The organism is Acidovorax sp. NPDC077693 (assembly GCF_044542805.1).
Lineage (GTDB): Bacteria > Pseudomonadota > Gammaproteobacteria > Burkholderiales > Burkholderiaceae_C > Acidovorax.
Window position 1 is genome coordinate 111,754 of the sequence record NZ_JBITVD010000014.1, and the last position, 54,105, is coordinate 165,858.

A 54,105-nucleotide genomic window follows, 5' to 3' on the forward strand; every position below is an offset into this window, starting at 1 on the left:
GAAGCTGCCCTACGACGTGGCCAAGGACTTCGACACGCTGCTGCCGCTGTTCAAGACCCACTTCTTCTTCACCGTGGGCACGGGCAGCAAGTACAAGACCGTGGGCGACATCGTGGCCGACGCCAAGGCCCGCCCGGGCAAGCTCAACTACGGCTCGTGGTCCGTGGGCAACCCGGTGCACCTGGGCTCGGAGCTGTTCGAGTCCGCCACCGGCACGCAGATGGAGCACGTGATCTTCAAGGAGACCACGCAGCTGTACACCTCGGTCGCCACCGGCGACATCGACTTCGCGTTGGGCAGCGCCGCCACCGCCGGCCCGCTGTACCGCGCGGGCAAGCTGCGCCTGCTGGCCTTTGCCGGCCCCCAGCGCTCGGCCGAGTTCCCCGACGTGCCCACCGTGGGCGAAGCGGGTGGCCCCAAGGACTTTGCTGTGACCGGCTGGAACGCCATCGCCGTGCCGCCCGGCCTGCCTGCGGCCGTCACCGACAAGATCAAGCGCGACATCGAGCAGGCCCTGACCGGCCCCGATGTGGCCGAGAAGTTCAAGACCTTCGGCTACGAGCAGTTCCCCACCACGCGCCCCCAGTTCGCGCAGTTCGTGAAGGACGAGAGCCAGCGTTTTGGCGACGTGATCAAGAAGGCCAACGTTTCGCTGGACTGATGCCTCCCCCCCGAAGCGCCTGCGGCGCCTCCCCCTCCAGGGGGCGCACCCGGCGGCCCGGCGAAGCCGGTTCCGCGGGTGCACTGGCCCAGTCTGGCGTCTTTTAACCATGAAGGTTCAAACATCATGAGCAAACCCACTTCCGGCCCTTTCGAGAAGACCGCTGGCTGGCTCGACTGGTACACCGGCCCGACCCGGCCCCGGTTCCAGCTGCCCCCAGGCGCGGTGGATGCGCACTGCCACGTGTTCGGCCCCGGCGCCGAATTTCCTTACGCACCCGAGCGCAAGTACACGCCGTGCGATGCCTCCAAGGCGCAGCTGTTCGCGCTGCGCGACCACCTGGGCTTCGACAAGAACGTGGTGGTGCAGGCCACCTGCCACGGCGCGGACAACCGCGCCATGGTCGATGCGCTCCAGGCCAGCGGCGGCAAGGCCAAGGGCGTGGCTACGGTCAAGCGCAGCATCTCGGACGCCGAGCTGCAGGCGCTGCACGACGCCGGCGTGCGGGGCGTGCGCTTCAACTTCGTCAAGCGCCTGGTGGACTTCACGCCCAAGGACGAGCTGATGGAGATCGCCGGCCGCATCCACAAGCTCGGCTGGCACGTGGTGATCTACTTCGAGGCGGTGGACCTGCCCGAGCTGTGGGACTTCTTCACCCAGCTGCCCACCACGGTGGTGGTGGACCACATGGGCCGCCCGGATGTGAGCAAGCCGGTGGATGGCCCCGAGTTCGCGCTGTTCCTGAAATTCATGCGTGAGCACCCCAACGTGTGGAGCAAGGTGAGCTGCCCCGAGCGCCTGTCGGTGGCCGGCCCCAAGGCACTGAACGGCGAGCAGGCCGCGTACCAGGACGTGGTGCCGTTTGCGCGCAAGGTGGTCGAAGAGTTCCCCGACCGCGTGCTCTGGGGCACCGACTGGCCGCACCCCAACCTCAAGGACCACATGCCCGACGACGGCCTGCTGGTGGACTTCATCCCGCACATCGCGCCCACGGCCGAGCTGCAGAGGAAGCTGCTGGTGGACAATCCCACGCGCCTGTACTGGCCCGAGTTGGCCCGGGGCTGAAGGAGCACACCATGGCATTGCACAAACCCTACAAGGACGTGCCCGGCACGACCATCTTCGACGCCGAGCAGTCGCGCCTGGGCTACCACCTGAACCAGTTCTGCATGTCGCTCATGAAGGCCGAGAACCGCGCGCGGTTCCTGGCCAACGAGCGCGGCTACCTGGACGAGTGGCCCATGACGGAAGACCAGAAGCTGGCCGTGCTCGCCCGCGACCTCAACCGCTGCATCGCGCTGGGCGGCAACATCTACTTCCTGGCCAAGATCGGCGCGACCGACGGACGGTCCTTCCAGCAGATGGCCGGCTCCATGACCGGCATGACGGAAGACGAATACCGCAACATGATGATCGGCGGCGGCCGCTCGGCCGAGGGCAACCGCTACGTCGGCGAAGACGGCGACGCGCAGGCCCACCGACAACCCCAAGGAGCCGCCGGCAAGAAGCCGGCCGGACACTGACATGGCCAAGATCACCGCATCCGTCTACACCTCGCACGTGCCCGCCATCGGCGCGGCGCTCGACCTGGGCAAGCAGGGCGAGCCCTACTGGCAGCCGCTGTTCAAGGGCTACGACTTCTCCAAGGCATGGGAGAAGGCCAACAAGCCCGACGTCGTGTTCCTGGTCTTCAACGACCACGCCACCGCGTTCAGCCTGGACATGATCCCCACGTTCGCCATCGGCACGGCCGCGTCCTACCAGCCCGCCGACGAGGGCTGGGGCCCGCGCCCCGTGCCCACGGTGTACGGGCACCCCGAGCTGGCCGCGCACATCGCGCAGTCGGTCATCCAGGACGACTTCGACCTCACCATCGTCAACCGCATGGATGTGGACCACGGCCTCACCGTGCCGCTGTCGCTGATGTTCGGCCAGCCCGAGCAGTGGCCCTGCAAGGTCATCCCGTTCGCGGTCAACGTGGTGCAGTACCCCGTGCCGTCGGGCAACCGGTGTTTCCAGATCGGCAAGGCCATCCGCAAGGCGATCGAGTCGTTCGATGAAGACCTCAACGTGCAGATCTGGGGCACGGGCGGCATGAGCCACCAGCTGCAGGGCCCGCGCGCCGGCCTCATCAACAAGGACTGGGACAACCGGTTCCTGGACCGCCTGATCGCCGAGCCCGCCGAACTGGCCCAGGTGCCGCACATCGAATACGTGCGCGAAGCCGGCAGCGAGGGCATCGAACTCGTGATGTGGCTCATCGCCCGCGGCGCCATGAGCGACGTGGCCGGTACCGGCCCAGCGCCCAAGGTGGCGCACCGCTTCTTCCACGTGCCCGCCAGCAATACGGCAGTGGGGCACCTGATCCTCGAGAACCAATAAATTCAAGGAACCCGACATGACCATCAAAGTCGCACTCGCAGGCGCTGGCGCCTTCGGCATCAAGCATCTGGACGGCATTAAAAACATCGACGGCGTCGAAGTCATCTCCCTCATCAGCCGCGACCTGGCCAAGACCCAGGAAGTGGCCGGCAAGTACGGCATCCAGCACGTCAGCACCGACCTGAACGATGCCCTGGCCATCCAGGAAGTGGATGCCGTCATCCTGTGCACCCCCACGCAGATGCACGCCGAGCAGAGCATCGCCTGCCTGAAGGCCGGCAAGCACGTGCAGGTGGAGATCCCGCTGGCAGATAGCCTCAAGGGCGCGCAGGAAGTCGTCGCCACGCAAAAGGACAAAGGCCTGGTGGCCATGTGCGGCCACACGCGCCGTTTCAACCCCAGCCACCAGTACGTGCACCAGAAAGTCCAGTCGGGCGAATTCAACATCCAGCAGATGGATGTGCAGACCTACTTCTTTCGCCGCACCAACACCAATGCGCTGGGCCAGGCCCGCAGCTGGACGGACCACCTGCTGTGGCACCACGCAGCGCACACGGTGGATTTGTTCGCCTACCAGGCGGGCAGTCCCATCGTCAAAGCCAACGCCATCCAGGGCCCCATCCACCCGGTGCTGGGCATTGCGATGGACATGAGCATCCAGCTCAAGGCAGAGAACGGCGCCATCTGCACGCTGTCGCTCTCGTTCAACAACGACGGCCCGCTGGGCACGTACTTCCGCTACATCGGCGACACCGCCACCTACCTGGCGCGCTACGACGACCTGTACAACGGCAAGGACGAGAAGATCGACGTGAGCCATGTCGACGTGTCGATGAACGGCATCGAGCTGCAGGACCGCGAGTTCTTCGCCGCCATCCGCGAAGGCCGCGAACCCAACTCCAGCGTGGGCCGCGTGCTGGCGTGCTATGAGGTGCTGCACGGGTTGGAGCAGCAGCTCAACGGCTAGAGCCGCCCGGTTCTCGCCATGGGGCCCATCGCCCACCCCGCCGAATAGAATGATTCGGTCAGCGGGGTGGGCTTTTTTATGGGCACTGCGGAGGCGGCTTTTGGAACATGGCGTGAACATTCGTGGACAACAACGTCCCGGCAAGCTTGGTAGACCACCGGCGCAAGCCGAGATTCGCGAAAGCAGGGTGGGACTGGGCTATGGCATCTAAACGCAGTCTCAGCAAGCGCGAACCACCGCCCAGCAGCTTTTCGGCTCTGGTGGCCGACATCCGTCATGTGCACGCACAGTGCGCCGCGCAGGCGACACGTGCCGTCAACATCAGCCTGACGTTTCGCAACTGGCTGATCGGTGCGCACATCCATCACTACGAACTACAGGGCGCGGACCGCGCCACTTACGGCGACAAGCTGCTTCACAACCTGGCCGAGCAACTCACACAAGGCAAGGTCAGCAACTGCGACCGCGCCAGCTCTACCGCTATTTGCGCTTCTATCGCCTTTATCCAGGCATTGTGGGGGCGCTGTCCCCACAATTCGCCGAGTTGCAGCCACCTACAGCCAACGCGCAAGTAAAAGTGGGGACAGCGTCCCCACTTTTGGGGACGGAAGCGGGCGCTGGCGACCCATTGCAACTGCTCACCCGCCTGTCGTACAGCCACATCGCGGAGCTGGTAGGCCTGGAAGACCCGGCGCAACGCAGCTTCTACGAAACCGAGGCATTGCGCGGCAACTGGTCGGTGCGCGAACTCAAGCGCCAGATCAGCACGCTGTACTACCAGCGCAGCGGCCTCTCCACCGACAAGACGACCCTGTCACAGCGGGCCCACGCCAAAGCCGAGCGGGCCGATCCTCAGCAAATCATCCGCGATCCCTACGTCTTTGAATTTCTGGGCCTGAAGCCTCAGGAGACCGTGACCGAAGGCCAGCTTGAGGATGCGCTGCTCGACAAGCTGCAAGCTTTTTTGCTGGAACTGGGTCACGGCTTTTGCTTTGAGGCACGGCAAAAGCGCGTGGTGATGGGCGGCGAACACTTCTTTGTGGATCTGGTTTTCTATCACCGTGTGCTCAAGTGCCATGTGCTCATCGAGCTGAAGAACGATGCCTTCAAACACGAAAACCTGGGGCAGCTGAACGCCTATGTCAGCTACTACAAGCACAACCACATGACCGAGGGCGACCAGCAGCCCATCGGCATATTGCTGTGCACTCGCAAGAACACCGAGCTGGTGCAGTACGCCTTGGCAGACATGAGCAACAAGCTCTTTGTGTCGCGCTACCAGGTGCAGCTACCAGGCACGGAGGAGATGGCGGCTTTCTTGCACAGGGCCGTGGAGGAGTTGGGGGGGCGGGAATGAATGAGCGGGCAAAGGCGAGTTGGGCGAGTTGGGCGAATTGAAGAACAACCATGACGGAGCCGCCGGCCGGTCATTGCGCTCTTGGTACGGTCGTCGCTCAATATTCATGCCCCAAAAGGCCCCTGCTGCGCATCTGACGGGCGCAAGCAGCTATCAAATCAATAGCTGCTCTTTTTTGGCCGACGTACGCCACCTGCGCAGCGCCTGGACGCAAGGCGCGCCGTCGATCAGATGGTTCAGATCGGCGCGTAGCTGCCCGTGCCGCCTGGCCAGGCCGTGAGCACTTCGTACCCGTCGGGCGTCACCGCCACCATGTGCTCCCACTGGGCGGACAGCGAGCGGTCCTTGGTCACCACGGTCCAGCCGTCGGCCAGCTCCTTGGTTTCGCGCCCGCCGGCGTTGAGCATGGGCTCGATGGTGAAGACCATGCCGGCCTCCAGCGTGAGGCCGGTGCCGCGCTGGCCGTAGTGCAACACGTTCGGTACGTCGTGATAAATCTGCCCGATGCCGTGCCCGCAGTACTCGCGCACCACGCTGAAGCGCTCGCGCTGCGCCACGGTCTGGATCGCGTGGCCGACGTCGCCCAGCGTGGCGCCGGGCCGCACCTGCCGGATGCCCGCGCACAGGGCTTCGTACGTCGTTTCCACCAGGCGCCGGGCGAGCGTGCTGGGCGCACCGACGAAGTACATGCGGCTGGTGTCGCCGTACCAGCCGTCCTTGATCACGGCCACGTCGATGTTGACGATGTCGCCCTTCTTCAGGATCTTGTCGTGCGACGGAATGCCGTGGCAGACCACCTGGTTGACCGAGGTGAGGATGGTCTTGGGGTACCCCAGGTAACCCACGTTGGCCGGCACCGCGCCCTGCACGTTCACGATGTGGTCGTGGCAGATGCGGTCCAGTTCTTCGGTGCTCACGCCGGGCACCACGTGGGGCTCGATCACGTGCAGCACCTCGGCGGCCAACTGCGCGGCGCGCCGCGACAGGGCCAGCTCGTCCGCCGACTTGATGGGAACGCTGCGCGCCATCAGTGTTTGCCGTTCGCCACGGCGCGGGGCTTGTCCGGCAGGCCGTCCACGGCCATGGCGATGTCCAGGCCGCCCGCCATTTCGGCCCGCACCAGCAGCTGGCAGATCTCGCGGTGGTCGAGCTCCGGGTGCATCTCGGTCAGCATGCCCACCCGCATCCAGTGCTCGGCCTGCGCGTTGATGGAGCGGCTCAGTGCCGTGCCTGCGACCCGCAGGTTCTCGTGCATCTGGTCGGAAATTTTGACGATACCCATGGATTGGTCTCTATATAAAACGTATACGAATTATATATAAAACGTGTAGCGACGTCTTAAGATGACGCACAGCATGGGTTGACCACAATGGGCGGTCCGCCGTGCCGCTGCCTCTGCGGCCCACGCACGCCACCGCAACACCAGGACCAGCCACCCATGGGTTCATCGCCTCCCGTGACCTTTCGCCCCTTCGCCGGGCCGTCGGATTTTCCGGCCATGGTCGCCTGCGCCAACGCCAGCTTTGCGCTCGATGAGACCCGGTTCTTCCGCACCGTGGACGACGTGGCGCGCGACTACGCCGCATTCACCGCGTGCGTGCCGCAGCACGACGTGTGGATCGCGCAGGCGGGAGACAACATCGCCGGTTATGTGCGTGCCTGGCACTGGGAGCAGGTCGACGGGCTGCAGCTGTACGGGCAGTTCGCCGTGGTCGCACCGCCGTGGCGCAGGCGCGGCATCGGCACGCAACTGCATGCGTGGCTGGAGGCGCGGCAGCGCGCCATGGCCGCGGCCTGGGGCCACCCCGGCCCGCATGCGCACCACGCCTTCGTCACCCAAGGCGAAACCGCGCGCGCGGCGCTGCTGGAAAAATCCGGCTACCGGCCCGAGCGCTACTTCTTCACCATGGTGCGCCCCACGCTGAACGACATCGCCGACTTCGCGCTGCCTGTCGGCGTGGAAGTGCGCGCGGTGCAGCCCGACCACTACCGCGCCATCCGCGAGGCGCACCACCGTGCGTTCCGGTCGCACTGGGGTGTCGCGCCGCCGGACGACGATGACTACGAACGCTGGCTGGACAGCCCCGTCTTTCAGCCGCACCTGTGGCAGGTGGCCTGGGATGTGGCCACGAACGAAGTGGCGGGCCAGGTGCGCGCGTACATCGACACCACGTGGAATGCGGGCAACGCACGCCAGCGCGGCTGGACGGAGTTCATCAGCGTGGACGAGCGCTGGCGCCGCCGGGGCCTGGCGCGTGCGCTGATCTCGCGCAGCCTGCGGGCGCAGGCCGACGCGGGCATGCACGAGTCCGGGCTGGGCGTGGACAGCACCAACGCCCACGGCGCCCAGGGCATCTATGAAGACTGCGGATTCATCGTCGAGCAGCGCAACTGCGTGTTCCGCAAGCCCCTGCTCCTGGACCGCACGCACCAGCCGCGGAGCCCCGCCGCGCCCGCGCGTTAGTCAGTTCGACAGGTCCCTCGACAGCACGATGAGCCCCCACACCGCCACCACCAACTGCACCAGGTTGAGCAGCAGCGCCGTGGCATGGATGCGGCGGAACTGCTGCACCGCCCCTGCATGGCCCGCTTCGATCCGGCTGCCCAGATGCAGCATCACCGGCAGCAGACGCCTGCGCAAGAGCGTGGCCGTGGCAGCCAGCACGGCGGCACCCACGGCAAACGCCCACCGGCCCCACAGCGCATAGCTGACCGCAGCGCCCAGTGCCACCCAGAAAGCGGCCTGGTAGTACACGTTGAAGAATCCGCGCACGAACCGGGCGTCCAGCGGCTCGTCGTGCCGCAGTATCAAAAGCGGCAGGCCCCCCAGCAGGAAGTAGCCCGTGTTGACCAGCATGGCCACGGTGAAGAACAGCGCGGGGTAGATCGCGGAGGGCATGGCACTTCTCCTGGGCAGGGCGGGCTCGCTGCGGCGGGGCGATGGGGCCGCGAACGGCCTTGCGTAATGTATCTCTGGCGGGCGCGCAGGGGTGCGGCCTGCGTGCTGCCCGCCTGTACAGGCGCGCAGATGTTGGCAACAATGGCCCGCCATGCCAGCCCCCACTTTCTTCGCCACGCCCGCCGCCTTCCGCCGATGGCTGCAGCAGCACGCCGCGCAGTCCAGCGAGCTGCTGGTGGGCTTTCACAAGGTCGGCTCGGGCCGCCCCTGCATGACATGGTCCGAATCGGTGGACGAGGCGCTGTGCTTTGGCTGGATCGACGGCGTGCGCCGGCGCATCGACGAGCACAGCTATTCCATCCGCTTCACGCCACGCAAGCCATCGTCCATCTGGAGCGCGGTGAACATCGCCAAGATGGAGCAGTTGCAGGCGGTTGGCCGCATGACGCCCGCGGGCCTGGCGGCCTTCAGCCACCGCAAGTCCGACAAGTCCGCCATCTACTCGCACGAACAGGCCGCAGCCGCCGAGCTGCCCGCGCCGCAGTTGCGCGAGTTCCAACGCCACAAGAAGGCCTGGCAGTTCTTCGAGGCCGCACCGGCGGGATATCGCAAATCGATGCTGCACTGGGTGACATCGGCCAAGCGTGCCGAAACCCGCGATTCGCGGTTTGCGCAATTGCTGGCCGCTTCGCAAGCGGGCGAACGGATCGACCTGTGGACGGGGCGGGCCGCGGCGTTGGCTGCCAAGGCTTGAGGGTGCCTGCTTGTCGTAAGCTTGCGGCATGCAACAAAGAAACCTTGGACCTTTCTCCGTCTCGGCCATCGGCCTGGGCTGCATGAACCTCTCGCACGCCTACGGCGCGCCGGTGTCGGCCGAGCAGGGCGAGCGCGTGCTGCTGGCCGCGCTCGATGCCGGCGTGACGCTGTTCGACACCGCCACGCTGTATGGCTTCGGCGCCAACGAAACACTGGTGGGCCGCGTGATGAAGAGCCACCGCAGCCGCTTCACCCTGGCGAGCAAATGCGGCATGCAGGGCGTGGACGTGGCCGGCGACGGCAAGCTGGTGCGCGTGATCGACGGCCGCCCCGCCACGCTGCGCCAGACCTGCGAAGACAGCCTGCGCCGCCTGCAGACCGACGTGATCGACCTGTACTACCTGCACCGCTGGGACAAGAAGGTGCCCATCGAAGACAGCGTGGGCGCACTGGCCGACCTGGTGCGCGCGGGCAAGATCCGCAGCATCGGCCTGTCCGAAGTGTCTGCCGCCACCCTGCGCCGCGCGCACGCGGTGCACCCCATCGCGGCGGTGCAGACCGAGTATTCGCTGTGGACCCGCAACCCCGAGATCGCCGTGCTCGACGCCTGCCGCGAGCTGGGCACCGCCTTCGTCGCCTTCAGCCCCGTGGCGCGGGGTTTCCTCTGCGGCGAACTCACGGACGTGAGCACGCTGGACGCCAAGGACATTCGCCGCGCCATGCCGCGTTTTGCACCCGATGCCTATGCCGCCAACCTGCAACTGCTGACCGGCTACCAGGCCATCGCGCGCGAGGTGGGCTGCACCCCCGCGCAACTGGCGCTGGCGTGGTTGCTGCATCGGGGCGAGCACATCATCCCCATCCCCGGAACGACGAGCGTGGAGCACCTGCTGGACGATGTGGGCGCGGCCGGTGTGCAGCTGGATGCGGCGGTGATCGCACGGCTCGATGCGCTGATCAATGAGGGCACGGTGGTGGGCCCGCGGTACAGCGCGCAGAGTGCGGGTGAGGTGGATACCGAGACGTTCGAAAGCCGCGCGGCGTAGCGGGTGCTGAAAAGACAAGGGCCCGGAGCATCACTGCTCCGGGCCCTTGCCTTTGGGTTACTGGAAGCCTCAACGTCCGCGCAGATTCCCCTTGTCATCCGCAATCACGATCTCGACGCGACGATTCATCGCGCGGCCCTCCGGCGATGCGTTGTCGGCCACGGGGTGGGCCTTGCCGTAGCCGCGGGCGGTGATGCGGCTGGTGTCCACGCCGCGCACCACCAGCGCGTCGCGCACGGCCTGGGCGCGACGGTCGGACAGGTCCTGGTTGTAGCTATCGGAGCCCACGCTGTCGGTGTAGCCCTCGATCAGCAGCTTGCGGTCCGGGAACTGCTTCAAGAAGTTGGCCAGCTTCTCCAGGCGCGGTGCGGCCTGGGGCGAGAGCTCGGCCTTGTTGAAGGCGAACAGCACGTCGCCGAGCGTGACCAGCAGGCCGCGTTCGGTCTGCTGCGCTTCCATGTCGCGCAGCTGGGCTTCCAGCGCGCGCACGCGGTCCTGGGCGGCATTGGCCTGGGCCATGGCGGCGGTGGCGTTGGCCTGCTGCTGGGCGGCGCGTTGCTCGGCGCTCATGGCCTGGGCCTGGGCCTGCTGGGCGCGCAGGCGGGCCTGGTCGGCCTCCTGGGTGCGGGCCTGCAGGCGGATGCGGTCGGCCTCGCTGCCGGCTTGCTGGATGTTGGCATCGAGCTGGCGTGCGCGGGCGGTGTTGGTCGCGATCTCGGCACGCTGGCGGGCGATGTAGGCCAGGTGGTTGGTTTCCGATTCGTCGTGGTCGTCGGCCCATTCACGGTCGGCGCGGGCCAGGGCGTCGGTGGCTTGCTTGAGCTCCACGGCGGCGTACTGGTTCACGGCGGGGTCGCCCGCAGCGGCGGTGACGGCAGAGCGGGCTTGCTCCAGGGCGGGCAGGGGTGCGGTGCTGGCGCAGGCGGCGAGCAGGCCCACGGCGATCAGGCTGGAGCACAGGGCGGTGGTACGGTGGATCAATTGGCGCATGGTGGGATGTCCCTTCAAATGTCGTTCAGGCGGTCAGTGGTGAGGCGCGGCGCAAGGCGTGCGACGGCGCTCAGCGGGGAGACCGGCGGTTGATTTCTTCCTGCAGCGCACGGATGCTGTCCTGCACCTGGGCCAGGTTGGTGGCGTTGCGGGCCGCATCGGCGCGCGTCTCGGCCACGCGGGCATCGACTTCTGCTTCGGCTGCCAGGCGGCGGGCGTTCTTGTAGTCGCCCTGGGTCATGGACTTCTCGGCCTGGATGAGCTTTTCCTGCGCACGCTGCAGGTCGACCGGTGCATTGGCGGCCACGGTGGGCGCTGCCGCGACACGGTTGACCGTAGTGCGGGTCACGGCCATCTGCTCGGTGGGGGCGGGGGTGGAAGAGCATGCCGCCAGGGCGCCCAGCGCAAGGGCTGCAGCGGTGGTTCGGATAAGTGCGGTCGAGTGCATGGTGTAGTGAACTCCTGCTGGAAGTGGTGTAGTGACGGTGGCCAGCGGCTGTGCCGCGAGGGCACGTTGTGCGGTGCTGGCACCGGAGACCAGGGGTGGCCCTGGTGTGCATGCATTGTTGGCGGCGGGCCGTGGAGGGGGCGTAGGTACTGCCTCTGTATTCCTGTGGGCGAAGTCTTACGAACTCTTGCAATTGCATGCGCTGCTGCATTCACATTTGCATTTGCGGCTTTGCGTTGATGGGTGGCGCAGGAGTGCGCGGCTGAGTCCTACGGCTTGACGGGCATCAACATGGCACGCTAGTTACTTGGTAGCGAAGGTGTGGTGCGGGCGGCCAGCGATGTGCCGCACCCAATCGTGCGCGGACGGACCATGCTGAAAGCCGTGCCAGTGGGCTCGAAAGACCGTTGACACTGTTTGTCAAACGGGCTTGTTCTGCACGCCAGCACCTGACGTCTTCTCGGCCGGGCTTTCTTGCTGGACCATGCCGGTAGGTCGGCTGAGCCAGCCTGCGATGGCGCCGTGTGCGGTGTCTGGTGGTGGTGCTGGCAGTTGCGGGCGCTCTTCGCTTTTCGTGAACATCGGCCAAGTGCAGCGCTTGCAGCGCGTGCAGCGCGGGCCCTGTGCCGATCCAATGCAAGGAGCAGCGTTGAGCATGCAAGATTTCCCCTTCATGACCTGGGTCCGCGAGACCACCGTCATCGGCATTCCGTTGTGGAGCCTGCTGCTGGCACTGGCCGCAGCCGTCACCACCTACTTTGCGATCATGGTGGTGCTGCACCTGCTCACGCGGCGTGCCCGCAGCTGGGCCAGCCGCTCAGGTAGCGCCACCGCGCACACGGCGGCCGATGTGCTCGCCGGCACCAGCCGGCTTCTGGTGTTGCTGGTCGCACTGCTGGTGGGGGCCAACTTTTTGGACCTGCCCCTGCGCTGGGAAACGCGGCTGAGCCAGCTGTGGTTCGTAGCGGTGGCGCTGCAGCTGGGCCTGTGGGGCATGCGCGCCATTGGCTTGGGTGTGGGCCGCTACGTGCAGCGGCACAGCTCCAGCGGCATGACGCAGGTCAGCGCGTCGGCCACGCTGCTGTCCTGGGGCCTGCGCACGCTGCTGTGGAGCGTGGTGGCGCTGGCCATCCTGTCCAACCTGGGGGTCAACATCACTGCCTTCATCGCCAGCCTGGGTGTAGGCGGCATTGCGGTGGCGCTGGCGGTGCAGAACATCCTGGGCGACCTGTTCGCATCGCTGGCCATCGCGGTGGACAAGCCCTTCGAGGTGGGCGACTTCATCGTGGTGGGCAATGTGTCGGGCACGGTGCAGGTCATCGGCCTCAAGACCACGCGCATCCGCAGCCTGCAGGGCGAGCAGATCGTGATGTCCAACACCGACCTGCTCAAGCAGACCATCAGCAACTACCGCATGCTGGAGAAGCGGCGCATCGTCTTCCAGTTCGGCGTGTCGTACGCCACCACGCCCGAGCAGGCCGAGGCCATCCCCGGCGTGGTGCGCAGGCTCATCGAGGCGCACCCCGAGCTGCGCCTGGACCGCGTGCACTTCAAGTCGTTCGGCGAGAGTTCGCTGCAATACGAAGTGGTCTACATCGTGCAGGACCCGGCGTTCAACCTGTACATGGACCTGCAGCAGTCCATCAACCTGGCACTGATGCGGGAGTTCAAGGCCATGGGGGTGGCGTTTGCGTTTCCGACGAGCACGGTCCACATTGCGCGAGACCGGCCTGCGACTGCCGCGAGCGTGGCGGCAAAAGCGCGGCAGGCGGAACAGGTAGAGCATGTGGAGGCGGGAGGGGCCGGCGAGGTCCTCAGTCGTTCAACACAAAACCGATCCTGACCTCGCGACAGGGGCCGTGTGCTTCCACGCTGATATCGGCGCTCCACACATCGGGGTGCTCGCAGCGCATGTGGCGAAAGTGAGTCCCGGCGCCCGCAACCTGGGCCGGGTCTCCACTGCAAGCCAGTGGCGCCATGGCGGCAGCGTGCTTTAGCAACGCGACATCGGGGTCCATGTAACTGCCGTAGTCCATGGCGACATACGGCACGCCTTCGCCATCGCGCCCCTTCCAGTGAAAGCGCGCGGGGCGGCATTCTGCAAAGGTGGGCGTGGCATCGCGGACGCTTTCAGGCACGCCGACGTAGTACAGCGGCCATCCTGGCCTGACGTCGCTGACTTCGAACAGCATCCAGAGGCCCAGCAGGGCAGTCGGCGGCAGGATCAGGCACGCGAGAACAAGGCCCTTCACCCATCCTGGCAGCTTCGGTGTTGGGTCATTCATTACGGGGCACGAGCAGCTGCAGGGTTCCAAAAAAAGGCCGGCGACCCTTGCGGATAGCCGGCCTGAACGGGTAGTTGCAGACTTAGCGCTTCTTTCTCAACCGGCTGTGTCCGTTTGCCATCACTTGGCGACGACGCGCACCATCTCCAGGCACTTGTTCGAGTAGCCCCATTCGTTGTCGTACCAGGACACGATCTTCACGAAGGTGCCATCGAGCGCAATGCCGGCATCCGCGTCGAAGATCGATGTGCGGGTGTCGCCACGGAAGTCGGTGGCCACCACCTTGTCTTCGGTGTAGCCCAGCACGCCCTTGAGCGCGCCTTCGGACTGGGCCTTCATCTCGGCCTTGATTTCTTCGTACGTGGCGGCCTTGTCCAGCTCCACGGTCAGGTCTACCACCGACACGTCGGAGGTGGGCACGCGGAAGGACATGCCGGTCAGCTTCTTGTTCAGGGCAGGGATCACCACGCCCACCGCCTTGGCAGCGCCGGTGCTCGAAGGGATGATGTTCTCCAGGATGCCGCGGCCGCCGCGCCAGTCCTTGTTGGACGGGCCGTCCACGGTCTTTTGCGTGGCGGTGGCGGCGTGCACCGTGGTCATCAGGCCGCGCTTGATGCCCCACTTGTCGTTGAGCACCTTGGCCACGGGGGCCAGGCAGTTGGTGGTGCACGAGGCGTTGGACACGATGGCCTGGCCGGCGTAGGTGTCGTGGTTCACGCCGAACACGAACATGGGCGTGTCGTCCTTGGACGGGGCCGACAGGATGACCTTCTTGGCGCCGGCATCGATGTGCTTTTGCGCGGTGACCTTGTCCAGGAACAGGCCGGTGGATTCGATCACCACATCGGCGCCGACTTCGTTCCACTTCAGGTTGGCAGGGTCGCGCTCTTGCGTCAGGCGGATCTTCTTGCCGTTGACGATCAGGGTATTGCCCTCGACCGACACGGTGCCCTGAAAGCGGCCGTGCACCGAGTCGTACTGCAGCATGTACGCCAGGTAGTCAGGCTCCAGCAGGTCGTTGATGCCCACGACTTCGATGTCGCTGAAGTTCTGGACGGCGGAGCGCAGCACGTTGCGGCCGATGCGGCCGAAGCCGTTGATACCAATCTTGATCGTCATAGCTTGTCATCTCTCCAAGGTTGCAAAGTCGAAAAATCAGGAATCTGCCGCAACGCGCCCCCCGGCGGCAGGGCGCGCAGCGGGCTGGACGGGTCAGCGTGCATTCTTGGCGGGCTTGAGCCGTGCGGCGCCGACGGCAACCAGCACCGCGTCGGCGACGTTCTCTTCGGTAAAGCCGAAGTGCTTGAACAGCACGGGCGCGGGAGCCGATTCGCCATAGGTGTCGATGCCGACGACAGCAGCGCAGCCGTACTTCCACCAGCCGTCGGTCACGCCCATTTCCACCGCAACACGGGGCACGCCGGCAGGCAGCACGCTGCTCTTGTACTTGGCGTCTTCGCGGTCGAACGTGGTCGTGCTGGGCATGGAGACCACGCGCACGGCCACTTTCTTGTCGGCCAGCAGGCGCTGGGCCTTCAGGGCCAGTTGCACTTCGGAGCCGGTGGCGATGATCACGGCCACGGCCTTCTTGTTCAGGCCCACGTCGGCGGGTTCGGACAGCACGTACGCGCCGCGGCTGATGTCGCCCAGGTCGCGCTTGGGGGCGTAGGGCAGGTTCTGGCGCGACAGCAGCAGGGCGGTGGGCTTGTTGCGGTTGGACAGGGCCACGCTCCAGGCCACGGCGGTTTCGGCCGTGTCACCGGGGCGCCACACATCCAGGTTGGGGATCAGGCGCAGGCTGGCGGCGTGCTCGATGGACTGGTGGGTGGGGCCGTCTTCGCCCAGGCCGATGGAGTCGTGCGTGAACACGTGGATCACGCGCTGCTTCATCAGCGCAGCCATGCGGATGGCGTTGCGGCTGTAGTCGCTGAAGGTCAGGAACGTGCCGCCATAGGGGATGAAGCCGCCGTGCAGCGCGATGCCGTTCATGATCGCGGCCATGCCGAATTCGCGCACGCCGTAGTTGATGTGGCGGCCGCCGATTTTTTGGCCGCCTTCGACTTCGGTCTGCACCACGTTGCCCTGCATGTCAAAGCGCAGGTTGGGCGTGCTCTTGGTGTTGGTGAGGTTGGAGCCGGTCAGGTCGGCGCTGCCGCCCAGCAGTTCGGGCAGCGCGGCGGTGAAGGCTTCCAGCGCCAGTTGGCTGGCCTTGCGGCTGGCCACGGTTTCGCCCTTGGTGTGGGCGGCGACCACGGTGTCCACGGCCACTTGCGCGAAGTTGGCGGGCAGGTTGCCTTCCATGCGGCGCGTCAGTTCTGCCGACAGCTCGGGGAAGGCCGCGGTGTAGGCGGCAAAGCGCTCGTTCCATTCGGCTTCGACGTTCTGGCCGTTGGCCTTGCCGTCCCAGTCGGCGTACACGTCTTGCGGCACGACGAAGGGCTCGCTGCTCCAGCCCAGGGCTTCGCGCGTGAGCTTGATTTCTTCGGCACCCAGCGGCTCGCCGTGGGCCTTGGCGGTGTTGGCGCGGTTGGGGCTGCCCTTGCCGATGTGCGTCTTGCACACGATGAGGGTGGGGCGCTCGGTCTGCTTCTTGGCCTCGGCAATCGCGGCGGCCACCTTGTCGGCGTCGTGGCCGTCGATGGGGCCGATCACGTTCCAGCCGCTGGCCACAAAGCGCAGGGGGGTGTTGTCGGCAAACCAGGGGGCGACCTGGCCGTCGATGCTGATGCCGTTGTCGTCGTACAGGGCGATCAGCTTGTTGAGCTTCCAGGCGCCGGCCAGGGACACGGCCTCGTGGCTGATGCCTTCCATCAGGCAGCCGTCGCCCAGGAAGACGTAGGTGTTGTGGTCCACCACCGCATGGCCTTCGCGGTTGAACTCGCTGGCCAGCAGCTTTTCAGCCAGCGCAAAGCCCACGGCGTTGGTGATGCCCTGGCCCAGCGGGCCGGTGGTGGTCTCGACGCCGGCGGTGTAGCCCACTTCGGGGTGGCCGGGGGTCTTGCTGTGCAGCTGGCGGAAGTTCTTGAGTTCTTCGATCGGCAGGTCGTAGCCGGTGAGGTGCAGCAGCGCGTACAGCAGCATCGAGCCGTGGCCGTTGGAGAGCACGAAGCGGTCGCGGTCGAACCACTGGGGGTTGGCGGGGTTGTGCTTGAGGTGGCGGCCCCACAGTGCCGCCGCCATGTCGGCCATGCCCATGGGGGCGCCGGGGTGGCCGGAGTTGGCTTGTTGAACTGCGTCCATGGCCAATGCGCGGATTGCATTTGCCATCTGTTGGGATTGCTGCGGGGTATGGGCCATGGGGTGTGCGGGTTCGGGTGGGAGGGGTGGGATTTCAGGGGGAAACCCGGCATTTTACCGGCCCTGCTTTCCCGCGCCCGAACCGGCAGGGCCGAACCCTTGGCGAAGCAGCGCCGGCGCTGCGATGCACTACAGTGCGGGCCATGCAAGGACTGCACCTCACCGCCGATCTCCGGGACTGCCGCTGTGCCCCCGTGTGGCTGCTGGACGCCGCCGCGCTGGGCCAGGCCTGCGCCGACGCCGTGCGCCACGCCGGGCTGCAGCCCGTGGGCCAGGTGTTTCATGAATTCCCGGCCACAGCGCACGGCCCGGGCGGGGTGACAGCTACGATTTTGCTAGCTGAGTCGCACCTGTGCGTGCACACCTGGCCCGAGCAGCGCGCCGTCACGCTCGATGTCTACGTGTGCAATTTCGGCGCCGACCATTCGGACAAGGCGCGGGCGCTGATGGATGCGCTGCTGGCGTTGTTCGAGCCTTCCTCGGTGCAGCGCCACGCGCTGCAACGGGGCACCGTGCCGGAGCTGGCGGCATGAGCGCGATGAACCCGGCCGTCCCTTCCCAGGTCCCCGCGCTGCTGCTGGCCGCCGGCCGCGGCGAGCGCATGCGCCCGCTGACCGACACCACCCCCAAGCCGCTGCTCGCGGTGCAAGGGCTGCCGCTGCTGGAGTGGCACCTGCAGGCGCTGCAGGATGCGGGCGTGCAGCGGGCGGTCATCAACACCGCCTGGCTGGGGGCGCAGATCAGCGAGCGGTTTGCAGATGTTTTTGGCCTCCACCGCTTGCTGGACGGGCGCAAGCCGCTATCAATTTCATACTCCCACGAGGGTGTGGACTTCGGTGGTGCACTTGAAACCGCCGGCGGCATCGCCCGCGCGCTGCCCCAGCTGGGGCCGGTGTTCTGGCTGGCGGCGGGCGATGTGTTTGCGCCCGACTTCGTGTTCGACAGCGCCGCAGTGCAGGCTTTTGCCGCCAGCGACCGCCTGGCGCACCTGTGGCTGGTGCCTAACCCGGCGCACAACCCGCGGGGCGACTTCGGCTTGTCGCCAGAGGGGCTGGCGCTGAACCTCGCACCCGGCGATGCTGCGCCCCGCTACACCTACAGCACCATCGCCCTGCTGCGCGCAGAGCTGTTCGCGCTGCCTTGGTGCGACATTCCGGCCGGCAACCCGCAGGGCATTCAGGCGCCGCTGGCCCCGCTGCTGCGCCGCGCCATGGACCAGGGCCGTGCCAGCGCAGAGATCTACCCCGGCCGCTGGACGGACGTGGGCACGCCCGAGCGGCTGGCAGAGCTCAACCGCTGACGCGGCGGCGCAGGCGCGGTCACTGCGTGGCCGTGGCGGGGCCGGAGTAGGCAGGCTGCACCGCAATGGCAGGGCCATTTTCACACCCGCGAAACAGCCACTGGCTGGGCATGAAGCGCGCATCCGGGCCGTCGGGCGCGGGCTTGCCCACCTCCGCCTGCACGTCGTAGGGGATGTGCGGCACCTGGAACAGGGCCAGTTGGCCCTTCTTGCACGCCATGGCCGGAATCAGCTTGTGGGGCACCCATGCCTGGCTCGCGTTGTCGTACCGGTACAGCGGCCCGATCTGCTGGTCCTGGGCCAGCTCCACGCGCATCGGCACCACCTGCAGCGCGCTGGCCCAGACCGAGGCCACCTGCACCGGTTCCGCGAACCGCACGGCCTCCAGCCCGTAGAGCGCCAAAGGACGGCCCGGCGCGCCCTTGTCGAACGGGTCGTTGCGGTTGATGAGGCTGCCCGCAGGGATCAGCAGTTCGCCGTACTGAAAGTCCTGCGGCAGCACGAACTTCTCCCGGCTCGCACGCACCACCGCGCCATCCTGCCGCGCCTGCTTGGCGCTGTGCGACAGGAAGAGCTGTGCTATCAGCAGCAGGTTGCAGGCTGCCGCCACCGCGCAGGCGATCACCAGGCCCCGGCGGGTGAGCAGCCACTTGTTCGGGATGTCGACCCAGCGCACATACATCGCATAGATCAGCAGCGCACTCGTCAGCAGCAGGCCGAGCAGCGGCAGCAGGACGGCCACGATGAGGTGCAGCAGGGCATTGAGCAGGTTGAGCATGGTTGCAGGGAAAGTGGCAGAGCAGGGCGCCTTCGAGACCATCGCCCGGGGCGGCGGCGCATCGTGAGGCGTCGAGTCTGCCATGAGCCGCGGGCCGCCCGGCCTGCTCGGTCGGCGGCGGGCAGCGTCCGCGGCTTCTGACCTTGCCGCTTACTCTGCGGGCCGGGCGGCAGCGCGCTCGGCCGTCGGCTGTCCGCCCAGCATGCCTGCCAGGCTCTGCGCCATGCCGGTGATGCCTTCGTTGGACAAGCCTGCGTCCTTCATCACCGCATCGACGATGGGCTTGGCGATCTGGTACTGCAGGGCCGAGTTCATGACCTGCTCCGGGAAGGTGCCCTGCGCTCCATTGCCGCCTGCCGCTGGGCCCTGGCCGCCTTGGCTGCCGGGCATGCCCCCCACCTGAACGATGCGGATCGAGTCGATCTTCTCCATGGGGCGCACGGCCTGCTCGATGATCTGCGGCAGTTGCTGCAGCAGCAGGCTGCGCACCTGCAGGTCCACCTGCGCTGCAGACAAGGTGTTGAGCGCTTCGTTCAGCGCGCGCTTGCCTTCGGCCTCGGCCAGGGCCGCCGCCTGGCGCGCGCGGGCCTCGATGGTGATCGCTTCGGCGCGGTCCATCGCCGCTTCCTTTTCGGCCGACGCGGACACGCGAACGGAAATGGCGTTCTGCTCAGCGTCTTTCGACGCCTCGATCAGCTGGATGCTCTTGTCACGCTCGGCCACGGCCACCTGGCGCGCGGTGTTCACGGCTTCTTCGGCTTTCACGGCCTCGGCGCGGGCCAGGTTGGCGGCGGCGTCCGCGTCCGACTGTTCGCGCGACTTGGTGGCAATGGCGATCTGTGTGTCCTGGCGGGCGATTTCCACCTGCTTGCGCTGCTCGGCGCGCTTGGTCTCGGTGTGGCGCTCCAGTTCGATCTCGCGCGTCTGGATGACCAGGTTCTTCTCGATCTCGGCGGCCTTGATCTCGCGCTCGGCCTCGATGCGCTTTTGGCTCACCTGGCGCTCGGCTTCGATCTTGGCGGCCTCGGCCTCGCGGCTGCGCTCGGCCTGCTGCGTGGCGATCAGTGCGGCCTGCTCGGCGCGGGAGTTTTCGATCTCGCGTTTTTGCGACAGCGAGGCGAACTCCTGGTCCTTCTCGATGGTGAGCTTCTGGCGCGTGGCTTCCAGGTCCTTGGTACGCACCTGCACTTCGGTGTCCTGCTCCACGTCGTTGCGCTGCTTGCGGCGCGCCTCGGTCTGCTCGGTCAGGCGCGTCAGGCCCTCGGCGTCGAAGGCGTTGTTGGGGTTGAAGAACTGCTTTTCGGTCTGGTCCAGGCTGGTCAGCGAGACGGATTCAAGCTCCAGGCCGTTCTTCTCCAGGTCTTCGGCCACGGCGTTCTGCACGGCCTGCACGAAGTCGCGGCGCTTGTCCTGCAGCTCCTGGATGGTCATGGTTGCGGCGGTGGCGCGCAGCGAGTCGACGAACTTGTCTTCCACCAGCGCCTTGAGCTCCTCGGGGCTCATGGTGCGGGCGCCCAGCGTCTGGGCGGCGATGCTCACGGCCTCTTCGGTCTGCTTGACGCGCACGAAGAAGGCGGCGGTCACGTCCACGCGCATGCGGTCCTTGGTGATCAGGCTTTCCTTGGCGCGGCGCACCACTTCGAGCTTCAGGGTGTTCATGTTCACCAGCACGCGCTCGTGAAACACCGGCAGCAGGATGGCGCCGCCGTCCATGATGACCTTCTGGCCGCCCAGGCCCGTGCGCACGAAGGCCGTCTCTTTGGTGGAGCGCTTGTACAGGCGCGAAAAAACGATGCCGATGGTCAGCAGGGCCAGCAAGGCAATGCCTGCGATGGTGCCCATTTCGATCAGGTTGGTCATTTTCTAGGTTCTCCCTCTTTGGATGTCTGTTGGATTTGGGTGTATCGGCGGGTCTACATCAGCGCCGGATGCGGGTTGGCGATGCAGCGGTAGAAGGCGCCCACCTTGCGCACGATGAGGATCTGCGCGCCTTCGTCGAAGACCTCGTCATCCACATCGGGCTCCACCATCAGGTAGTGGGTGCGGCCATGCGTGTCGCGCACGCGGGCCTGCGCGGCCAGGCCGCGGCGCGCCGCACCCGCGGAGACGACGCCCGGGCGGCCGATGAGCGACATCTCGCTCACGGCCGAGGTCTCGTCGCGCGGGATGATGTGGGCGATGAGCGCGCCCAGGCTGCGCACCGTGGCCATGCCCGGGGCCACGGCCGCAAGGCCTGCGACCCACACCGGCAGGTAAAACCCCAGCAGGCCGTGCGCGACCTTCTGCAGGCTGTAGCCGAACACGGCGTAGCCCGCAAGGAACAGCACCATCAGCACCAGCGAAGGCACCTTGCCCAGGTGCAGCCAGCCCAGGACCCGGTCCAGGCCGCTTTCTCCATGCACGTCGGGCAGCAGGTCGTCGATCCAGTTGCTGGGGCTCAGCGAGATCAGCATGCCCAGGCCCTCGATCAGCGCAATGCCGACGATGAGCGCAAAGGCCACGCCGAAGGGCCAGGTCTCCGGGGCGGTGAACAGGCCGACGATCACGGCTTGACGGCCCTCAGCTGTGCCATGCGCTCGGCGATCTTGTTGTCGCGCACCAGGTCATCGAGCTCCTTGAGCTTGGCCGCCTGGTCCAGCGTGTTGCTGCGGTCCGTGCCCGACAGGCCGGTCTGGCGGGCGTAGACGCGGTCGAACGCGCCAGCCACGGCGTCCATGCGCTGCGCCGGGTTGGCACCGCCGGGCTGTGCAGCCGCGGATGGCACGGCGCTGGCGCGGCTCTTGCGGAACGCTTCGAGCGCTTCCATCATCTCGCGCTGCTTGGCCAGCAGCGCGGCCACGTAGCCGGTGAGCTCGCTCTCCTGCCGCGCAAGTTCTGCCAGCGTGGTTTCCAGCACGGGGATCTGCGCCTCGATGTCGAGCTGCCGAGCCACCGCAGCGCGTGCCAGATCCTCGCGGCCGGCGGCCAGGGCCTGCTCGATCTGCTCACCGAGCTTGCCGTGCTGGCCATTGAGATTGGCGTGTTGCTGCTGGGCCAGGTGCCGGTTGGCGCTGGCCAGGCCCAGCTCGTGGCGGACATCGCCGATGACGGCATCGGCCTCGCGCAGCGACTGCTCCATCACGGCCACGGGGGCCTGGTTCTCCAGGTGGTCCACCAGTGCGTGGACGCTGCCGGTGATCACGCGTCCAACGCGGGTCTTCAGGGAATCTGCCATCTCAAGCTCCTTTTGAAACAGGGGGGTGAATGGTGTGGGCCAGCTCCAGTGTCGCAGCCGCATGCCGCTGCACGACGGCTGGATCGTAGGCGCTGGCCTGGCTCGTGGTCGCCTGGCGCAGCAGCATCTCACTGAGCGCGAACCCTCGGCGCACCAGCAGGTCTTCCAGCCGGGCGGCTTCCTGCTCGGAGGCCGGGGCGTTGCTCACGATGATCGCCAGGCAGGTAGTGACATGGTCCAGCATGGCATTGAGCACATCGGAATGCCGCCCCGTCTGGCCTTCGGTGCGCACCAGAGATTCGCGCAGCCGCCCCGTGATATCCCGCGCCCAGGCATGGGCGGCGACATAGTCCAGCGCACCGTCGTGGTGGCGCTTGAGCTGGCCCAGCAGCACGCGCAGCTTGTCGCTGTTGGTGGTGGCGCCCTCGACCTGCAGTTGGGCCAGCCACAGGTAAAGGTCGCTCGGTATCCGGGCGGAGAGGGGCTCCATGGTGGTGGTGGGCGTGGCGGACATGTGTGGACCTCAGGCAGTGTTGAATGCGATGGTATTCATTTGAATTCGTTTGTCAACAACGATGTGAGGTGGAGGATTTTTGAAATTGTTGGATGGGCCGATGTCACTGCCCCGCGTCCGGCCATGGTTTCGCGATAAAAATAGCGGATGAGCTCAACGTCCTCGCATTCCATCTACGCCCAGCGCCGCGCGCGCCTTGCTGCCCAGTTGGGCGCCGGGGGCATCGCCATCATCCCCACGGCGCCCGAGCGGCCGCGCAACCGGGACACGGACTTCCTGTTCCGGCATGACAGCTACTTTTATTACCTGACCGGTTTCATCGAGCCCGGCGCCTGCCTCGTGGTGGCGGCGGATGGCCGCAGCACGCTGTTTTGCCAACCCAAGGACCTGGAGCGTGAGATCTGGGACGGCTACCGGCTGGGCCCTGCGGCGGCACCCGGTGCACTGGGCGTGGATGCAGCGCATTCCATTGCCGAGCTCGATGCCAAGCTGCCCCGGCTTCTGGAAAACCGCAGTTGCGTGTGGTACCCCTTTGCCACGCACGCCGGCCTGGCGGCGCGGGTGGAAGGGTGGCTGAACGCGGTGCGGGCGCGGGTGCGCTACGGCGCGCTGTGCCCGGCCGAGCAGAACGATGTGTGCACGCTGCTCGACGAGATGCGGCTCATCAAGGATGCGCACGAGCAGGACATCATGCGCCGCGCCAGCGACATCAGCGCCCGGGCGCACATCCGCGCCATGCAGCGCTCGGCCCGCATGCTGCGTGCCGGGCAGGACGTGCGCGAATACCACCTGGATGCCGAGCTGCTGCACGCATTCCGCGACGAGGGCTCGCAGTACCCGGCGTACAGCTCCATCGTGGCGGCCGGGGCCAACGCCTGCGTGCTGCACTACCGCGCTGATGCCGCCCCGGTGCGCGACGGCGAGCTGGTGCTCATCGACGCGGGCTGCGAGCTCGACGGCTACGCCAGCGACATCACCCGCACTTTCCCGGCCAATGGCCGCTTCACCGGGCCGCAGCGCGCGCTGTACGACCTGGTGCTGGCCAGCCAGGACGCGGCCGTGGCGGCCACCAAGGCGGGCGCGCGCTTCAACGACCCGCACGACGCCACCGTGGCCGTGCTGGCGCAGGGCATGCTGGACCTGGGCCTGCTGGACCGCAACAAGGTGGGCAGTGCGCAGGACGTGATCGACACGCGTGCGTACTTCCAGTTCTACATGCACCGCACCGGCCATTGGCTGGGCATGGACGTGCACGACTGCGGCAGCTACGTGGAGCCCGGCGAGGTGGGCCAGGTGAGCGAGCGCAGGGACCCGCTGTCCGGCGAGACCATCACCAACCGCCCGAGCCGCGTGCTGCGCCCGGGCATGGTGCTCACCATCGAGCCCGGCATCTACGTGCGCCCGGCCGACGGGGTGCCCGCGCAGTTCCACAACATCGGCATCCGCATCGAGGACGATGCGATCGTCAATGACGCGGGCTGCGAGCTGATCACCCGCGGCGTGCCCGTGAAGGCCGACGAGATCGAAGCGCTGATGCGCGACAGCGCGTGAACCCGCAACCGCTCGGCAGCACCGCGCACGACGCCGTGCCGGCGAGCCCGCCGGAGCCGTCTTCGAAAGTCTCCAGGTGGCGGCTGGCCGGGGCCTTGTGGCTGCTGGGCCTACCCGGCGTAGTGGCCGTGGTGTGGGCGCTGCTGCCGCCCCTGGCCGCCAACGCGGCGATGTTTCCGCTGCCGCTGTGGGCCATCGTGCTGCTCAGCGGGCTGCAGACCGCGGTGCTGCTGGCGTTGGCCGTGGGCGTGGGCGTGTGGCTGGCGCCGCGTGTCGGGCTCAAGGCACCGGCGGTATCGGCATGGCTGGCCGGGCAGCCCGTGGGCCCGGTGCTGCGCGCGCAGTGGCTGCCGGGCGTGCTGGGCGGTGTGGCCGGCGCCGCCTGGCTCTGGGCGCTGTCGCGGCTGGCGCCGGAAGCGCTGAAACCATCAGACCCGGGCAGCGCGATGCCCCCGGTGGTCAAGCTGCTGTACGGCGGTGTGACCGAAGAGCTGCTGGTGCGCTGGGGCGTGATGACGCTGCTGCTGTGGCTGGGCTGGCGCCTGGCGCAGCGCGGACAGGGCCGGCCGGGCGCCGGCGTGGTGGGCGTTGCGGTGGTTGTCAGCGCACTGCTGTTTGCCATGGGCCACCTGCCTGCGGCGCAGGCCATGGCGGGCGTGCTGACGGTGCCGGTTGTGGCCTTCGTGCTGGTGGGCAACACGGCGTTCGGGCTGGTGGCCGGCTGGCTGTTTGCGCGCCGGGGGCTGGAGGCTGCGGCCATCGCGCATGTGCTGGCCCATCTGCTCTCGCATCCATTGCTGTAACTCCGCACGGCCCGGCAGGGGTTGCCGAGAGGTAACCCGCCTGTAACCGCTTCGTGTGAGAATTGAAATTCGATTACATCCGCCACACAAAGAAAGAGACAAGACCATGCCCAGTACCCGCCGCGCCACCAAGATTGTTGCCACCCTGGGCCCCGCATCGAGCGACCCGGCACTGCTGGAGGCCATGATCCGCGCGGGCGTGAACGTGGTGCGGCTGAACTTCAGCCACGGCAAGGCGCAGGACCACATCGACCGCGCCGCCACGGTGCGCGCCGCCGCCCAGCGCGCCGGCCGCGAGGTCGCCATCATGGCCGACCTGCAGGGCCCCAAGATCCGCGTGGGCAAGTTCGCCGAGGGCAAGGTGCAGCTCGAGCACGGCGCCAAGTTCGTGCTCGATGCGTCGCGCACCGAGCCGGGCGATATCGAAGGCGTGGGCCTCGACTACAAGGAGCTGCCGCGCGATGTGAAGGCGGGTGACCTGCTGCTGCTCAACGACGGCCTCATCGTCCTCACGGTGGATGCGGTGCGCGGCGAAGAAGTCCACACCACCGTGAAGGTGGGCGGCGAGCTGTCCAACAACAAGGGCATCAACAAGAAGGGCGGGGGCCTCACGGCGCCGGCCCTCACGGCCAAGGACATGGAGGACATCCGCACGGCGATGAGCTTTCAGGCCGACTACGTGGCCGTGAGCTTTCCGAAGAACGCGACCGACATGGAGATGGCGCGCCAGCTGTGCAACGTGGCCGCGTCCGAGTACCGCCACAAGCCGGGCCTGATCGCCAAGATCGAGCGTGCCGAGGCCATCCCGCACCTGGAGTCCATCCTGCGCGTGAGCGACGGCATCATGGTGGCCCGCGGCGACCTGGCCGTGGAAGTGGGCAACGCGGCCGTGCCGGCGCTGCAAAAGAAGATGATCCGCATGGCGCGCGAGCTGGACAAGGTCGTGATCACCGCCACGCAGATGATGGAGAGCATGATCACCAACCCCGTGCCCACGCGCGCCGAGGTGAGCGACGTGGCCAATGCGGTGCTGGACGGCACCGACGCCGTGATGCTGAGCGCCGAAACGGCTGCCGGCCGCTACCCGCTCGAGACCGTGGAAGAAATGGCCACCATCTGCGCCGCCGCCGAAGCGGCCGAAGACCACCAGCTCGATGCCGACTTCACGGGCCAGACCTTTGGCCGGATCGACCAGTCCATCGCCATGGGTGCGCTGTTCACCGCGCACCACCTGGGCGCCAAGGCCATCGTGGCCATGACCGACAGCGGCGCCACGGCATTGTGGATGAGCCGCCACAGCATCGACATCCCGATCTACGCACTGACGCCCAAGGTGGCCACGCAGCGCAAGATGGCCATGTACCGCAACGTGCGCCCGCTGCTCATGGACACGAGCGCAGACCGCGACACCGCGCTGGAGCAGGCCGAGCGCCACCTGAAGAACCGCAACATCGTGCAAAAGGGCGACGTGTACGCGATCACCTGTGGCGAGCCGATGGGCGCTCCTGGCGGGACCAATATGCTGAAAATCTGCGTGGCCGGTTAGCAGGCCGCGGGGCTGCACGCAGCGCGTGCACGGCCCCTGCGCTGAGTGCGCCGGTGAGCATGCCCGCGAGCACGTCGAACGGAAAGTGCACGCCCAGGCACACGCGGCTCCACGCGATGGCCAGCGCTGCCACCCAGCACAGTGCGGCGAGCCAGCGTGCGGGGCGCGAGGCCTGCAAGCTGGCCGCCAGGGCACAGGCCGCGGCCGTGTGCATGCTGGGAAACCCGGCGCGCGCCGCATGCTCGATCCACTGCACCCCTATCCCCAGCTGGGCGGGTCGCGGCGCCGCGATGGCGTGCCTGAGCAGCTGCACGCCCACCCAGGCCAGTGCCATCGAGAACAGCGCCAGCACCAGGTCACGCCGCTGGGCAGGGCTGCCGACCACAAGGCCTCCAGCCAGCACTCCCCCCATGGCGATGGGCAGCTTCTGGGACGCCCACCGCGCGGCGGTGACCACCGCAGGCCAGGTCGACGCGTCTGCATTGACCGCGTGGAACAGGGCCAGGTCAAGCGGAAGCATGGGGCGCCTCTTCGGGGGGCGTGCTGCACGCAAAGGACGGGAAACGGGGGCGCAACGCAGCGGCCGCCAGGTCGCACAGCCAGCCGGTGGTCCAGCACAACCAGCCCGTCCACAGCGTGTGGCTCATGAAATGCGCGCCGCGCACCTGCTGCGCCGCGCCCAGCACGAACCCCGCCAGCAGCGAACCCGCCAGCCACCAGCGCGCGGCCGCAGGTGCCTTGTGGCGCAGCGCGAAGTAGCCGCCCAGGAATGCAAAACCCGCGGACGCGTGGCCTGCGGGAAAACAGCGTCCGCTGCCACCGTCGAGCACTCCGAGCGCCCAGTGGGAGACGTGGCGGGCCACGCCGCCGAACTGCGCCAGATCCCAGGGGCAACTGGTGGCGCTCAGGTTCTTGACGATGCTGATCAGCGCCAGTGCCAACAGGGCACTCACGGCCATCTGCAGCCGCTCCCTGGCGTCGATGCGCCGCAGGATGCCCTTGGGCCACCACACGCTCAGGGCCAGCAAGAGCACCAGCAGCCATCCCAGGCGGCGCGCGTCTTCATGGAGCACCTGGACGAAGAACCAATGGTCCCGCATCGGAAAACCCGCCGACGAGCCGAAGGCCTGGGCCCAGGCCAGGTCGCGCCCGCCTGCATCCCAGGCCACCACGCCCGCCAGCGCGGCGAGGGTCCAGAACAAGAGATGGTGGTGCGGGCGCAGGGGTGTCGCAGGTGAAGGAGCCGGTCTGGAGAGCATGGCCGGCACGATAGGGCGCCGCACTTAACGTCGTCTTAATGGGGCGCAAGTCGATGGGCGCTGCGACAATGCCCGCATGCGAATACTCGTGGTCGAAGACGATGCAGGCATTGCCACCGGCCTGCGCAGCAACCTGCAGCAGCGGGGCTACGCGGTGGATGTCAGCGACGGCGTGGCCAGTGCCTGGAGTGCGCTGCGGGCCGAACGGTTCGATGCCGTGCTGCTGGATCTGGGCCTTGTGGACGGGGACGGCAGCGAGCTGCTGCGGCGGCTGCGGCTGAGCCCGGCAGCGAGCGCCGCTTCTCCGAGCGTGTTGCCCGACCCGGCCACCCCCGTGCTCATCGTCACCGCGCGTGATCAGGTCCACCAGCGCATCGCGGGGCTCGACCTGGGCGCGGACGACTACCTCACCAAGCCGTTTGACGTGGACGAGCTGGATGCGCGCCTGAGAGCGCTGCTGCGGCGTGCGGCAGGCCGCGCATCGCCCACCATCCGCCATGGCGATATCGAACTGGACCCGGCTGCGCGCACCGTGCGCCTGCAGGGGCGGCCGGTCGAGATGTCGCCCCGGGAGTTTTCGGTGCTGCTGGTGCTGCTGGAGGCGCGTGGCCGCGTCCTCTCGCGCCAGCAGATCGAGGAGCGCCTGTACAGCTGGGAGGCGGCCATCGAGAGCAATGCCGTCGAGGTCCACATCCACCACCTGCGCCGCAAGCTGGGCAGCGCCTGCATACAGACCATGCGGGGGGTGGGCTATTTCATGCCCCAGGAGATGCCCGGATGAACGCGCCTGCCGAGTCTTTGCCGCGGCGGCCCCGCAGGCCATCGCTCACGCGGCAACTGCTGCTGTGGTCGCTGGGCGCGCTGGCGCTGGTGTGGGGCACCTTCGTGTTCATCGGCTACCAGACGGGCGTGCACGAGGCGGACGAGCTGACCGACGGGCACCTGGCCAGCGTGGCGGCCTTGCTGCTCAACCTGCGGGCCACGGAGGTGATGGAGGGGCCGCAGGTCACCCCCCGGGCGCCCACCCCCTGGCTCAAGTCCCACGACTACCAGCAGTCCATCAGTGTCGTGCAGTGGGACGCGCAGGGGCGGCTGCTGTCGCTCAGCGGCACCACGTTGCCGCCGGAGTTCTCCGACGTGGAGGGTTTCGCCAACCTGACGCTCGGCCCGGACAAGGTGGTCTGGCGCAGCTTCTCGCAATGGGATGCGGCGCGGGCCCGCAAGATCATGGTGATGCTGCAGCTGCATGAGCGGGACGAACTGGCCGACGACATTGCCGGGCAGATGATCGAGCCGGGCCTGTGGTTGCTGCCCGTGGTGTCCCTGGCGTTGGGACTGGCACTGTGGCGCGGGTTGCGGCCGCTGTACGCGTTGTCGGCGGATGTCGCTGCGCTGGACCCGGTCAGCACGCAGCGCCTGGCCTCGCGCCATGCCTGGAGCGAATTCGAGTCCGTGGTGGCCTCCATCAATACGCTGCTGGATCGCCAGCACACCGCCATGGTGCGCGAGCGCAGGCTGGCCAACGAGGTGGCCCATGAACTGCGGACGCCCTTGTCGTCCATTGCCCTGCAGGCCAGCGCCCTGTCCGGTGAGCTCGACGAAGACGCGAAGGCCCAGGCGCTGGACCGCATCGGTCGGGATGCCCTGCGGGCGGGGCATGTGCTGAACCAGTTGCTGGCCCTGGCGAGGGCCAGCCGGGCCGAGCTGCATGAAGCCAAGCAGGCGGTGGACCTGGCCGCTTTGGTGCGCTCGGTGTGCGCCGACTACGCGCAGACGGCCTGGCAGCGCGGCGACGACATTGCGCTGCAGGCGCCGCCGGCGTTGATGGTCCAGGGCCATGCCTTGCTGCTCGACATCGCCACACGCAACCTCGTGGAGAACGCGCTCAAGCACACGCCGCACGGAACCCATATCGCCGTGCAGCTGTGTGGGGACGGCCCCGAGGGCGCCTGGCTGCAGGTGTGCGACGACGGGCGGCGCACCGCACAAGACGACTGCGCAGCGCCGGTGGACCGGCCCCAAGACAGCCTGCACCTGGGCCATGAAATCCTGCGGCGCGTGGCCGACATCCACGGCGGCCGCTTCGGCGAGGCCCCGGCCCCGGCGCCCTTTACCACCTGCTACCGGCTGGATTTGCCGCCAACCCCTGTCACGCCGGCCGGTTAAAATTACGAGTTACCAAGCGGTTACCACCGCCCAGGCCCCCACCCTGGCCCCACCAGGCCGACTGCGACCTTCACCAACTTCAACGGACATCACGACCATGCCCCTCGTTTCGATGCGCGAACTGCTCGACCATGCCGCCGCCCACAGCTACGGCATCCCTGCCTTCAACGTCAACAACCTGGAGCAGGTCCAGGCCGTGATGGCCGCCGCCGACGAGGTGGGCGCACCGGTCATCCTGCAGGCCAGCGCCGGAGCCCGCAAGTACGCTGGCGAGCCCTTCATCAAGCACCTGATCCAGGCCGCGGTGGAAGCCTTTCCGCACATCCCGCTGGTGATGCACCAGGACCACGGCACCTCGCCCAAGATCTGCGCGGGCGCCATCGACCTGGGCTTCGGCTCGGTGATGATGGACGGCTCGCTCATGGAAGACGGCAAGACGCCTTCGTCCTTCGAATACAACGTGGAAGTGACCCGCAAGGTCGTCGAGATGGCCCACAAGGTCGGTGTGACGGTGGAGGGCGAGCTCGGTTGCCTGGGCAACCTCGAAACCGGTGAAGCCGGCGAGGAAGACGGCATCGGCGCCGACGTCAAGCTCGACCACAGCCAGATGCTCACCGACCCCGAAGAGGCGGCCACTTTCGTCAAGGCCACCCAGCTCGATGCCCTGGCCATCGCCATCGGCACCAGCCACGGCGCCTACAAGTTCAGCCGCAAGCCTACGGGCGACATCCTGGCCATCAGCCGCGTGAAGGAAATCCACCAGCGCATTCCCAACACCCACCTGGTGATGCACGGCTCCTCGTCGGTGCCTGCCGAGCTGCTGGCCATCATCAACCAGTACGGCGGCAAGATGAAGGAAACCTACGGCGTGCCGGTCGAGGAGATCCAGGAAGCCATCAAGTTCGGCGTGCGCAAGATCAACATCGACACCGACATCCGCCTGGCCATGACCGGCGCGGTGCGCAAGTTCCTGGCCGAGAACCCCGACAAGTTCGATGCGCGCGAGTGGCTCAAGCCCGCCCGCGAAGCCGCCAAGCAGGTGTGCAAGGCGCGCTACCTGGAGTTCGGCTGCGAAGGCCAGGGCGCCAAGATCAAGGGCCACAGCCTGCAGGACGTGGCCCGCCAGTACGCATCCGGCGCGCTGGCGCAGGTGGTGAACTGATGGTGGACTGATCCACGCGCGCGGGCCTGCCCGCCGCAGGGGAGCCCGGTTGCACACAAGGCGGCCGGGCTTTTTTACGGCCGGTGCAGCCTGTTCCTTGGACGCCAACGGCAGGCTGTCGCGAATTAGCGTGCACACTCGGCACCTTGCGTGGCACACGATCCTTGGCCTGGGTGGGGAGTTCCCTCTACATCAGACAAAGGCGACAGTCATGAGAAATTCTTCATGTAAGCTCGCGGTCAGTAAGTAATTCCACTGACCCTCACCGAGGAGATGACATGCTGATTGGTGTGCCTGCGGAATCGATGGCAGGAGAGACCCGGGTGGCAGTGACGCCCGAGACGGTCAAGAAGCTGAAGGCGCAGGGCCACACCCTGCGCATCGAGTCGGGTGCGGGTGTGGCCGCCAGCGTCACGGACGCCGCGTACGAAGCCGCCGGCGCCGAGATCTCCGATGCCGCCGGCGCCTGGGGTGCCGACCTGGTGCTCAAGGTGCGCACGCCTTCGGACGCCGAAGCCCCCCGCCTGCGTGCGGGCGCCACCGTGGTGGGCATGCTCAATCCCTTCGACGTCGCAGGCCTGCAGCGGCTGGCCAGCGCGGGCGTCACGGCCTACGCCCTGGAGGCTGCGCCGCGCACCACGCGGGCCCAGAGCATGGACGTGCTCTCCTCGCAGGCCAACATCGCCGGCTACAAGGCCGTGATCATCGCCGCCGATCGCTACCAGCGCTTCTTCCCGATGCTCATGACCGCGGCGGGCACCGTCAAGGCCGCCCGTGTCGTGATCCTGGGCGTGGGCGTCGCGGGCCTGCAGGCCATTGCCACCGCCAAGCGGCTGGGGGCTGTCATCGAGGCCTCGGACGTGCGCCCCAGCGTGAAGGAACAAGTGGAGTCGCTGGGTGCCAAGTTCATCGACGTGCCCTACGAGACCCAGGAAGAAAAAGACGCGGCCGAGGGCGTGGGCGGCTACGCCCGCCCCATGCCGCAAAGCTGGCTCGACCGCCAGAAGGCCGAGGTGGCCAAGCGCGTGGCCCAGGCCGATGTGGTCATCACCACGGCGCTGATTCCCGGCCGCGCCGCACCGGTCCTGGTGACCGAAGACATGGTCCGGTCCATGAAGGCGGGCTCCGTCATCGTGGACCTTGCCGCCCCGCAAGGCGGCAACTGCCCGCTCACCGAAGCGGGCCAGACAGTGGTCAAGCACGGCGTCACGCTGGTGGGCGAGACGAATCTGCCGGCGCTCGTCGCCGCCGATGCGTCCGCGCTCTACGCGCGCAACGTGCTCGACTTTCTCAAACTCATCATCAACAAGGAAGGTGCCCTGCACATGGACTTGCAGGACGACATTGTTGCCGCCTGCCTCATGGCACACGAGGGCACGGTAAAGCGCGCATGAGCCTGCTGAAGAATTTGCAAGAGATATTGTCCGCCACGCCCCGCCGCGGTGGCTGGCTGCTGGCCGCCTGTGGCGTGCTGGCCGTGAGCGGCTGCGCACCCATACCCGCCGGCCCTGCGGAGTTCAGCGCCGGCCGCACGCGCGTGGTGCTGCCCTCGGCGGCGTGGGAAGACCTGGGCGCGACGAACGAGGCGTTCCCGCTGCACCCGCTGCCCGGCGCCTTTCCGCTGCAGACGCGCGCCGTGGCGCTGCGCGGCGCCAACCGCGAACTGCTGGCCGTGATGCTGGTGCAGACCAACCGCACGGACATCCCGCGCGACCCCACGCTCTGGACGGGCAGCTGCCCTCTGCAGCAGGGCATGACCGTGGAAGACGCGACCAAAGGCAGCCCGGTGCGCATCGACTGCCTGCGGTTCAAGCGGTGGGCCAACAACGCCGACTGGATGGAGAAGAACCACCCCGGCGTGGTGCGCTGGATGGATGAGCACAAGGCCACGCCGCTGCAGCCGTATTCGCACCTGAACTACCGCTTTGCGACGCAGGGCGGCTCGTATGTCGAGATCAACGCCATGGTCGACCAGCGCCTGCTGCGGCCCAAGACGAGCAACAACGAAGAGTTCCTGCGTGCGGGCTACCCGGCCCAGGAATGGAGCCACAAGGTGGCCGAGGCCGCCCGCGTGAGCACGGGCATGGCCGATGGCTTCTTCCCCGTGCCGCCGTTCCCCTTTGCCGTGCCGAACTGAGCACGCAGCAAGCCCCCGCTTACCGCGTTACCACCGCTCACCGCCCACCGACTGGAGTTCTCAACATGGGTGTCGTTCTGCAGATTCTGGGCCTGGTCATCACGTTCACCATGGCGATGGAGGCGTTGCGCCGCTTCGGCATCGACGTCGGCTGGCTCAATCCGTTGACCTTCTTTCACCGCCGCGCCTGGCGCAAGAAGGTGCAGACGCCGCCGCTGTATGCGCTGGACCACCCGGTGGACGTCGTCGCCGTGCTGGCCCTGGCCACGGTGCAGACCACCGGCGCGATCACGGTGCAGCAAAAGGCCGGCGTCCAGGCCCTGCTGCGCGAACACCTGCAGCTCAGTGAATCGGATGCCGCCAACCTCTGGGTGGCCAGCGCGCATCTGCTGCGCAGCCGGGCGCTGGAGCTGCGCGAGCTGCCGGTGCTGCTGGAGCGCAGCGCCGACAAGTTCACCGACTACCACGTGCAGACGCTGCAGACCGTGATGCGCGCGGCCGCACAGATCGAGCCACCGCCCAACGCTGCGCAGCAGCAGCTCATCGGCGCGGTGGATGCTTACTTTGCCAAGAAGAAAGCGTCTTCTGGCCCCTGGTCTTCCTGAAACGCACTGAACGAAGGACTCTCCATGGACGCCGTCTCGCCCACCCTCATCAACCTCATCATCTTCGTGCTGGCCATCTACGTGGGCTACCACGTGGTCTGGACGGTGACGCCCGCGCTGCACACGCCGCTCATGGCCGTGACCAACGCGATCTCGGCCATCGTGATCGTGGGGGCCATGCTGGCCGCCGCGCTCACCGAGACCACGCTGGGCAAGAGCATGGGGGTGCTGGCGGTGGCGCTGGCGGCGGTCAACGTGTTCGGGGGCTTCCTCGTCACACGGCGCATGCTCGAGATGTTCAAGAAAAAAGAAAAGAAGGTCGCCGCCCCCCAGGCTGAAGGAGGCCAGGCATGAGCATGAACCTCGTCACGCTGCTGTACCTGGTGGCCAGCGTCTGCTTCATCCAGGCGCTCAAGGGCCTGTCGCACCCCACCACGTCGATCCGCGGCAACCTGTTCGGCATGACGGGCATGGCGATTGCCATCCTGACCACGGCCGCGCTCATCGTCGAGCTGTCGGGCGGCAAGGCCCAGGGCATGGTGTACGTGCTGGGGGCGCTGGTGGTGGGCGGTGCCGCGGGCGCCTTCATGGCCCAGCGGGTCGAGATGACCAAGATGCCCGAGCTCGTGGCCTTCATGCACAGCATGATCGGCCTGGCTGCCGTGTTCATCGCGGTCGCGGCGGTGGCCGAACCCTGGGCGTTCCAGATCGTGGCCAAGGGCCAGCCCATCCCGGCGGGCAACCGGCTCGAGCTGTTCCTGGGCGCGGCCATCGGCGCCATCACCTTCAGCGGCTCGGTCATCGCGTTCGGCAAGCTGTCGGGCAAGTACAAGTTCCGCCTGTTCCAGGGCGCGCCGGTGCAGTTCGCGGGGCAGCACATGCTCAACCTCGCGCTGGGTCTGGCCACCGTGGGTCTGGGCCTGGTGTTCATGTTCACCGAGAACTGGACGGCCTTCTTCGCCATGCTGGCGCTGTCGTTCGTGCTCGGCGTGCTCATCATCATCCCGATCGGCGGTGCCGACATGCCGGTGGTGGTGTCCATGCTCAACAGCTACTCGGGCTGGGCCGCGGCGGGCATCGGTTTTTCGCTCAACAACTCGATGCTGATCATTGCCGGATCGCTGGTGGGCAGCTCGGGCGCGATCCTGAGCTACATCATGTGCAAGGCCATGAACCGCTCGTTCTTCAACGTGATCCTGGGCGGCTTCGGCGGCGAGGCGGCGAGCGCCACCTCGGGCGCCAAGGAGCAGCGGCCCGTCAAGACCGGCAGCTCGGACGACGCGGCCTTCGTGCTGGGCAATGCCGAGACCGTGGTCATCGTGCCCGGCTACGGCCTGGCCGTGGCGCGCGCCCAGCATGCGGTCAAGGAGCTGGCGGCCAAGCTCACCGAAAAGGGCATCACCGTCAAGTACGCCATCCACCCCGTGGCGGGCCGCATGCCCGGCCACATGAACGTGCTGTTGGCCGAGGCCGAGGTGCCCTACGACCAGGTGTTCGAGATGGAAGACATCAACGGCGAGTTCGGCCAGGCCGACGTGGCCATCATCCTCGGTGCCAACGACGTGGTGAACCCCGCCGCGCACACCAAGGGCAGCCCCATCTACGGCATGCCCATCCTGGAGGCCTACAAGGCCAAGACCGTGATCGTGAACAAGCGCTCCATGGCCGCAGGCTATGCGGGCCTGGACAACGAACTGTTCTACATGGACAAGACCATGATGGTCTTCGGCGACGCCAAGAAGGTGGTCGAGGACATCGGCAAGGCAATCGAATAGACCCCGCGCGGTTTCCCGCGCCCGCGGTGGCAGGGCGGCCCGCAAAGCCCTCTGCGCCTAGGGAAACCACACACCCCCGAAACCAGCACCGGCAGGGACAATGCCGGGGTTTCATTGCATTCAGTTTCAAAAGAGTTTGGAGAGACAGACACCATGACCGACCGTCCCTGGCTGGCCGCCTATCCGCAAGGCGTGCCTGCAGATATCGACCCCTCGCAATACCCGTCCCTCGTGGCGCTCATGGACGAAGCGTTCACCAAGTACGCCGACCGCGTGGCCTACAGCTTCATGGGCAAGGACGTGACCTATGCCCAGACCGACTCTCTGTCGAGCGCGTTCGCGGCCTATCTGCAGGGCCTGGGCCTGGTCAAGGGCGACCGTGTGGCCATCATGATGCCCAACGTGCCGCAGTACCCGGTGGCGGTGGCGGCCATCCTGCGTGCCGGCTTCGTGGTGGTCAACGTGAACCCGCTGTACACCCCGCGCGAGCTGGAGCACCAGCTCAAGGACTCCGGCTCCAAGGCCATCGTCATCATCGAGAACTTTGCGACCACGCTGCAGAACTGCATCGCCAACACGCCGGTCAAGCATGTGGTGCTGTGCGCCATGGGCGACCAGCTGGGCCTGCTCAAGGGCGCGCTGGTCAACTACGTGGTGCGCAACGTCAAGAAGATGGTGCCCGGTTACCACCTGCCCGGCGCCGTGCGCTTCAATGACGCGGTGGCCCAGGGCACGCGCGGCACGCTGAAGAAGCCCGACATCAAGCCCGACGACATCGCGCTGCTGCAGTACACCGGTGGCACCACCGGCGTGAGCAAGGGCGCGGTGCTGCTGCAGCGCAACGTGATCGCCAACGTGCTGCAGTCCGAGGCCTGGAACGACCCGGTCATGAAGAAGGTGCCGGCCGGCGAGCAGCCCACCAGCATCTGCGCGCTGCCGCTGTACCACATCTTCGCGTTCACCGTGAACATGATGCTGAGCATGCGCACGGGCGGCAAGACCATCCTGATCCCGAACCCGCGCGACCTGCCGGCGGTGCTCAAGGAGCTCTCCAAGCACACGTTCCACAGCTTTCCGGCCGTGAACACGCTGTTCAACGGCCTGGCCAACCACCCGGACTTCAACACCGTCAACTGGAAGAACCTCAAGGTCTCCGTGGGCGGCGGCATGGCCGTGCAGGGCGCCGTGGCCAAGCTGTGGCTGGAGAAGACCGGCTGCCCCATCTGCGAAGGCTACGGCCTGTCGGAGACCAGCCCGTCGGCCAGCTGCAACCCGACCACCAGCACCGAGTACACCGGCACCATCGGCGTGCCCATCCCCGGCACCTGGATGAAGCTGCTGGACGATGAAGGCCGCGAAGTCACCACCCTTGGCCAGCCCGGCGAGATCGCCATCAAGGGCCCGCAGGTCATGGCCGGCTACTGGCAGCGCCCGGACGAGACGGCCAAGGTCATGACCGAGGACGGCTACTTCAAGTCCGGCGACATCGGCGTGATGGACGCACGCGGCTTCTTCAAGGTCGTGGACCGCAAGAAGGACATGGTGCTCGTCTCAGGCTTCAACGTGTACCCCAACGAGGTCGAGGACGTGGTCGCGCAGATGCCCGGCGTGCTCGAATGCGCGGTGGTGGGCGTGCCCGACGAGAAGACCGGCGAAGCCGTCAAGCTCGTCATCGTCAAGCGCGACCCCACGCTCACCGAAGCCCAGGTCAAGGACTTCTGCCGCGCCGAGCTCACCGGCTACAAGCAGCCCCGCGTGATCGAGTTCCGCACCGAGCTGCCCAAGACCCCCGTGGGCAAGATCCTGCGCCGCGAGCTGCGCGACAAGAAGTAGCAGCTTCTGCGCAGCAACAGCCCTGCCCCGCCAATCGGGGCGGCCACCAGGCGGCTTCGGCCGCCTTTGTTTTGACCCCGAGAGTTCCACGCCATGACCACCGCCATCCTCAGCGCCCTCCCCGAAGAACAGGCCGGCCTGGTCCACGCGCTGGCGCACCCCCAGCGCATCACCCGCGCCGGCCGTTCGTTCTGGCGCGGCGAGCTGCACGGGCGCTCTGTCGTGCTGGCGCTCTCGGGCATCGGCAAGGTGGCGGCGGCCACCACCGCCACGGCGCTCGTCGAGCACTTCGGCGTCGCGCGCATCGTGTTCACCGGCGTGGCGGGCGGCCTGGGTGACGGCGTGAACGTGGGCGACGTGGTGGTGGCGCAGAGCTACCTGCAGCACGACATGGACGCATCCCCGTTGTTCCCGCGCTGGGAGCTGCCCGGCTATGCACGCGCGGTGCTGGAGTGCGATGCACCATTGTCCGCTCTGCTTTTGATAGCTGCTCGCGATTGCCTGATGGGCGGTAGCGGCCATTTTTCTTCGCAATCCGAGGTCCGCAGCGTGCACCAGGGCCTGATCGCCAGCGGCGACCGCTTCGTCTCCAGCGCCCAGGAGTCGCAGCGCCTGCGCGACGCCCTGCGCGCCGCCGGCCACGAGGTCCTCGCCGTCGAAATGGAAGGCGCCGCCGTGGCCCAGGTCTGCCTGGACTACAACGTGCCCTTCGCCGCCATGCGCACCATCTCCGACCGCGCCGACGACACCGCCCACGTCGACTTCCCCCAGTTCATCCAAACCGTGGCGAGCCGGTACGCAGAGCACATCGTCGGCAAGTTGTTGCAGTTGCTATGAAATATGTAGCTACTGGCGCTTTATAGAAAAGCGGTAGAGGGTGTTTTGGCTTAAAAATTGAGTATTTTCATGAGGGGTGCGCCGCCGCCTTCATCCAGCAGCCGTCGACCTAGCTCACCCAAGACTCCAGTTAGCCCGCCTGCAGAAGGCACCCCATCGCCGGTACCCCGCCAGAGCGCAGCGAATGGCTCCCTCCATGTTCAGGGCACGCCGCCAGTTCACCCCCCGCCGCCATCGCCAGCGCCACCGTGGATCCGGCTTCGCCGGTCCACCGGAGGCGTCCCCCCTGGGGGGCTGAGGAACTGCGGCTCCGAGCCTGCCTGCGCAGGCTTGGACAGTTCCGAAGGGCTGACGCCTCTGGCGGCGGCGCGTAGGTCCGCGCCACAGGGGGGCTACTTCAACCAGCCGCGCTTGCGGAAGTACCACATGGGCCCGAGCGCACTCGCCAGCATCAGCCCGATCACATACGGATATGCCGCCGGCCCCAGCAGCTCCAGCTCCGGGAACTTCATGTTCATGCCGTACACGCTCGCGATCAGCGTGGGCGGCAGCAGGGCCACGCTGGCCACCGAGAAGATCTTGATGATCTTGTTCTGGTTGATGTTGATGAAACCGACCGTGGCGTCCATCAAAAAGTTGATCTTGTCGAACAGGAACGCCGTGTGGTTGTCCAGCGACTCGATGTCGCGCAGGATCTGGCGGGCTTCCTCGAACTGCTCGGAGTTCAGCATCTTGCTGCGCATCATGAAGCTTACCGCGCGGCGGGTGTCCATCACGTTGCGGCGGATGCGGCCGTTCAAGTCTTCCTGGCGCGCGATGGCGCCCAGCACTTCGCCGGCCAGTGCGTCGGTCACGTCGCCGGCCAGCACCTGCTTGCTCACCTTTTCGAGCTCGTCGTAGATGTTCTCCAGCGTGTCGGCCGAATATTCGGCGTCGGCGTCGAACAGCTTGAGCAGCACTTCCTTGGCGTCTTCGATCAGCCCCGGCGCACGGCGTGCGCGCATGCGCAAGAGGCGGAACACCGGTACGTCTTCATCGTGGATGGAAAACAGCACGCCACGGCTCTTGAGGTTGGCGTTGTGCTGGTTCAGGATGAAGGCCACGCGCACCGAGCGGGGGTCTTCATCGTCGTCGATCAGGAAGTCGCTGCGGATGTGCAGCTCGCCGTTGTCTTCCTCGTAGAAGCGGGCGGACTCCTCGATGTCCTCGTCCATCGCATCTTCGGGGATGGACAGGCCGTAGTGCTGCTTGATCCAGCGTTTTTCTTCGAGGGTGGGGGCTTCCAGGTCCACCCAGATCGGCTGGAAGCGGGTCAGCTCTTCCAGGGATTCGATTTCTTCCTGGACGAGCCGGCCATTGGCGAGCGAAAAGATGTTGAGCATGGGCTCACTCCCTGGTTATGTGGCATCTGCGGCGGTGGGGGGTCATGGGGTGCTTTCAGACCCCACGGCAGCAGGCCGGGGAGCTGAAAGCTACCAACTGGGGTAGGTTTCCAAGGAGCTTTCTCCGTCAATCAGTAAAAAATGGGCAAGCGGCGGATTATGGCACCGGACCTCGCGCCTGTCCGGGCTGCACAGGGGCTTCGGTGCGCGGATATCCGGCTTTCTGTGCAGGTTGTGCACCGCTTGGGGAAGACTTCGGTGGCGCGGCCAGGTTCCGGCCCGCACGGGCCTTGCCGGAAGCCGCCGCTGCGGTGGTGATGGCCTCACACACACAGACAGACACCCCGCCAGCCCGCCGCGGCACCGCTCAGGCGTTCTGGCGCACGCGCACGGTGGCCAACGCCCGGCACAGGTCGGCCCAGGCCGCGGCCTTGGTGTCCTGCGAGCGCAGCAGGAAGGCGGGGTCGTACGACACCACGGCCGGGCACCCGGCCAGCTGGTGCAGCTCGGCACGCAGGCGGCCCAGCGGCTCGGTGCGGCCCAGGGCTGCGCGGGCGGCCACATGGCCCAGCACGAGCACCATCGAAGGCTGCAGCTGCGCCACCGCCGCAGCCAGTTGCTCGGGGATGGCGTCGGTGCCGGGGGCTCCGGCGGCAGAGCGCTCCAGCGCGGTGATGAAGACGCGGGGGTGCCGGTGCAGCTGCATGGCCCGCAGCATGTTGTCGAGCAGCTTGCCGGCGTCGCCCGACAGGGGGTCGTGGGGTGCCGTGCTCTCGGCCACGATGAGCCAGCCTGCGCCCAGCTCTGCGGGAGCCAGGGCCGGGTCGGCCTGGGGGTAGAGCGCCTGCGGCGGATGCAGCCGCAGGGCGGCAGCGCCGGGACCGCCAGCCGCTGCGGTGGCGGTGGGTGCGCTGGCCCCCACCCGGGGGGGGGGCGGCGGCGTCGCCGCCACGGCGGCGGGCGCCAGGGCAGGAGCCGGCGGGGCCGCCGCCATCGGCACGGCGGGGGCCGTGCCGGCCCGCTCGGTCACGGTGGCCGCGGCGGGGCGGGATGGTGGGCCCCACACGGTGACGCCCATTTCCTGCAGCATGGCGCGCTGGCGCGCATCGAGGTCGAGGGTCATAGACAGATCAGGCGCAAGGTGCCCGGGTTCATAGCGCAAAGCTCATGACCACCGCGTCTTCGCGTTGGCCGTCGGCGGCGGGGTAGTAGCGCTTGCGTTCGCCCACGCGGCGAAAGCCATAGGCCAGGTAGATGCCGTGGGCGCGCAGGTTGCTGGTGCGCACCTCCAGCCACAGCCACTGCGCGCCGCGCCCGCGCGACCACAGGGCCAGCGCATCGAGCAGCACGCGCGCCCAGCCCTGGCGCTGGTACTCGGGCGTGACGGTGATGTTCAGCAGGTGGACCTCGTCCACGCCCAGCATGGCGACGAAGTAGCCCAGCAGGTGGTCGCCCGCCATCAGCACCTGGGCCTGGTAGCCCGAGGCCAGGGCGTCGGTGAAGTTGCCGCGCGTCCAGGGGTGGGTGTACGCCTGCACCTCCACCTCCAGCACGGCGTCCAGCCGCGCGAGCGTGAGGTTTTCAAAGCGTGCCTCCAGCGCGGATGTGGGGGGGGTGGGCAGGGCGCTCATGGTGGCGTGGTGGTCGTGGTGGCAGCCACGCGCTCTGCAGCGCGCTCGGCCGTGGTTTTCGCCACTTTATCGCGGATGTAGCGCGGCAGTGCATCGGTGGCGGGCACCGTGCCGCCAGCGGCCAGCAGGGCAGGCGCCAGGCGCAGCAGGGCGGCGGCGGTGGGCAGGGCTGCGACGTGCGGTGCGGCCGGTGCCAGGCGCTCGCCGTAGGGCGCCTGCGCATTGCCCGCCACGGTCCAGCCGGGCGGGGCCTGCACGGTTTCGGGCGCGCCCAGGCCGAAGTCGGCGTCGGCCTGCCAGCGGCCTTCGGCGGGCTGCCATTCGCAGCGGGCGTGGTAGACCTCGTCCATGCGCGCATCCAGCACGGCCACCACCTGGGTGCAGCCGTGCTGCGCCCGGGCCTCCTCGGCCACGGCCAGCAGCGTGTCCACCGGCAGCACCGGAATGCCCTGGCCGCCGCGTGCGCCAAAGGCCAGCCCCTGGGCCACGGCGCAGGCCGTGCGCAGTCCGGTGAAGGAGCCCGGCCCGCGGCTGAAGACCAGCGCGTCCAGCGTGTCGAACGTCAGGCCCGCCTGCGCCAGCAGGCTGCGCACGGCCGGGATCAGCGTGGCCGACGCCTGCGAGCCGCCCGGACCGTGGTGCAGCCACACGGCATCGCCGTGCTGCACGGCGATGGAGATGACGTCGGTGCTGGTGTCGAAAGCAAGCAAATTCATGGGCTGGGGCCGGTCGCGCGAGGGGAATGGATTCGGGGTCACGGGGCCGTGCGGCCCGGTGCGGATGCGGTGGAGGTACCCGGTGGGGAGGCCGCCGCCGGCGGGGCCCGGCGCAGCACCCCCAGCAGGATACCCCCGGTCACGAGCAGCAGCCCGGCCACCAGGTTCCAGTGCAGGGGCTCGCCCAGGAACATCACCGCGCCGATGGCCGACAGGCCGGGCACCAGCGCCGTGATCATGGTCGAGCGCACGGGGCCGTAGTGCTGGATCATGCGCGTGAAGGCAATGCCCGAGATCACCACCGAGCCCCCGCCCTGGAACGCCAGCTGGAACAGGATCTCGCTCCCGGGTGCGAGTGCCAGCCGGCTGGCGACCCCGCCCAGGCCCGCCAGCAGCGCATAGGACGGCACGTACACCAGGCAGGCAAAGGCCGTGATGGCGATGGTGGCCTGCACCGCGTCCACCGCGTGGCGCCGTGCCATCACGCTGTAGGCGGCCCAGCAGGCGGCGGCGGACATGAACAGCAGGTCGCCCTTCCAGACGTCTCCGCCCGCGAACGCGGCCAGCAGGCTGCTGCCGCCCACCAGCAGGTCGCCCGCCACGATCAGCGCGAGCCCCGCGGCGCGCAGCGGCGTGATGCGGTCGTGCAGCAGCAGGGCCGCCAGCAGGGCGGTCCACAGCGGCAGGCTGCCGGGCATGAGCACCGCCGCATGCGTGGCCGGTGCGTGGAAGAAGCCCGCATACGCCAGCATGGCGTACAGCAGCCCGCCCAGCGTGCCCAGCAGCACCGTGGTGCCCAGGGGCAGGGGCGAGATGCCCGCAAGGCTCGATGGTGGCGCTGCGCTGCCCAGGGCGGCCTTGCGCCGCCGCACCATCCACCAGCCCCAGGGCAGCAGGACCAGGCTGGCGCCCACGATGCGCAAAAAGGCGATGTCGAACGGTGTGAGGGTGCGCTGTGCCGAGGCGCGGGCGATGACGATGAAGCCCGTCCAGATGGTGACCGTCACGACAGCCGCCAGCAGGCCCATGGCACGAGGGGAAAAGCGCATGGGGGGATTATCCGGTGGCGCGGGCCCGCACCGGGCCGGGCAGGTGCTGCCTGGGGGGCAGGCCAGCGACATCCCGGGCGCTGGTTGCGCCACCGTGAGCGAGGAAGGTGCCCGAAAGGTGCCCGGCAGGCGGCTGGTAAGCCTCAGGCTGCGCAACAGGCGCTCAGAAGGATTCCCAATCGTCGTCGCCGCCCTTTGGCGCGCTGCGCGGGTCGAGTCGTGGGGCGGCCGGCTGCGCGAGGGCCGGGGCTGCGGGCCGGGCCGCTGCGGGCGATGGGGCCCGGGCGATGGCGGCTTTGGCCAGGGGTTTGGCAGGGGCCTGGGCCACGGCCGCCGGCCGTGCGGGCGCGGGGCGGGCCTGGGGGGCCGGGGCTTTGGCCGGGGCCATGGCGGGGCGCGACTGGTCGCCGGAGAGCTTGAACACCGCCACCACCTGCACCAGGTCGTGCGCCTGGTTGCGCAGGCTGCTGGCGGCAGCGGCCATTTCTTCCACCAGCGCGGCGTTTTGCTGCGTGGCCTGGTCCATCGAGGTGACGGCCTCGCCGACCTGGGCGACGCCGGCGCTCTGCTCGCCGCTGGCCGCGCTGATCTCGCCCATGATGTCCGTGACGCGGCGGATGCTGCTCACCACTTCGCTCATGGTCTCGCCCGCCTTGTCGACCAGCGCCGTGCCGTGCTCGACCCGCTCCACGCTCGCGTGGATCAGGTTCTTGATCTCCTTGGCGGCCTCGGCGCTGCGGCCGGCCAGGCTGCGCACTTCCGATGCCACCACGGCAAAACCGCGGCCCTGCTCGCCCGCGCGGGCGGCTTCCACCGCGGCGTTGAGCGCCAGGATGTTGGTCTGGAAGGCAATCCCGTCGATGACGGCGATGATGTCGCTGATCTTGCGGCTGGCGTCGTTGATGCCCTTCATGGTCTCCACCACGTCGCCCACCACCGCGCCGCCCTGGGCGGCCACGCTGGAGGCCGTCATCGCCAGCTGGTTGGCCTGGCGGGCGTTGTCGGCGTTGTTGCGCACGGCGGAGTTCAGCTGCTCCATGCTGGCGGCCGTCTGCTGCAGCGCGCTGGCCTGGTGTTCGGTGCGGGAGCTCAGGTCGGTGTTGCCCTGGGCGATCTCGGAGCTGGCATTGGAGACGGACTCCGCGCCGTGCCGCACGTTGTTCACCACGCTGGCCAGGTTGGCCTGCATGAGCGCCAGGGACTCCATGAGCGCGCCGACCTCGTCCTTGCCATGCTGCGGCACGGTGGCGGTCAGGTCGCCGGCGGCCACCCGGCGGGCCAGGTCCGAAGCCTGCCCCAGCGGCACGGTGACCGAGCGGGACAGCACCCACGAGAACAGCGCGGCCACCGCCACGCTCAGCACACCCAGCGCGATCAGCAACTGCCGGCTGGTCTGGCGGTTCTCTTCGACGGCACGCCCCAGGGCATCCACCTGCTCGCGCTGGTTGTTCAGCAACTCGTCCATCTTGGCGGCATAGTTGGCCGCCTCGGGCATGAACTGCTTGACCAGCATGGCATTCGCTTCGTCCACCTTGCCCTCTTTCTTGAGCGCAAAGATGTCGTCGCGGTTCTTCAGGTAGATCGTGCGCAGCGCGCCGATTTCTGCAAAGAGCTTCTTCTCGGAGTCGAGGAACATCAGCGCCTCGACCGCTTTTTGCAGCTCGCCCGAACTCTTGGACGAGGCCTTGCTGTCCTCGGCAAAGAAGTCCGCCAGCGCCGGGTCGCTGCTGCGCGCCACGGCGGCGGTGCGCGTGATGCCGGTGCGCAGGTTGCGCGACCAGTCACTCACCAGGCGTTCGGTCTTGATGGGGTTCTGCACCATCTCCAGCGTGGCATCGGCCACCGCGTTCAGGCGCGAGATGCTCAGCGCAATGGCACCGATCAGCAGCAGGAGCACCAGGGAAAATCCCAGCGCAAGGCGCTTGGCGACGGAGAGGTCGGAGAGTCGGCTCATAAGAAAAATGCCTTGTTGTGTAGCGTTGTGGTGGCAACCGTGGGCGCGATGGCCGCCCTGCCGCGCAGATCCACGGTGCGCCGTGGGTGCGCCCGCACTGTCCCGGGTGCGGGGGGGATGTTGCATAGTGTAAGTACGCCGCTTGCCGATTGCACGCACTGCATGCAGGTCGGCCGCGTGCCCTTGGCCGCTGCCAGGTCGGCGGCTGCACGGTCCTCCTCTAGACTTCCTGCATGATGAAGAATCGATCGAGAACCCCCCTGTGCCTGCGATGGGGGCGGGCCGTGTGGTTGGCCGGCGTGTTGTGCGCGGCCGCTGTCTCCTCTGCGCAGGCCCAGTCCACGGCGGCGCCCGTGGCGTTGCCCCCCGAGGTGGAAGCCGCGCTGGCCCGCGCCAAGCTGCCGCGCGAATCCCTGAGCGTGATGGTCACCGACGCGCAGGGCACAGCCCGCACGCAGCCCCGCCTGGCGCACCGTGCCCAGGTCCAGGTCAACCCCGCCTCGGTGATGAAGCTGGTGACCACCTACGCGGCGCTGGAGCAACTGGGCCCTGCCTACGTCTGGAACACGCCCGTGTACGTGCAGGGCACGGTGCAGGACGGCAGCCTGCGCGGCAATGTGTACATCCAGGGCCAGGGCGACCCCAAGATGGTGATGGAGCGGCTGTGGCTGCTCATGCGGCGCCTGCAGGCGCAGGGCATCCAGGTGATCGTGGGCGACATCGTGCTGGACCGCACCGCGTTCGACGTGCCCGAGCACGATCCGGCCCGCTTCGACGGCGAGCCGCTGCGGCCCTATAACGCGTCGCCCGACGCGCTGCTGCTCAACTACAAATCGTCGGTGATGACCTTCGTGCCCGACGTGCCGGCAGGGCTGGCACGCATCCAGTACGACCCGCCGCTGGCCGGCGTGCAGCGCCAGGCCTCCGTGGCGCTGGCGGCGGCCGGCACCGACTGCGGCGACTGGCGCGGCGCGCTGCGGGCCGAGCTGGCCGACCCTGCCAAGGTGGTGTTCCAGGGCGTGTACCCGGCCGCGTGCGGCGAGCGTGTGTGGCCCGTGGCCGCGGCCGACCCGCGCGGTTTTGCGGCGCGGGCGGTGGAGGGCATGTGGCGCGAGCTGGGCGGCAAGCTCACCGGCAGCGTGCGCGACGGCAAGGTGCCCGCGGGGCTCAAGCCCGCGTTCGTGTCCACATCGCCCGCGCTGGCCGAGGTGGTGCGCGACGTGAACAAGTACAGCAACAACGTGATGGCCCAGCACTTGTTTTTGACGATGGCGCTGCAAAAGAACGGCGTGGCCACGTTCGACGGCGCACGCGAGGCCCTGCGCCAGTGGTGGCAGGCGCGCGTGGGCGATGCCGAGTTGCCCCAGGCCGACAACGGCGCGGGGCTCAGCCGCGACGCGCGCCTGACGGCCCAGGCGCTCGCCCGCATGCTGCAGGTGGCCTGGCAGTCGCCCGTCATGCCGGACCTGGTGGCGTCGCTGCCGATCTCGGGCGTGGACGGCACGCTGCGCCGCAGCCAGAGCCGCGCGTCCGCCCACCTCAAGACCGGCAGCCTGCGCGACGTGATGGCGGTGGCAGGCTACGTGCACGCCGCCAGCGGCCGGCGCTATGTGCTGGTGGCGGTGGTCAACCATGCCAACGCCGGGGCGGCCCGGCCGGTGCTGGACGCCCTGGTGGACTGGGCGGCGCGCGACCAGTGAATAATCCGCGCTGGCCCTGGCACTTCTCCCTCACCCCCGCTCCATGCCCCTCTCCGAGCTCATCGGCTACCTGGCCGCGTTCCTCACCACCTGCAGCTTCGTGCCGCAGGCCCTGCACACCTTCCGGACGCGCGATGTCGGGGGCATCTCGCTGGGCATGTACAGCGTGTTCACCGCGGGCGTGGCGCTGTGGCTGGTCTACGGGCTGGTGCTCGGGGCCTGGCCCATCGTGGTGGCCAATGCGATCACGCTGGCGCTGGCCGGCACCATCCTGGGCATGAAGATGGTCTACGGGGCGCGCGGAGGGCGCTGAGTGCCTTGTGGCGCCCTGCACCGGGCGCCGCCTCCGGATGCAGGGCGGGCCCTTCGCCACTGTCGCCCAGGTGTCAAATCTGCCCGGCCAGGCACTCGTTAACCCGGATGCTGCTGCAGTGCAGGTAAGCGCACGATCCGTCGTTCCTTACCCACCGGAGGTCTCCACCCATGACGTATTTTCGCTTGACCTGTGTTGCCGCTGCGGCGGTCCTGCTTGTGGCCTGCGGGGGCTCGGACGACCCCGCCCGCGGCGCCCTGATCGACCCGCCGGCGGTGCTGGCCACGCTCACGGCCGCGCAGATCGATGCCGGCACGGCCAGCAGCGGCCTGCAGCCCATCAGCGGCAAGGCCAAGTGCGACGTGAAGGTGGTGTCGCTCAACTACGCCACCGCAGGCGCCAAGGGCGGTGAGATGACCAACGCCTCGGGCGTCATGCTGGTGCCCGCCGGCAGCTGCACCACGGCCGCGCCGCTGCTGGCGTATGCCAAGGGCACCGACGTGCAAAAGCCCCGCACCCTGGCCAACCCGCAGGACAGCGAGACCTTCCTGCTCGCCGCGATGTACGCCGCGCAGGGCTATGCGGTGGTCGCCACCGACTACCTGGGCTTTGCCAAGTCGGGCTACAGCTACCACCCCTACCTGCATGCCGATTCGGAAGCCACCTCGGTGATCGATTCGGTGCGCGCCGCGCGCAATGCCGCGGGCACGGTGGGCGCCAACCTGTCGGGCAAGGTCATGTTCACCGGCTACTCGCAGGGCGGGCACTCGTCGATGGCCGCGCAGCGCAGCGCAGAGCGCGACTACGGCAGCGAATTCAACGTGGTCGCGGGCGCGCACCTGGCCGGGCCGTACAACCTGTCCGGCTCGCTGCGCATTCCGGATGCGATCGCGGGCGTGCAGTTCTTCGTGCCGTACCTGGTCACCGCCTGGCAGAAGGTCTACGGCGATGTCTATACCGACGTGAAGCAGGTCTTCAAGGCGCCGTATTCGGGCTACATCGAGACCCTGCTGCCCAACCCCACGATGAACTACACCACCCTGGTCACCTCCGGCACGTTGCCGGCGGGCACGCCCAACCAGGCCCGCGACGCGCTGTTCCAGCCGGACTTCATCAAGGGCTCGCAGACCAGCACCACCCATCCGCTGTACCTGGCGGCCAAGAAGAACGACCTGCTGGGCTGGACGCCCAAGGCCCGCGTGCTACTGTGCGGCGGCGCGGGCGACCCCACGGTGCCACCCTCCATTCACCAGCAGGTCATGAAGGCCGACTTCGACAGCCGGGGCGTGACCAACGTGGCGTCGGTGGACGTGGACGCCGCCATCCAGGCTACGTTCGGCACCGGCGGCAAGGCGCCCACCGACCCGGCGTCCGCCGCGTTCGCTACCTACTACGGCTCCTACCACGGCACGTACGAGCCCCCGTTCTGCCATGCCCAGGCGCGGGCCGTGTTCGACACCGTGAAGTAAGTACACGGGCCTTTGCGCGGGCTGCACCCGGCCGCGCCCTGGCTCGGCAGGGGCCAGGCACGCCCTTCGAACCGCCGGCCTTCGGGCCGGCTTTTTTGTGGGCGGGTGTCTGGAGAGGGTTGTGTAAAGCCCGGTGCGGGCTCGGTATTTTCCCGGGCGGGCAAGCTGGGAACTCGGGGGTACCATGGAGATGCGAAAAAAGCACGGTCGTTCTTTTTGGCAGTTTTCAACTGGAGAATCCCTTGAATTCACAACAATGCAAAGCCTCCCTGTCGGCGTTGGTCGCGGCCTGCCTGCTGGCCGCCTGCGGCGGCGGCGGCTCGGATACCGCGCCCTCGGCACCTGTCACGTCCGTCAAGGTGGCGGGCGACAGCCTCGCTGACAGCGGGACTTTTGGCTACAAATTCACCGTCCAGGGGTCGGCCGCCACCGGCGTGGGCTCCACGGCCATCTGGCCCGAGCGCGTGGCGACGAGCTACGGCCAGTCGCTGTGCGCCTACTACCGGTTCAACGGTTCGGCGTTCGGTACCAACGCGGCCTGCACCAACTACGCAGTGGGCGGCGGGCGCATCAACAACGCCACCGCGCCCACGTCGCCGGTGTCCATCACGCAGCAGATCAAGGACATGGGCGCGCGCGGCTACAGCGCCAGCGACCTGGTGCTGATCGACGGCGGCGGCAACGACGCGGCCGACCTGATCGGCGCGTACCTGCGCGCCTCCACCGACAGCGGCCAGGCCTATGCGGCCCTGTTGAGCAGCGTGCTGCCCCAGGCCACCGTCAGCGCCGCGCTGGCGGGCGGGGCCAATGGCCTCGCGCAAGTGGGCGGCACCTACATGCAGGCCCTGGCCCGCAACTTTGCCGACACCATCAAGGCCAACACGGTCGCCAAGAACGCACCGCGCGTGGCCGTGCTCAATGCCCCCGGCGTCACGCTGACGCCGCGCTTCCGACTGGTGCTGGCGTCCATCAGCGCCACCCGCGGCGCAGCCGCTGCCACGCAGGCCGAGGCCTTGTTCGATGGCTGGATCCAGGCCTTCAATGCACAGCTGGCGACCAGCCTGGCTGGCGACACCCGCATCGCGGTGGTGGACTTCTACACGTCGTTCAAGGACCAGGCGACCAACCCTGCGCAGTACCAGCTCACCAATACCACCACGCCGGCCTGCCCGGCCACGGGCGTGGGCGCGGATGGACTGCCGACCTACACCTTCCCCACCTGCACCGCCACGGCGCTGTCGGCCATGACCCCGCCCGCGGGCGCCACGGGCGGCGCCGACTGGTGGAAGAGCTACGGCTTTGCCGACAGCTTCCATCCCACGCCGTACGGCCACCAGCTGGTGGGCCAACTGGTGTCGCGTTCGCTGTCCCGCGCTGGCTGGCTGTGAGCCGGCTGCACATGCTTCCATCCAAGGAGTTCTTCATGCACGCATTTTCCAAGGCTGGCCTGGCGGCAGCGGCGCTGTTTCTCGGCACGGGCGCCATGGCGCAGGTCGCCGGCACATTGAGCGTCCGCGCGGGCTTCACCCACATCGCTCCGCAGGTCAAGAGCGGCAACCTGAGCGCCCCGGCGTTCCCCAACACCAAGGTGGACGTGGACGCCGCCACGTCGCTGTCGGGCGGTGTGAACTACATGCTCACCGACCACTGGGCGGTGGACGTGCCGCTGTCCCTGCCTTTCAAGCACGACATCGTGGGCGACGGCGCCATCGCCGGTGTGGGCAAGCTGGCCGAGACCAAGGTGCTGCCCGTCACGGTGTTCGCGCAGTACCGCTTTGGCGAGGCCGAGGCGCGGTTTCGCCCCTACCTGGGCGTGGGCGTGACCTATGGCCGGTTCTTCAAGACCCGCACCACGGCCACGCTCAGCGGCCTGACGGGCGGCACGCCGGCGAACCCCACCACCGCATCGGTCGACAACAAGTGGGGCATCACGCCCCAGGTCGGCTTCGTGTGGAAGATCAACGACCGCTGGTTCGTGGATGCTGCCTACTACAAGAGCTTCCTCAAGACCACCTCGCACCTCTCGTCGGGCCAGTCGATCTCCAAACGGCTGAACCCCGATGTGATCGCCGTGGGCGTGGGCTACCAGTTCTGATGGCGGGTTGAGGTAAGGGGTGGGGAGAAGAGACTTGCCCCGCCCCTCGCCATGAAAAAGGCCGCCCGGGGGCGGCCTTTGTGTTTGTGCGCGGTCCTTGCTGCACGAACCGATTACCAGCGCGCGCGCAGGCGGTCGTACGCGTAGGTGCCGAACTGCCGCTGCGCCGACGGCGTGAGGTACACCTGGTCCGCGAACACGAAGGAGTCCGGGCTCGCACCGGCCACCAGCGTAGAGGTGTTGCACAGCGACGAGTTGACCTTGCCCGTGCCGATGCCGATGCCGTTGTTGGCGTCCACCGACGTGCATATCGGCGCGATGGCGTTGTTGAAGCCGTAGTTGGCAGGAACGCCGGTGTACAGGTTCACGTAGTAGGCGGAGTCGACATACAGCACGTTGGCGCCCAGGTCGACGATGTTCACGAGCAGGCCGTCGTTGAAGCGGGTGCTGGCATCGGCCAGCAGGGCTTCGCGGTTGATGGACTTGGCCCAGGGGCTCTTGCTCAGGTCGTAGGTGCCGGTCACCACCACGTACTTGGCACCGGCGGTGACCAGTCGGCGCACCTGCGCGGCCAGGTCCTCGCCGGCCTGGCGGGCGGCGGCCACCATGGCGGCCTCGGTCTGGGTGCCGGCCTGCACGGCGGCCATGCCGGCGATCACTTCGCTCACGCCCCCGTTGATGAACACCACATCGCTGCCGCCGAAGGTGTTGCTGGCCAGGAAGGTGTCGATCTGCTCGGTGATGGTCGGGGTGCTGGCGTTGCCGGCGGCGTCGGGCTTGGCCTTGACGCGGGCGTTGCCCACGGCGTAGCTCTTGCCGCCCGCCGATGCGGCCGCCAGGGGCTTGCCGTAGTTGGCGGCCACCTGCAGGGTCCAGTTGTTCACGCTGCCGTCATTGACGGTGTAGCGCGTGCCCTTTTGGCCGATGTCGCTGTAGCCATCGCCGAACGCGATGAAGCGCTCGGGGGTGATGGCCGACTCGGTGGTACTTGAACCGCAGGCCGCGAGCAACGCGGCCGACGCACATGCGGCGACCAGAACGGTGCGGCGGATCCAATTTGCTGCCATGTATTTCTCCAGAAAAGTGGGGCGTAGTTTAGCGGGGCCGTGTCAAGCCATGTAAAGCCGGACCTGCAACGGCATGTTGCAGGTAGGGCCTGCCCTGCCGCCGGGGGCCGTCGAGCCTCCCGGCAGGTGCCTCAGGCCGCGGCAGCCCGCTGCAGCCGGTCTCGCACGCCTTCCCAGTCGGGGCTGGCGGGCGGGGTTTCGATCCAGATCAGTTTCACGCCGTCGTCGTCGAAGCCGCGCAGCACGGCGAACAGTTGCTGGGCGGTGGCGGCCGCATCGTCGGGCATGCGGCGCATGACCAGCCGCGACGACTTGGTGCGCAGCACGGCGCGGGCGTACACCGCAATGTTGGCGGCCTCGGCGCCCAGCAGGTCCAGGCCGGTCTGCAGCGCCTTGGCATCCATCAGGCGCACCTTGGCGTTGGGCGCGTAGTGGGCCTCCAGCGTGCCCGAGGCGCGGGGCGTGTGGTCGGGCAGGTCTTCCTTGGACAGGGGGGCCGTGCCGCAGGCTGCCGTGATCTGCTCGCGGGTGATGGCGCCGGGGCGCAGCAGCACCGGCACGCCGCGGGTGCAGTCCACGATGGTGCTCTCGATGCCCACGGCGCAGGCGCCGCCGTCGAGCACCAGCAGGTCGGCGCCCAGCTCATCGCGCACGTGCTGCGCGGTCGTGGGGCTTACGCGGCCGAAGCGGTTGGCGCTGGGGGCCGCCACGCCCCACACCGGCGGTCCACCGGCCTGGGCGTCGTCGCCCGGGGCCGCGCAGGCCACGAGCAGGGCGTGCGCCACCGGGTGTGCCGGGCAGCGCAGCCCCACGCTGTCCTGGCCGCCGGTGGCGGCGGTGGCCACGCCGGGCAGGCGCGGCAGGATGAGCGTGAGCGGGCCGGGCCAGAACGCGTCGACCAGCGCCTGTGCGAACGGCGGCACGCTGCTGGCGAAGTGGCGGATGCCGTCCGCGTTGGCCACGTGGACGATCAGCGGATGGTCGCTGGGCCGCCCCTTGGCGGCAAAGATCTGCGCCACGGCGGCATCGCTGCTCGCGTCGGCCGCCAGGCCGTACACGGTTTCAGTGGGCAGGCCCAGCAGCGCGCCGCTGCGCACTGCGCGCGCCGCAGCGGCGATGGCCTGGGGGTCGTTGCCGTCGAGGATCATGGTGGTCAGAACGGGGCTATGCCCAGCAGGGCGGCCGCCTGCAGCGCCGTGGCGCGTGCGGCTTCGGGCGTGGGACCGGTCACGTTGAGGTGGCCCATCTTGCGGCCGCGCTTGGCGTCGCGCTTGCCGTACAGGTGCAGATGGGTGCCGGGCAGGGCCAGCACCTCGGCCCAGGGCGGCGTCTGCGCGGCGTCGCCGTGCGCGAACCACAGGTCGCCCAGCAGGTTCAGCATCACGGCGGGGCTGTGCTGGCGCGGCGGGGTCAGCGGCAGGCCCGCCATGGTGCGCACCTGCAGCTCGAACTGCGACACGTCACAGGCGTTCTGGCTGTAGTGGCCGCTGTTGTGCGGGCGCGGGGCGATCTCGTTGACCACCAGGCTGCCGTCCTGCAGCACGAAGAACTCGACACACAGCACGCCCACGTACTGCAGGCCTTCTGCTACAGATTTTGCAGCTGCCACCGCTTGTGCAGCAAGCGGTGGGGGCAGATTCTGTTCATGAACCTCGGTCACGGCCAGGATGCCGTCGCGGTGCAGGTTGCGCTGCACCGGCAGGTGCACCATGGCGCCGTCGGCTCCGCGCGCCACGATCACCGAGCATTCGAGCGCCAGCGGCAGCATCTTCTCCAGCACGCACGGGACCTTGCCCACGGCATCCCAGGCCGCGGCCAGCTCGGCGGCGGTCTTCACACGCACCTGGCCCTTGCCGTCGTAGCCCATGCGGGCGGTTTTGAGAATTCCTGGAAGCAGGTCTTCGGACACGGCGCCCAGTTGCTCGGCCGTCTCGATCACCGCATACGGCGCGCAGGGCACGCCGCAGCCGACGAAGTGCGCCTTCTCGCGGGCGCGGTCCTGCGCCACCGACACGGCGCTGGCTGCGGGCGACACCGGGCGCTGTGCGGCCAGCGTGGCCAGCGCCGCGGCGGGCACGTTCTCGAACTCGGTGGTCACCGCGTCGGACACGCGGGCCAGCTCGGCCAGGCCCCCCGGGTCTTCGTAGCCGGTCTGGATGTG

General features: G+C 68.0%; 55 protein-coding genes (2 of these 55 cut by a window edge). 31 read left to right on the top strand and 24 right to left on the bottom strand.

Going from position 1 to position 54,105, the window contains the following annotated elements; translation table 11 throughout:
* The 7 genes from ACIGHN_RS19970 to ACIGHN_RS20000 all read left to right on the top strand — a co-directional run.
* Positions 1–661, top strand: partial view of a tripartite tricarboxylate transporter substrate binding protein gene (locus ACIGHN_RS19970; protein WP_056411328.1) — the 3' portion only. It extends 353 nt beyond the left edge of the window; only the last 661 of its 1,014 coding nucleotides appear in the window; the start codon falls outside the window, past its left edge; its stop codon occupies positions 659–661.
* 126 nt (positions 662–787) lie between these two features.
* The gene (locus ACIGHN_RS19975; protein WP_396505711.1) at positions 788–1,726 is read left to right on the top strand and encodes an amidohydrolase family protein; all 939 of its coding nucleotides are present in this window, start codon (positions 788–790) and stop codon (positions 1,724–1,726) included.
* Positions 1,727–1,737: 11 nt separating this feature from the next.
* Complete coding sequence (gene ligA / locus ACIGHN_RS19980) at positions 1,738–2,184, top strand: protocatechuate 4,5-dioxygenase subunit alpha (RefSeq protein ID WP_056170929.1); 447 nt, start codon at positions 1,738–1,740, stop codon at positions 2,182–2,184.
* A gap of 1 nt (position 2,185) precedes the next feature.
* The gene (locus tag ACIGHN_RS19985; RefSeq protein WP_056170926.1) at positions 2,186–3,043 is read left to right on the top strand and encodes a class III extradiol dioxygenase subunit beta; all 858 of its coding nucleotides are present in this window, start codon (positions 2,186–2,188) and stop codon (positions 3,041–3,043) included.
* A 16-nt stretch (positions 3,044–3,059) separates the two neighbouring features.
* Positions 3,060–4,010, top strand: a complete 951-nt coding sequence (locus ACIGHN_RS19990; RefSeq protein ID WP_396505712.1) for a Gfo/Idh/MocA family oxidoreductase — start codon at positions 3,060–3,062, stop codon at positions 4,008–4,010.
* Between the two features lie 122 nt (positions 4,011–4,132).
* Positions 4,133–4,585 carry a DUF1016 N-terminal domain-containing protein gene (locus ACIGHN_RS19995; RefSeq protein ID WP_396505713.1) on the top strand — a complete coding sequence of 151 codons (453 nt, stop codon included), beginning with the start codon at positions 4,133–4,135 and terminating at the stop codon, positions 4,583–4,585.
* The gene (locus tag ACIGHN_RS20000; RefSeq protein WP_396505714.1) at positions 4,495–5,367 is read left to right on the top strand and encodes a YhcG family protein; all 873 of its coding nucleotides are present in this window, start codon (positions 4,495–4,497) and stop codon (positions 5,365–5,367) included. Before ACIGHN_RS19995 ends, ACIGHN_RS20000 begins: the two co-directional genes overlap by 91 nt.
* A 236-nt stretch (positions 5,368–5,603) precedes the next feature.
* Here ACIGHN_RS20000 and map read toward each other — a convergent pair whose 3' ends face one another.
* On the bottom strand, positions 5,604–6,395 hold the full coding sequence (gene map, locus ACIGHN_RS20005; protein WP_396505715.1) for a type I methionyl aminopeptidase: 792 nt from the start codon (positions 6,393–6,395) through the stop codon (positions 5,604–5,606).
* Positions 6,395–6,649, bottom strand: coding sequence for a ParD-like family protein (locus ACIGHN_RS20010; RefSeq protein ID WP_396505716.1), 255 nt, complete (start codon positions 6,647–6,649; stop codon positions 6,395–6,397). The genes map and ACIGHN_RS20010 overlap by 1 nt, the downstream gene beginning before the upstream one ends.
* 156 nt (positions 6,650–6,805) lie before the next feature.
* On the opposite strand from ACIGHN_RS20010, the gene ACIGHN_RS20015 reads away from it, so the two are divergent.
* On the top strand, positions 6,806–7,831 hold the full coding sequence (locus ACIGHN_RS20015) for a GNAT family N-acetyltransferase (RefSeq protein WP_396505717.1): 1,026 nt from the start codon (positions 6,806–6,808) through the stop codon (positions 7,829–7,831).
* Here the strand turns inward: ACIGHN_RS20015 and ACIGHN_RS20020 are convergent, their stop codons facing one another.
* Complete coding sequence (locus ACIGHN_RS20020) at positions 7,832–8,266, bottom strand: hypothetical protein (RefSeq protein ID WP_056411341.1); 435 nt, start codon at positions 8,264–8,266, stop codon at positions 7,832–7,834. It lies immediately after the preceding gene.
* Positions 8,267–8,417: 151 nt separating this feature from the next.
* On the opposite strand from ACIGHN_RS20020, the gene ACIGHN_RS20025 reads away from it, so the two are divergent.
* Complete coding sequence (locus tag ACIGHN_RS20025; protein ID WP_396505718.1) at positions 8,418–9,020, top strand: YdeI family protein; 603 nt, start codon at positions 8,418–8,420, stop codon at positions 9,018–9,020.
* Positions 9,021–9,048: 28 nt separating this feature from the next.
* Entirely contained in the window at positions 9,049–10,068 is a 1,020-nt protein-coding gene (locus tag ACIGHN_RS20030) for an aldo/keto reductase (RefSeq protein ID WP_396505719.1), read from the top strand.
* A 69-nt stretch (positions 10,069–10,137) separates the two neighbouring features.
* Here ACIGHN_RS20030 and ACIGHN_RS20035 read toward each other — a convergent pair whose 3' ends face one another.
* Together ACIGHN_RS20035 and ACIGHN_RS20040 are read right to left on the bottom strand one after the other, a co-directional pair.
* Positions 10,138–11,058 (bottom strand): OmpA family protein, encoded by a 921-nt coding sequence (locus tag ACIGHN_RS20035; RefSeq protein ID WP_056411347.1) that lies wholly within the window; start codon positions 11,056–11,058, stop codon positions 10,138–10,140.
* A 70-nt stretch (positions 11,059–11,128) separates the two neighbouring features.
* Complete coding sequence (locus tag ACIGHN_RS20040; RefSeq protein ID WP_056411349.1) at positions 11,129–11,506, bottom strand: DUF4398 domain-containing protein; 378 nt, start codon at positions 11,504–11,506, stop codon at positions 11,129–11,131.
* Between the two features lie 655 nt (positions 11,507–12,161).
* Here ACIGHN_RS20040 and ACIGHN_RS20045 point away from each other — a divergent pair.
* Entirely contained in the window at positions 12,162–13,349 is a 1,188-nt protein-coding gene (locus tag ACIGHN_RS20045) for a mechanosensitive ion channel family protein (protein ID WP_396505720.1), read from the top strand.
* Here the strand turns inward: ACIGHN_RS20045 and ACIGHN_RS20050 are convergent.
* From ACIGHN_RS20050 to tkt, 3 genes are all read right to left on the bottom strand, one after another.
* Positions 13,321–13,791, bottom strand: coding sequence for a hypothetical protein (locus tag ACIGHN_RS20050; protein ID WP_396505721.1), 471 nt, complete (start codon positions 13,789–13,791; stop codon positions 13,321–13,323). The two genes, ACIGHN_RS20045 and ACIGHN_RS20050, sit on opposite strands and share 29 nt — an antisense overlap.
* A 120-nt stretch (positions 13,792–13,911) precedes the next feature.
* Positions 13,912–14,910 carry a type I glyceraldehyde-3-phosphate dehydrogenase gene (gap, locus tag ACIGHN_RS20055; protein WP_056411353.1) on the bottom strand — a complete coding sequence of 333 codons (999 nt, stop codon included), beginning with the start codon at positions 14,908–14,910 and terminating at the stop codon, positions 13,912–13,914.
* 93 nt (positions 14,911–15,003) lie between these two features.
* Entirely contained in the window at positions 15,004–17,088 is a 2,085-nt protein-coding gene (gene tkt / locus ACIGHN_RS20060; RefSeq protein WP_396505722.1) for a transketolase, read from the bottom strand.
* A gap of 143 nt (positions 17,089–17,231) precedes the next feature.
* On the opposite strand from tkt, the gene ACIGHN_RS20065 reads away from it, so the two are divergent.
* The gene (locus ACIGHN_RS20065) at positions 17,232–17,621 is read left to right on the top strand and encodes an S-adenosylmethionine decarboxylase family protein (RefSeq protein ID WP_056411358.1); all 390 of its coding nucleotides are present in this window, start codon (positions 17,232–17,234) and stop codon (positions 17,619–17,621) included.
* A gap of 5 nt (positions 17,622–17,626) precedes the next feature.
* On the top strand, positions 17,627–18,388 hold the full coding sequence (locus tag ACIGHN_RS20070) for a nucleotidyltransferase family protein (protein ID WP_396505753.1): 762 nt from the start codon (positions 17,627–17,629) through the stop codon (positions 18,386–18,388).
* 19 nt (positions 18,389–18,407) lie between these two features.
* Here ACIGHN_RS20070 and ACIGHN_RS20075 read toward each other — a convergent pair whose 3' ends face one another.
* From ACIGHN_RS20075 to ACIGHN_RS20095, 5 genes are all read right to left on the bottom strand, one after another.
* Positions 18,408–19,166, bottom strand: coding sequence for a hypothetical protein (locus ACIGHN_RS20075; RefSeq protein WP_056170881.1), 759 nt, complete (start codon positions 19,164–19,166; stop codon positions 18,408–18,410).
* A 150-nt stretch (positions 19,167–19,316) separates the two neighbouring features.
* Positions 19,317–21,026, bottom strand: a complete 1,710-nt coding sequence (locus ACIGHN_RS20080) for a flotillin family protein (RefSeq protein WP_396505723.1) — start codon at positions 21,024–21,026, stop codon at positions 19,317–19,319.
* A 53-nt stretch (positions 21,027–21,079) separates the two neighbouring features.
* Positions 21,080–21,712: a YqiJ family protein gene (locus ACIGHN_RS20085; protein WP_056170875.1), complete on the bottom strand. Its 633-nt coding sequence runs from the start codon at positions 21,710–21,712 to the stop codon at positions 21,080–21,082.
* Complete coding sequence (locus ACIGHN_RS20090; protein WP_056411363.1) at positions 21,709–22,380, bottom strand: PspA/IM30 family protein; 672 nt, start codon at positions 22,378–22,380, stop codon at positions 21,709–21,711. The genes ACIGHN_RS20085 and ACIGHN_RS20090 overlap by 4 nt, the downstream gene beginning before the upstream one ends.
* A gap of 1 nt (position 22,381) precedes the next feature.
* Positions 22,382–22,894 (bottom strand): hypothetical protein, encoded by a 513-nt coding sequence (locus ACIGHN_RS20095; protein ID WP_056411365.1) that lies wholly within the window; start codon positions 22,892–22,894, stop codon positions 22,382–22,384.
* Between the two features lie 147 nt (positions 22,895–23,041).
* Between ACIGHN_RS20095 and ACIGHN_RS20100 the strand changes: the two genes are divergently transcribed.
* From ACIGHN_RS20100 to pyk, 3 genes are all read left to right on the top strand, one after another.
* Positions 23,042–24,445, top strand: coding sequence for an aminopeptidase P N-terminal domain-containing protein (locus tag ACIGHN_RS20100; protein WP_396505724.1), 1,404 nt, complete (start codon positions 23,042–23,044; stop codon positions 24,443–24,445).
* On the top strand, positions 24,442–25,248 hold the full coding sequence (locus tag ACIGHN_RS20105) for a type II CAAX prenyl endopeptidase Rce1 family protein (RefSeq protein WP_396505725.1): 807 nt from the start codon (positions 24,442–24,444) through the stop codon (positions 25,246–25,248). The genes ACIGHN_RS20100 and ACIGHN_RS20105 overlap by 4 nt, the downstream gene beginning before the upstream one ends.
* A 106-nt stretch (positions 25,249–25,354) precedes the next feature.
* Complete coding sequence (pyk, locus tag ACIGHN_RS20110; RefSeq protein WP_056411369.1) at positions 25,355–26,794, top strand: pyruvate kinase; 1,440 nt, start codon at positions 25,355–25,357, stop codon at positions 26,792–26,794.
* Here the strand turns inward: pyk and ACIGHN_RS20115 are convergent.
* Positions 26,727–27,314 (bottom strand): phosphatase PAP2 family protein, encoded by a 588-nt coding sequence (locus ACIGHN_RS20115; RefSeq protein ID WP_396505726.1) that lies wholly within the window; start codon positions 27,312–27,314, stop codon positions 26,727–26,729. The two genes, pyk and ACIGHN_RS20115, sit on opposite strands and share 68 nt — an antisense overlap.
* Entirely contained in the window at positions 27,301–28,053 is a 753-nt protein-coding gene (locus ACIGHN_RS20120) for a phosphatase PAP2 family protein (RefSeq protein ID WP_396505727.1), read from the bottom strand. Before ACIGHN_RS20120 ends, ACIGHN_RS20115 begins: the two co-directional genes overlap by 14 nt.
* Positions 28,054–28,129: 76 nt before the next feature.
* Here ACIGHN_RS20120 and ACIGHN_RS20125 point away from each other — a divergent pair, with 76 nt between their 5' ends.
* The 10 genes from ACIGHN_RS20125 (at position 28,130) to ACIGHN_RS20170 (ending at position 38,568) form a co-directional block, all read left to right on the top strand.
* Positions 28,130–28,834, top strand: coding sequence for a response regulator transcription factor (locus tag ACIGHN_RS20125; RefSeq protein ID WP_056411372.1), 705 nt, complete (start codon positions 28,130–28,132; stop codon positions 28,832–28,834).
* Positions 28,831–30,219 carry a histidine kinase dimerization/phospho-acceptor domain-containing protein gene (locus tag ACIGHN_RS20130; RefSeq protein ID WP_056411374.1) on the top strand — a complete coding sequence of 463 codons (1,389 nt, stop codon included), beginning with the start codon at positions 28,831–28,833 and terminating at the stop codon, positions 30,217–30,219. The genes ACIGHN_RS20125 and ACIGHN_RS20130 overlap by 4 nt, the downstream gene beginning before the upstream one ends.
* A 97-nt stretch (positions 30,220–30,316) precedes the next feature.
* On the top strand, positions 30,317–31,381 hold the full coding sequence (gene fba / locus ACIGHN_RS20135; protein WP_396505728.1) for a class II fructose-bisphosphate aldolase: 1,065 nt from the start codon (positions 30,317–30,319) through the stop codon (positions 31,379–31,381).
* Between the two features lie 278 nt (positions 31,382–31,659).
* Positions 31,660–32,775 (top strand): Re/Si-specific NAD(P)(+) transhydrogenase subunit alpha, encoded by a 1,116-nt coding sequence (locus ACIGHN_RS20140; protein ID WP_396505729.1) that lies wholly within the window; start codon positions 31,660–31,662, stop codon positions 32,773–32,775.
* Positions 32,772–33,518 carry a hypothetical protein gene (locus ACIGHN_RS20145; protein WP_056411380.1) on the top strand — a complete coding sequence of 249 codons (747 nt, stop codon included), beginning with the start codon at positions 32,772–32,774 and terminating at the stop codon, positions 33,516–33,518. Before ACIGHN_RS20140 ends, ACIGHN_RS20145 begins: the two co-directional genes overlap by 4 nt.
* Before the next feature lie 65 nt (positions 33,519–33,583).
* Positions 33,584–34,123 carry a hypothetical protein gene (locus tag ACIGHN_RS20150; protein WP_056411382.1) on the top strand — a complete coding sequence of 180 codons (540 nt, stop codon included), beginning with the start codon at positions 33,584–33,586 and terminating at the stop codon, positions 34,121–34,123.
* Positions 34,124–34,147: 24 nt separating this feature from the next.
* Positions 34,148–34,477, top strand: coding sequence for an NAD(P) transhydrogenase subunit alpha (locus tag ACIGHN_RS20155; protein WP_056411384.1), 330 nt, complete (start codon positions 34,148–34,150; stop codon positions 34,475–34,477).
* Positions 34,474–35,898, top strand: a complete 1,425-nt coding sequence (locus tag ACIGHN_RS20160; protein ID WP_396505730.1) for an NAD(P)(+) transhydrogenase (Re/Si-specific) subunit beta — start codon at positions 34,474–34,476, stop codon at positions 35,896–35,898. The genes ACIGHN_RS20155 and ACIGHN_RS20160 overlap by 4 nt, the downstream gene beginning before the upstream one ends.
* A gap of 153 nt (positions 35,899–36,051) precedes the next feature.
* Entirely contained in the window at positions 36,052–37,731 is a 1,680-nt protein-coding gene (locus ACIGHN_RS20165) for a long-chain-fatty-acid--CoA ligase (RefSeq protein ID WP_396505731.1), read from the top strand.
* 93 nt (positions 37,732–37,824) lie between these two features.
* Positions 37,825–38,568, top strand: a complete 744-nt coding sequence (locus tag ACIGHN_RS20170; RefSeq protein WP_396505732.1) for a 5'-methylthioadenosine/adenosylhomocysteine nucleosidase — start codon at positions 37,825–37,827, stop codon at positions 38,566–38,568.
* A gap of 392 nt (positions 38,569–38,960) precedes the next feature.
* Here the strand turns inward: ACIGHN_RS20170 and corA are convergent, their stop codons facing one another.
* The 6 genes from corA to ACIGHN_RS20200 form a co-directional block, all read right to left on the bottom strand.
* Complete coding sequence (gene corA, locus ACIGHN_RS20175; RefSeq protein WP_056411392.1) at positions 38,961–39,950, bottom strand: magnesium/cobalt transporter CorA; 990 nt, start codon at positions 39,948–39,950, stop codon at positions 38,961–38,963.
* 367 nt (positions 39,951–40,317) lie between these two features.
* Entirely contained in the window at positions 40,318–41,073 is a 756-nt protein-coding gene (locus ACIGHN_RS20180; protein WP_396505733.1) for a uracil-DNA glycosylase family protein, read from the bottom strand.
* Positions 41,074–41,101: 28 nt separating this feature from the next.
* Positions 41,102–41,581: a ribosomal protein S18-alanine N-acetyltransferase gene (gene rimI / locus ACIGHN_RS20185; RefSeq protein ID WP_396505734.1), complete on the bottom strand. Its 480-nt coding sequence runs from the start codon at positions 41,579–41,581 to the stop codon at positions 41,102–41,104.
* Positions 41,578–42,297, bottom strand: a complete 720-nt coding sequence (gene tsaB, locus ACIGHN_RS20190) for a tRNA (adenosine(37)-N6)-threonylcarbamoyltransferase complex dimerization subunit type 1 TsaB (RefSeq protein WP_396505735.1) — start codon at positions 42,295–42,297, stop codon at positions 41,578–41,580. The genes rimI and tsaB overlap by 4 nt, the downstream gene beginning before the upstream one ends.
* 38 nt (positions 42,298–42,335) lie before the next feature.
* Positions 42,336–43,346 carry a DMT family transporter gene (locus ACIGHN_RS20195; protein WP_396505736.1) on the bottom strand — a complete coding sequence of 337 codons (1,011 nt, stop codon included), beginning with the start codon at positions 43,344–43,346 and terminating at the stop codon, positions 42,336–42,338.
* A gap of 163 nt (positions 43,347–43,509) precedes the next feature.
* Positions 43,510–45,300: a methyl-accepting chemotaxis protein gene (locus ACIGHN_RS20200; protein WP_396505737.1), complete on the bottom strand. Its 1,791-nt coding sequence runs from the start codon at positions 45,298–45,300 to the stop codon at positions 43,510–43,512.
* A gap of 233 nt (positions 45,301–45,533) precedes the next feature.
* On the opposite strand from ACIGHN_RS20200, the gene dacB reads away from it, so the two are divergent.
* The 5 genes from dacB (at position 45,534) to ACIGHN_RS20225 (ending at position 50,877) form a co-directional block, all read left to right on the top strand.
* Positions 45,534–47,000: a D-alanyl-D-alanine carboxypeptidase/D-alanyl-D-alanine-endopeptidase gene (gene dacB, locus ACIGHN_RS20205; protein ID WP_396505738.1), complete on the top strand. Its 1,467-nt coding sequence runs from the start codon at positions 45,534–45,536 to the stop codon at positions 46,998–47,000.
* Between the two features lie 43 nt (positions 47,001–47,043).
* A complete protein-coding gene (locus tag ACIGHN_RS20210; RefSeq protein ID WP_056411407.1) occupies positions 47,044–47,313 on the top strand; it encodes a SemiSWEET transporter in 270 nt (89 codons plus the stop codon).
* A 170-nt stretch (positions 47,314–47,483) separates the two neighbouring features.
* Positions 47,484–48,782: a lipase family protein gene (locus ACIGHN_RS20215; protein WP_056411408.1), complete on the top strand. Its 1,299-nt coding sequence runs from the start codon at positions 47,484–47,486 to the stop codon at positions 48,780–48,782.
* A 242-nt stretch (positions 48,783–49,024) separates the two neighbouring features.
* Entirely contained in the window at positions 49,025–50,170 is a 1,146-nt protein-coding gene (locus tag ACIGHN_RS20220; RefSeq protein WP_396505739.1) for an SGNH/GDSL hydrolase family protein, read from the top strand.
* 35 nt (positions 50,171–50,205) lie between these two features.
* Positions 50,206–50,877, top strand: coding sequence for an OmpW family protein (locus ACIGHN_RS20225; protein ID WP_056411671.1), 672 nt, complete (start codon positions 50,206–50,208; stop codon positions 50,875–50,877).
* Positions 50,878–50,990: 113 nt separating this feature from the next.
* On the opposite strand, the gene ACIGHN_RS20230 is transcribed toward ACIGHN_RS20225, so the two are convergent.
* The 3 genes from ACIGHN_RS20230 to ACIGHN_RS20240 form a co-directional block, all read right to left on the bottom strand.
* Positions 50,991–51,944 carry an SGNH/GDSL hydrolase family protein gene (locus ACIGHN_RS20230; RefSeq protein ID WP_396505740.1) on the bottom strand — a complete coding sequence of 318 codons (954 nt, stop codon included), beginning with the start codon at positions 51,942–51,944 and terminating at the stop codon, positions 50,991–50,993.
* Positions 51,945–52,075: 131 nt separating this feature from the next.
* The gene (locus tag ACIGHN_RS20235) at positions 52,076–53,092 is read right to left on the bottom strand and encodes an L-threonylcarbamoyladenylate synthase (protein ID WP_396505741.1); all 1,017 of its coding nucleotides are present in this window, start codon (positions 53,090–53,092) and stop codon (positions 52,076–52,078) included.
* 5 nt (positions 53,093–53,097) lie between these two features.
* Positions 53,098–54,105: the 3' portion of a 5-(carboxyamino)imidazole ribonucleotide synthase gene (locus tag ACIGHN_RS20240; RefSeq protein WP_396505742.1), read on the bottom strand. 162 nt of this gene lie beyond the right edge of the window; 1,008 of the gene's 1,170 nt are visible here — the last part of the coding sequence; its start codon lies beyond the right edge, outside the window; it ends in the stop codon at positions 53,098–53,100.

Excerpts from the sequence above, each read along its gene's own strand:
- ACIGHN_RS19975 (WP_396505711.1), top strand. The coding sequence starts at position 788 with ATGAGCAAACCCACTTCCGGCCCTTTCGAGAAGACCGCTGGCTGGCTC.
- ligA (WP_056170929.1), top strand. The coding sequence starts at position 1,738 with ATGGCATTGCACAAACCCTACAAGGACGTGCCCGGCACGACCATCTTC.
- ACIGHN_RS19985 (WP_056170926.1), top strand. The coding sequence starts at position 2,186 with ATGGCCAAGATCACCGCATCCGTCTACACCTCGCACGTGCCCGCCATC.
- ACIGHN_RS19990 (WP_396505712.1), top strand. The coding sequence starts at position 3,060 with ATGACCATCAAAGTCGCACTCGCAGGCGCTGGCGCCTTCGGCATCAAG.
- map (WP_396505715.1), bottom strand. The coding sequence starts at position 6,395 with ATGGCGCGCAGCGTTCCCATCAAGTCGGCGGACGAGCTGGCCCTGTCG.
- ACIGHN_RS20010 (WP_396505716.1), bottom strand. The coding sequence starts at position 6,649 with ATGGGTATCGTCAAAATTTCCGACCAGATGCACGAGAACCTGCGGGTC.
- ACIGHN_RS20015 (WP_396505717.1), top strand. The coding sequence starts at position 6,806 with ATGGGTTCATCGCCTCCCGTGACCTTTCGCCCCTTCGCCGGGCCGTCG.
- ACIGHN_RS20020 (WP_056411341.1), bottom strand. The coding sequence starts at position 8,266 with ATGCCCTCCGCGATCTACCCCGCGCTGTTCTTCACCGTGGCCATGCTG.
- ACIGHN_RS20025 (WP_396505718.1), top strand. The coding sequence starts at position 8,418 with ATGCCAGCCCCCACTTTCTTCGCCACGCCCGCCGCCTTCCGCCGATGG.
- ACIGHN_RS20030 (WP_396505719.1), top strand. The coding sequence starts at position 9,049 with ATGCAACAAAGAAACCTTGGACCTTTCTCCGTCTCGGCCATCGGCCTG.
- ACIGHN_RS20035 (WP_056411347.1), bottom strand. The coding sequence starts at position 11,058 with ATGCGCCAATTGATCCACCGTACCACCGCCCTGTGCTCCAGCCTGATC.
- ACIGHN_RS20040 (WP_056411349.1), bottom strand. The coding sequence starts at position 11,506 with ATGCACTCGACCGCACTTATCCGAACCACCGCTGCAGCCCTTGCGCTG.
- ACIGHN_RS20045 (WP_396505720.1), top strand. The coding sequence starts at position 12,162 with ATGCAAGATTTCCCCTTCATGACCTGGGTCCGCGAGACCACCGTCATC.
- ACIGHN_RS20050 (WP_396505721.1), bottom strand. The coding sequence starts at position 13,791 with ATGAATGACCCAACACCGAAGCTGCCAGGATGGGTGAAGGGCCTTGTT.
- gap (WP_056411353.1), bottom strand. The coding sequence starts at position 14,910 with ATGACGATCAAGATTGGTATCAACGGCTTCGGCCGCATCGGCCGCAAC.
- tkt (WP_396505722.1), bottom strand. The coding sequence starts at position 17,088 with ATGGCCCATACCCCGCAGCAATCCCAACAGATGGCAAATGCAATCCGC.
- ACIGHN_RS20065 (WP_056411358.1), top strand. The coding sequence starts at position 17,232 with ATGCAAGGACTGCACCTCACCGCCGATCTCCGGGACTGCCGCTGTGCC.
- ACIGHN_RS20070 (WP_396505753.1), top strand. The coding sequence starts at position 17,627 with ATGAACCCGGCCGTCCCTTCCCAGGTCCCCGCGCTGCTGCTGGCCGCC.
- ACIGHN_RS20075 (WP_056170881.1), bottom strand. The coding sequence starts at position 19,166 with ATGCTCAACCTGCTCAATGCCCTGCTGCACCTCATCGTGGCCGTCCTG.
- ACIGHN_RS20080 (WP_396505723.1), bottom strand. The coding sequence starts at position 21,026 with ATGACCAACCTGATCGAAATGGGCACCATCGCAGGCATTGCCTTGCTG.
- ACIGHN_RS20090 (WP_056411363.1), bottom strand. The coding sequence starts at position 22,380 with ATGGCAGATTCCCTGAAGACCCGCGTTGGACGCGTGATCACCGGCAGC.
- ACIGHN_RS20095 (WP_056411365.1), bottom strand. The coding sequence starts at position 22,894 with ATGTCCGCCACGCCCACCACCACCATGGAGCCCCTCTCCGCCCGGATA.
- ACIGHN_RS20100 (WP_396505724.1), top strand. The coding sequence starts at position 23,042 with ATGAGCTCAACGTCCTCGCATTCCATCTACGCCCAGCGCCGCGCGCGC.
- pyk (WP_056411369.1), top strand. The coding sequence starts at position 25,355 with ATGCCCAGTACCCGCCGCGCCACCAAGATTGTTGCCACCCTGGGCCCC.
- ACIGHN_RS20115 (WP_396505726.1), bottom strand. The coding sequence starts at position 27,314 with ATGCTTCCGCTTGACCTGGCCCTGTTCCACGCGGTCAATGCAGACGCG.
- ACIGHN_RS20120 (WP_396505727.1), bottom strand. The coding sequence starts at position 28,053 with ATGCTCTCCAGACCGGCTCCTTCACCTGCGACACCCCTGCGCCCGCAC.
- ACIGHN_RS20125 (WP_056411372.1), top strand. The coding sequence starts at position 28,130 with ATGCGAATACTCGTGGTCGAAGACGATGCAGGCATTGCCACCGGCCTG.
- ACIGHN_RS20130 (WP_056411374.1), top strand. The coding sequence starts at position 28,831 with ATGAACGCGCCTGCCGAGTCTTTGCCGCGGCGGCCCCGCAGGCCATCG.
- fba (WP_396505728.1), top strand. The coding sequence starts at position 30,317 with ATGCCCCTCGTTTCGATGCGCGAACTGCTCGACCATGCCGCCGCCCAC.
- ACIGHN_RS20140 (WP_396505729.1), top strand. The coding sequence starts at position 31,660 with ATGCTGATTGGTGTGCCTGCGGAATCGATGGCAGGAGAGACCCGGGTG.
- ACIGHN_RS20145 (WP_056411380.1), top strand. The coding sequence starts at position 32,772 with ATGAGCCTGCTGAAGAATTTGCAAGAGATATTGTCCGCCACGCCCCGC.
- ACIGHN_RS20150 (WP_056411382.1), top strand. The coding sequence starts at position 33,584 with ATGGGTGTCGTTCTGCAGATTCTGGGCCTGGTCATCACGTTCACCATG.
- ACIGHN_RS20155 (WP_056411384.1), top strand. The coding sequence starts at position 34,148 with ATGGACGCCGTCTCGCCCACCCTCATCAACCTCATCATCTTCGTGCTG.
- ACIGHN_RS20160 (WP_396505730.1), top strand. The coding sequence starts at position 34,474 with ATGAGCATGAACCTCGTCACGCTGCTGTACCTGGTGGCCAGCGTCTGC.
- ACIGHN_RS20165 (WP_396505731.1), top strand. The coding sequence starts at position 36,052 with ATGACCGACCGTCCCTGGCTGGCCGCCTATCCGCAAGGCGTGCCTGCA.
- ACIGHN_RS20170 (WP_396505732.1), top strand. The coding sequence starts at position 37,825 with ATGACCACCGCCATCCTCAGCGCCCTCCCCGAAGAACAGGCCGGCCTG.
- corA (WP_056411392.1), bottom strand. The coding sequence starts at position 39,950 with ATGCTCAACATCTTTTCGCTCGCCAATGGCCGGCTCGTCCAGGAAGAA.
- ACIGHN_RS20180 (WP_396505733.1), bottom strand. The coding sequence starts at position 41,073 with ATGACCCTCGACCTCGATGCGCGCCAGCGCGCCATGCTGCAGGAAATG.
- rimI (WP_396505734.1), bottom strand. The coding sequence starts at position 41,581 with ATGAGCGCCCTGCCCACCCCCCCCACATCCGCGCTGGAGGCACGCTTT.
- tsaB (WP_396505735.1), bottom strand. The coding sequence starts at position 42,297 with ATGAATTTGCTTGCTTTCGACACCAGCACCGACGTCATCTCCATCGCC.
- ACIGHN_RS20195 (WP_396505736.1), bottom strand. The coding sequence starts at position 43,346 with ATGCGCTTTTCCCCTCGTGCCATGGGCCTGCTGGCGGCTGTCGTGACG.
- ACIGHN_RS20200 (WP_396505737.1), bottom strand. The coding sequence starts at position 45,300 with ATGAGCCGACTCTCCGACCTCTCCGTCGCCAAGCGCCTTGCGCTGGGA.
- dacB (WP_396505738.1), top strand. The coding sequence starts at position 45,534 with ATGATGAAGAATCGATCGAGAACCCCCCTGTGCCTGCGATGGGGGCGG.
- ACIGHN_RS20210 (WP_056411407.1), top strand. The coding sequence starts at position 47,044 with ATGCCCCTCTCCGAGCTCATCGGCTACCTGGCCGCGTTCCTCACCACC.
- ACIGHN_RS20215 (WP_056411408.1), top strand. The coding sequence starts at position 47,484 with ATGACGTATTTTCGCTTGACCTGTGTTGCCGCTGCGGCGGTCCTGCTT.
- ACIGHN_RS20225 (WP_056411671.1), top strand. The coding sequence starts at position 50,206 with ATGCACGCATTTTCCAAGGCTGGCCTGGCGGCAGCGGCGCTGTTTCTC.
- ACIGHN_RS20230 (WP_396505740.1), bottom strand. The coding sequence starts at position 51,944 with ATGGCAGCAAATTGGATCCGCCGCACCGTTCTGGTCGCCGCATGTGCG.
- ACIGHN_RS20235 (WP_396505741.1), bottom strand. The coding sequence starts at position 53,092 with ATGATCCTCGACGGCAACGACCCCCAGGCCATCGCCGCTGCGGCGCGC.